53 protein-coding genes are annotated in these 57,671 nt (G+C 50.6%); 43 read left to right on the top strand and 10 right to left on the bottom strand.

Annotation, left to right across the window (positions count from 1 at the left end):
- Nucleotides 1-176 precede the first annotated feature (176 nt).
- From cydB to ALO_RS06890, 3 genes are all read right to left on the bottom strand, one after another.
- Nucleotides 177-1,421 carry a cytochrome d ubiquinol oxidase subunit II gene (cydB, locus tag ALO_RS06900; protein WP_004094161.1) on the bottom strand — a complete coding sequence of 415 codons (1,245 nt, stop codon included), beginning with the start codon at nucleotides 1,419-1,421 and terminating at the stop codon, nucleotides 177-179.
- 4 nt (nucleotides 1,422-1,425) lie between these two features.
- Entirely contained in the window at nucleotides 1,426-2,784 is a 1,359-nt protein-coding gene (locus ALO_RS06895) for a cytochrome ubiquinol oxidase subunit I (protein ID WP_040292930.1), read from the bottom strand.
- Nucleotides 2,785-3,129: 345 nt separating this feature from the next.
- Nucleotides 3,130-3,333, bottom strand: coding sequence for a hypothetical protein (locus ALO_RS06890; protein ID WP_139025338.1), 204 nt, complete (start codon nucleotides 3,331-3,333; stop codon nucleotides 3,130-3,132).
- Between the two features lie 277 nt (nucleotides 3,334-3,610).
- Between ALO_RS06890 and ALO_RS06885 the strand changes: the two genes are divergently transcribed.
- Complete coding sequence (locus tag ALO_RS06885) at nucleotides 3,611-4,255, top strand: 4Fe-4S binding protein (RefSeq protein WP_004094158.1); 645 nt, start codon at nucleotides 3,611-3,613, stop codon at nucleotides 4,253-4,255.
- On the opposite strand, the gene ALO_RS06880 is transcribed toward ALO_RS06885, so the two are convergent.
- On the bottom strand, nucleotides 4,252-5,388 hold the full coding sequence (locus tag ALO_RS06880; protein ID WP_004094157.1) for a metallophosphoesterase: 1,137 nt from the start codon (nucleotides 5,386-5,388) through the stop codon (nucleotides 4,252-4,254). The two genes, ALO_RS06885 and ALO_RS06880, sit on opposite strands and share 4 nt — an antisense overlap.
- A 314-nt stretch (nucleotides 5,389-5,702) precedes the next feature.
- On the opposite strand from ALO_RS06880, the gene speD reads away from it, so the two are divergent.
- Nucleotides 5,703-6,515 (top strand): adenosylmethionine decarboxylase, encoded by an 813-nt coding sequence (gene speD / locus ALO_RS06875; protein ID WP_004094156.1) that lies wholly within the window; start codon nucleotides 5,703-5,705, stop codon nucleotides 6,513-6,515.
- A gap of 68 nt (nucleotides 6,516-6,583) precedes the next feature.
- Here the strand turns inward: speD and lplT are convergent, their stop codons facing one another.
- The gene (gene lplT / locus ALO_RS06870; RefSeq protein WP_004094155.1) at nucleotides 6,584-7,774 is read right to left on the bottom strand and encodes a lysophospholipid transporter LplT; all 1,191 of its coding nucleotides are present in this window, start codon (nucleotides 7,772-7,774) and stop codon (nucleotides 6,584-6,586) included.
- Between the two features lie 200 nt (nucleotides 7,775-7,974).
- On the opposite strand from lplT, the gene ALO_RS06865 reads away from it, so the two are divergent.
- The 23 genes from ALO_RS06865 to pstB all read left to right on the top strand — a co-directional run bounded on the left by ALO_RS06865 (nucleotide 7,975) and on the right by pstB (nucleotide 31,724).
- Nucleotides 7,975-8,586: a peptidylprolyl isomerase gene (locus ALO_RS06865; RefSeq protein ID WP_004094154.1), complete on the top strand. Its 612-nt coding sequence runs from the start codon at nucleotides 7,975-7,977 to the stop codon at nucleotides 8,584-8,586.
- Nucleotides 8,587-8,614: 28 nt separating this feature from the next.
- Nucleotides 8,615-9,028, top strand: coding sequence for a hypothetical protein (locus ALO_RS06860; RefSeq protein ID WP_004094153.1), 414 nt, complete (start codon nucleotides 8,615-8,617; stop codon nucleotides 9,026-9,028).
- A 146-nt stretch (nucleotides 9,029-9,174) separates the two neighbouring features.
- A complete protein-coding gene (locus ALO_RS06855) occupies nucleotides 9,175-10,227 on the top strand; it encodes a SpoIID/LytB domain-containing protein (protein WP_004094152.1) in 1,053 nt (350 codons plus the stop codon).
- Nucleotides 10,228-10,472: 245 nt separating this feature from the next.
- Nucleotides 10,473-10,898, top strand: coding sequence for a YwiB family protein (locus tag ALO_RS06850; RefSeq protein ID WP_004094151.1), 426 nt, complete (start codon nucleotides 10,473-10,475; stop codon nucleotides 10,896-10,898).
- A gap of 64 nt (nucleotides 10,899-10,962) precedes the next feature.
- Nucleotides 10,963-12,630 carry an arginine--tRNA ligase gene (gene argS / locus ALO_RS06845; RefSeq protein WP_004094150.1) on the top strand — a complete coding sequence of 556 codons (1,668 nt, stop codon included), beginning with the start codon at nucleotides 10,963-10,965 and terminating at the stop codon, nucleotides 12,628-12,630.
- A gap of 28 nt (nucleotides 12,631-12,658) precedes the next feature.
- Nucleotides 12,659-13,036 carry a DNA-directed RNA polymerase subunit delta gene (rpoE, locus tag ALO_RS06840; protein WP_004094149.1) on the top strand — a complete coding sequence of 126 codons (378 nt, stop codon included), beginning with the start codon at nucleotides 12,659-12,661 and terminating at the stop codon, nucleotides 13,034-13,036.
- Between the two features lie 57 nt (nucleotides 13,037-13,093).
- Nucleotides 13,094-14,701 carry a CTP synthase gene (locus ALO_RS06835; RefSeq protein ID WP_004094147.1) on the top strand — a complete coding sequence of 536 codons (1,608 nt, stop codon included), beginning with the start codon at nucleotides 13,094-13,096 and terminating at the stop codon, nucleotides 14,699-14,701.
- A 467-nt stretch (nucleotides 14,702-15,168) separates the two neighbouring features.
- On the top strand, nucleotides 15,169-16,101 hold the full coding sequence (gene sppA, locus ALO_RS06830) for a signal peptide peptidase SppA (protein WP_004094144.1): 933 nt from the start codon (nucleotides 15,169-15,171) through the stop codon (nucleotides 16,099-16,101).
- Between the two features lies 1 nt (nucleotide 16,102).
- Nucleotides 16,103-16,720, top strand: coding sequence for a Yip1 family protein (locus tag ALO_RS06825; protein WP_004094142.1), 618 nt, complete (start codon nucleotides 16,103-16,105; stop codon nucleotides 16,718-16,720).
- Between the two features lie 213 nt (nucleotides 16,721-16,933).
- Complete coding sequence (locus tag ALO_RS06820; RefSeq protein ID WP_004094140.1) at nucleotides 16,934-17,335, top strand: response regulator; 402 nt, start codon at nucleotides 16,934-16,936, stop codon at nucleotides 17,333-17,335.
- A gap of 209 nt (nucleotides 17,336-17,544) precedes the next feature.
- A complete protein-coding gene (locus ALO_RS06815) occupies nucleotides 17,545-18,171 on the top strand; it encodes a hypothetical protein (RefSeq protein ID WP_004094137.1) in 627 nt (208 codons plus the stop codon).
- Nucleotides 18,172-18,206: 35 nt separating this feature from the next.
- Nucleotides 18,207-18,851 (top strand): fructose-6-phosphate aldolase, encoded by a 645-nt coding sequence (gene fsa, locus ALO_RS06810; protein ID WP_004094135.1) that lies wholly within the window; start codon nucleotides 18,207-18,209, stop codon nucleotides 18,849-18,851.
- A gap of 141 nt (nucleotides 18,852-18,992) precedes the next feature.
- Nucleotides 18,993-19,973, top strand: a complete 981-nt coding sequence (gene glpX, locus ALO_RS06805) for a class II fructose-bisphosphatase (RefSeq protein ID WP_004094132.1) — start codon at nucleotides 18,993-18,995, stop codon at nucleotides 19,971-19,973.
- 405 nt (nucleotides 19,974-20,378) lie between these two features.
- Complete coding sequence (locus ALO_RS06800) at nucleotides 20,379-21,281, top strand: peptidoglycan DD-metalloendopeptidase family protein (RefSeq protein WP_139025337.1); 903 nt, start codon at nucleotides 20,379-20,381, stop codon at nucleotides 21,279-21,281.
- A gap of 264 nt (nucleotides 21,282-21,545) precedes the next feature.
- Nucleotides 21,546-21,932, top strand: coding sequence for a hypothetical protein (locus ALO_RS06795; RefSeq protein ID WP_004094126.1), 387 nt, complete (start codon nucleotides 21,546-21,548; stop codon nucleotides 21,930-21,932).
- A 32-nt stretch (nucleotides 21,933-21,964) separates the two neighbouring features.
- Complete coding sequence (locus ALO_RS06790) at nucleotides 21,965-22,198, top strand: anti-sigma-F factor Fin (RefSeq protein ID WP_004094123.1); 234 nt, start codon at nucleotides 21,965-21,967, stop codon at nucleotides 22,196-22,198.
- A 238-nt stretch (nucleotides 22,199-22,436) separates the two neighbouring features.
- The gene (gene mfd, locus ALO_RS06785) at nucleotides 22,437-25,742 is read left to right on the top strand and encodes a transcription-repair coupling factor (protein WP_040292927.1); all 3,306 of its coding nucleotides are present in this window, start codon (nucleotides 22,437-22,439) and stop codon (nucleotides 25,740-25,742) included.
- Nucleotides 25,743-25,820: 78 nt separating this feature from the next.
- A complete protein-coding gene (spoVT, locus tag ALO_RS06780; RefSeq protein ID WP_004094120.1) occupies nucleotides 25,821-26,393 on the top strand; it encodes a stage V sporulation protein T in 573 nt (190 codons plus the stop codon).
- A gap of 174 nt (nucleotides 26,394-26,567) precedes the next feature.
- Nucleotides 26,568-28,169 carry a putative polysaccharide biosynthesis protein gene (locus ALO_RS06775; protein WP_004094118.1) on the top strand — a complete coding sequence of 534 codons (1,602 nt, stop codon included), beginning with the start codon at nucleotides 26,568-26,570 and terminating at the stop codon, nucleotides 28,167-28,169.
- Entirely contained in the window at nucleotides 28,166-29,629 is a 1,464-nt protein-coding gene (gene yabN, locus ALO_RS06770) for a bifunctional methyltransferase/pyrophosphohydrolase YabN (protein WP_004094116.1), read from the top strand. Before ALO_RS06775 ends, yabN begins: the two co-directional genes overlap by 4 nt.
- 95 nt (nucleotides 29,630-29,724) lie before the next feature.
- Nucleotides 29,725-30,000 (top strand): HU family DNA-binding protein, encoded by a 276-nt coding sequence (locus ALO_RS06765; RefSeq protein WP_004094114.1) that lies wholly within the window; start codon nucleotides 29,725-29,727, stop codon nucleotides 29,998-30,000.
- A 197-nt stretch (nucleotides 30,001-30,197) separates the two neighbouring features.
- Nucleotides 30,198-30,890: a response regulator gene (locus ALO_RS06760; RefSeq protein WP_083821046.1), complete on the top strand. Its 693-nt coding sequence runs from the start codon at nucleotides 30,198-30,200 to the stop codon at nucleotides 30,888-30,890.
- 72 nt (nucleotides 30,891-30,962) lie between these two features.
- The gene (gene pstB, locus ALO_RS06755; protein WP_004094111.1) at nucleotides 30,963-31,724 is read left to right on the top strand and encodes a phosphate ABC transporter ATP-binding protein PstB; all 762 of its coding nucleotides are present in this window, start codon (nucleotides 30,963-30,965) and stop codon (nucleotides 31,722-31,724) included.
- Between the two features lie 130 nt (nucleotides 31,725-31,854).
- On the opposite strand, the gene ALO_RS06750 is transcribed toward pstB, so the two are convergent.
- Nucleotides 31,855-33,648 (bottom strand): ATP-binding protein, encoded by a 1,794-nt coding sequence (locus ALO_RS06750; RefSeq protein ID WP_004094109.1) that lies wholly within the window; start codon nucleotides 33,646-33,648, stop codon nucleotides 31,855-31,857.
- Between the two features lie 224 nt (nucleotides 33,649-33,872).
- Here ALO_RS06750 and ALO_RS06745 point away from each other — a divergent pair, with 224 nt between their 5' ends.
- The 8 genes from ALO_RS06745 (at nucleotide 33,873) to ALO_RS06710 (ending at nucleotide 43,005) form a co-directional block, all read left to right on the top strand.
- Nucleotides 33,873-34,610, top strand: a complete 738-nt coding sequence (locus ALO_RS06745; protein ID WP_004094108.1) for a zinc dependent phospholipase C family protein — start codon at nucleotides 33,873-33,875, stop codon at nucleotides 34,608-34,610.
- A 149-nt stretch (nucleotides 34,611-34,759) separates the two neighbouring features.
- A complete protein-coding gene (locus ALO_RS06740; RefSeq protein WP_072031815.1) occupies nucleotides 34,760-35,656 on the top strand; it encodes a phosphate ABC transporter substrate-binding protein in 897 nt (298 codons plus the stop codon).
- A gap of 272 nt (nucleotides 35,657-35,928) precedes the next feature.
- The gene (pstC, locus tag ALO_RS06735) at nucleotides 35,929-36,789 is read left to right on the top strand and encodes a phosphate ABC transporter permease subunit PstC (protein ID WP_040292924.1); all 861 of its coding nucleotides are present in this window, start codon (nucleotides 35,929-35,931) and stop codon (nucleotides 36,787-36,789) included.
- Entirely contained in the window at nucleotides 36,789-37,646 is an 858-nt protein-coding gene (pstA, locus tag ALO_RS06730; protein ID WP_004094105.1) for a phosphate ABC transporter permease PstA, read from the top strand. Before pstC ends, pstA begins: the two co-directional genes overlap by 1 nt.
- Nucleotides 37,647-37,808: 162 nt before the next feature.
- Entirely contained in the window at nucleotides 37,809-39,563 is a 1,755-nt protein-coding gene (locus tag ALO_RS06725; protein WP_004094104.1) for a methyl-accepting chemotaxis protein, read from the top strand.
- A gap of 92 nt (nucleotides 39,564-39,655) precedes the next feature.
- Nucleotides 39,656-41,461, top strand: a complete 1,806-nt coding sequence (locus tag ALO_RS06720; RefSeq protein WP_004094103.1) for a GGDEF domain-containing protein — start codon at nucleotides 39,656-39,658, stop codon at nucleotides 41,459-41,461.
- 162 nt (nucleotides 41,462-41,623) lie between these two features.
- Nucleotides 41,624-42,619, top strand: a complete 996-nt coding sequence (locus tag ALO_RS06715; RefSeq protein ID WP_004094102.1) for a SpoIID/LytB domain-containing protein — start codon at nucleotides 41,624-41,626, stop codon at nucleotides 42,617-42,619.
- A gap of 110 nt (nucleotides 42,620-42,729) precedes the next feature.
- A complete protein-coding gene (locus ALO_RS06710; protein ID WP_004094100.1) occupies nucleotides 42,730-43,005 on the top strand; it encodes a hypothetical protein in 276 nt (91 codons plus the stop codon).
- A gap of 2 nt (nucleotides 43,006-43,007) precedes the next feature.
- Here ALO_RS06710 and ALO_RS06705 read toward each other — a convergent pair whose 3' ends face one another.
- The 3 genes from ALO_RS06705 to ALO_RS06695 are packed head-to-tail and all read right to left on the bottom strand — an operon-like array spanning nucleotide 43,008 to nucleotide 47,014.
- Complete coding sequence (locus ALO_RS06705) at nucleotides 43,008-44,267, bottom strand: Ger(x)C family spore germination protein (RefSeq protein ID WP_004094098.1); 1,260 nt, start codon at nucleotides 44,265-44,267, stop codon at nucleotides 43,008-43,010.
- A complete protein-coding gene (locus tag ALO_RS06700) occupies nucleotides 44,242-45,372 on the bottom strand; it encodes a GerAB/ArcD/ProY family transporter (RefSeq protein ID WP_004094097.1) in 1,131 nt (376 codons plus the stop codon). Before ALO_RS06700 ends, ALO_RS06705 begins: the two co-directional genes overlap by 26 nt.
- Complete coding sequence (locus ALO_RS06695) at nucleotides 45,365-47,014, bottom strand: spore germination protein (RefSeq protein WP_004094095.1); 1,650 nt, start codon at nucleotides 47,012-47,014, stop codon at nucleotides 45,365-45,367. The genes ALO_RS06700 and ALO_RS06695 overlap by 8 nt, the downstream gene beginning before the upstream one ends.
- 128 nt (nucleotides 47,015-47,142) lie before the next feature.
- Between ALO_RS06695 and yabP the strand changes: the two genes are divergently transcribed.
- The 5 genes from yabP to spoIIE all read left to right on the top strand — a co-directional run bounded on the left by yabP (nucleotide 47,143) and on the right by spoIIE (nucleotide 51,494).
- The gene (gene yabP / locus ALO_RS06690; RefSeq protein ID WP_004094093.1) at nucleotides 47,143-47,430 is read left to right on the top strand and encodes a sporulation protein YabP; all 288 of its coding nucleotides are present in this window, start codon (nucleotides 47,143-47,145) and stop codon (nucleotides 47,428-47,430) included.
- Complete coding sequence (yabQ, locus tag ALO_RS06685; protein WP_004094091.1) at nucleotides 47,431-47,886, top strand: spore cortex biosynthesis protein YabQ; 456 nt, start codon at nucleotides 47,431-47,433, stop codon at nucleotides 47,884-47,886.
- Nucleotides 47,887-48,001: 115 nt separating this feature from the next.
- Nucleotides 48,002-48,280, top strand: a complete 279-nt coding sequence (locus ALO_RS06680) for an FtsB family cell division protein (RefSeq protein ID WP_004094089.1) — start codon at nucleotides 48,002-48,004, stop codon at nucleotides 48,278-48,280.
- A 113-nt stretch (nucleotides 48,281-48,393) separates the two neighbouring features.
- Nucleotides 48,394-48,795, top strand: a complete 402-nt coding sequence (locus ALO_RS06675) for a S1 RNA-binding domain-containing protein (protein ID WP_004094086.1) — start codon at nucleotides 48,394-48,396, stop codon at nucleotides 48,793-48,795.
- A 257-nt stretch (nucleotides 48,796-49,052) separates the two neighbouring features.
- Nucleotides 49,053-51,494 carry a stage II sporulation protein E gene (gene spoIIE / locus ALO_RS06670; RefSeq protein WP_004094085.1) on the top strand — a complete coding sequence of 814 codons (2,442 nt, stop codon included), beginning with the start codon at nucleotides 49,053-49,055 and terminating at the stop codon, nucleotides 51,492-51,494.
- Nucleotides 51,495-51,550: 56 nt separating this feature from the next.
- Here spoIIE and ALO_RS06665 read toward each other — a convergent pair whose 3' ends face one another.
- Nucleotides 51,551-52,042: a GNAT family N-acetyltransferase gene (locus ALO_RS06665; protein ID WP_004094078.1), complete on the bottom strand. Its 492-nt coding sequence runs from the start codon at nucleotides 52,040-52,042 to the stop codon at nucleotides 51,551-51,553.
- Between the two features lie 163 nt (nucleotides 52,043-52,205).
- On the opposite strand from ALO_RS06665, the gene tilS reads away from it, so the two are divergent.
- From tilS to ALO_RS06640, 5 genes are all read left to right on the top strand, one after another.
- The gene (tilS, locus tag ALO_RS06660; protein WP_169313132.1) at nucleotides 52,206-53,681 is read left to right on the top strand and encodes a tRNA lysidine(34) synthetase TilS; all 1,476 of its coding nucleotides are present in this window, start codon (nucleotides 52,206-52,208) and stop codon (nucleotides 53,679-53,681) included.
- 2 nt (nucleotides 53,682-53,683) lie between these two features.
- On the top strand, nucleotides 53,684-54,223 hold the full coding sequence (hpt, locus tag ALO_RS06655) for a hypoxanthine phosphoribosyltransferase (protein WP_040292916.1): 540 nt from the start codon (nucleotides 53,684-53,686) through the stop codon (nucleotides 54,221-54,223).
- A gap of 254 nt (nucleotides 54,224-54,477) precedes the next feature.
- On the top strand, nucleotides 54,478-56,451 hold the full coding sequence (gene ftsH, locus ALO_RS06650) for an ATP-dependent zinc metalloprotease FtsH (protein ID WP_004094073.1): 1,974 nt from the start codon (nucleotides 54,478-54,480) through the stop codon (nucleotides 56,449-56,451).
- Complete coding sequence (locus ALO_RS06645; RefSeq protein WP_004094071.1) at nucleotides 56,430-56,843, top strand: thioesterase family protein; 414 nt, start codon at nucleotides 56,430-56,432, stop codon at nucleotides 56,841-56,843. Before ftsH ends, ALO_RS06645 begins: the two co-directional genes overlap by 22 nt.
- A 69-nt stretch (nucleotides 56,844-56,912) precedes the next feature.
- Entirely contained in the window at nucleotides 56,913-57,581 is a 669-nt protein-coding gene (locus tag ALO_RS06640) for an apurinic/apyrimidinic endonuclease family protein (protein ID WP_004094068.1), read from the top strand.
- The last annotated feature ends 90 nt before the right edge of the window (nucleotides 57,582-57,671 follow it).

Below are 57,671 nucleotides of genomic sequence, written 5' to 3'. Positions count from 1 at the left end.
TGCTAAACTGCTGAAATAAAGGCTGTTACAAAACTCGGTTATGACGCAAATTTAGCGATGATTCCGAAGAAAGCAAACCTTCACAGACGACAAAGACAAAAGCAAAGATAAGGACCAAAACAAAGACATCAACAACTAAAATGAAGTGATGCGCTGAGTGCGTGACCGGAATTATCTTATTTTTTTAGCAGTCTTATCAGCTTGGCAAAGGCGCTTGCCAAACGTCGGCCACGCCGCAGTAACTCCCTGGATTCCTGCAGTTGATGGATCATTCTTGCCTTTAATGCTTCATTTGATTTTATTACGTTGCTTTCCATGATTGTTCCCCCTTTTTTCATAATGACGGCGAGATCAGCTGCATGGGCAATGAATTGCATTAATTGTCCATGCAGCTGCGCCCACAGTAGCCGCTGCGATTCACCATCGGGGTTAATGATATTTATCCGGTCCCTGAATATATGATATTTCCAAACCTCAAATGCGAGCACAAGCGGCAGCACGATTGACATGGTGATAGTCATGATTTTCAAAGTTAAGATGTTAGAAGCCGAGTTGTAAACGGTAAGGCTCCAGTCCGGGCTCAGGCTGGACACGATAACCCTGGGAAACAGGCTGACGAAGATAGCCAAAACAGCAGAAACAATAGCAGCGGTACTGCACAGAAAACTTAATGCATATTGCTTTTTCTGCAAACAACGGCAGCAGTAAATCAATGATAATAACAATGCGGCCACAGCCATAACGGGAACAAGCTTTGCTGCCAAATCCGTGTACAGGAAGGACAGGATGATAAATCCCGCGGATACAAGTACCGCGTACTTGCCGGTAATCAGGCCGATTTTTCTGACCTGCGGCACCAAATAATGATCCACCCGCAAGGTAAGGTAAATCGATCCGTGCAGCAGGAACAAGAGCAGGAAGACCAGGCCGCCTGTCAAGGAATATAAATTTAGCAAATCGCCGAAAGAACCTGCATATTGCATTTCATGATCAATTGGCAGACCGGCAAGAAGGTTAGTAATGGCGATTCCCCAAAAAAAAGCGGGCACCATACTGCCAAAAAATATCGCCCAATCCCAAAATGTCCGCCATTGCCGGTTGTTGTCCTTATCACGAAATTCAAAGGCTATGCCACGCAAAATCAAGGTCACGAGGATGAGCAGCAGGGCAAAATATAAACCGGAAAATAAAGTGGCATAGACGTGCGGAAAGCCGGCGAACAGTACTGCACCGGCGGCGATGAGCCATACTTCGTTTCCTTCCCATACCGGGGCCAGAGTCCGGAGTATGGCTTGTTTCTCGCTGTCTGAATTTCCGATGAAAGGAAGAAGCATGCCGGCGCCATAATCAAAGCCTTCCAATAGCAAATATCCCAGGAATAAAAAACCGAACATGCCAAAACATACTGTGTTTAAATCCATGGCTTCACCTGTCCTGTTTCTGTAGGTTGCCAGGGCCTTCAAGAATTATTTTGCGAATAATATAAAGTGCTGCCAGGCTAATGCCAGTATATACCACCACGTACGTAATAAAAGATATCCATACACTCGCCGCCGGCACAACTTTCGAAACGCCTTTCTCGGTCAGCAGCAGCCCGTAAACAATCCAGGGCTGTCGGCCCATTTCGGTCATCATCCAGCCCATGGTGACGGCCAGATAGGGTAACGGCAGGCTCCACATCGTGACTTTTAACAGGGCCGGGCTGGAATCAAGCTGTTGTTTCCGCCAATACCAGCAATTGAGAGCGGCAAGGAAAACCAGCCAGAAGCCGATGCCGACCATGCCGCGGAAGCTCCAAAATAAAATCGTCACTGCCGGTATATAATACCCCGGACCGTGCCGCTCTGCCAACTCGGCTTGTAAGGCATTCATTCCTTTCACCGGGGCGTGCGGAGTGTTGTAAGCCAGGACTGAAAGCCCCGCCGGCAGCGCTAACTCATAAGTGTTCCTGCCGCTGTTCTGGTCGATAATGGCGAAAACAAGGAAGGGAGCCGGCTCGGTAGTTTGCCACAGCGCCTCTGAAGCCGCCAGCTTCATGGGCTGGGTATAGGCCAGATACTGGTTGTAAAAATGTCCGGTAACAATGACTAAAACAGTCGCAATCATGGCACACACCAGACCCGACTTGAAGGACTGCAGGAACAAGCCTGTATGTTCCCTGCGGCGCAAATAGTAAGCGCTGATCGACATAACAAAATATCCAGACAGGACCAACCCGGATAGAACGGTATGGGAATACTGGTAGAAGAGATACGGATTGGTGATCATCGCCGTCAGATCGTTAAGCTCCAGGCGCCCGTTATTAACTGCGTATCCTACCGGATGCTGCATAAAGGAATTGGCCGACAAAATCCAGAACGCCGAATAATTGCTGGCCAACGCCACAAGCCAGATAAGGGCAAGATGAGCTTGCCGGGAGACCTTATCCCAGCCGTAAACCCATATCCCAATGGCCACCGATTCCACGAAAAATGCGGTTAAAGCCTCAAACGCCAAGGGCGGCCCAAAGACGCTTCCCGTAAACCGGGAGTATTCTGACCAGTTCATCCCGAACTGGAATTCGTTCACGAGGCCGGTGACAATGCCCATGGCATAATTGACCAAAAACAACCGGCCCCAAAACTTTGCCATGGTTTTGTAACTGGGGTCATGGGTCCTTATATACTGAGTTTCCATAATTGCTACTAATACTGAAAGCCCGAGGGTAAGACCCACAAACCAAAAATGATAGGTTAGTGTAAATCCAAATTGTAGTCTTGCCAAAATCAAAGCTGTATTATCCATCGTTCCTCTCATTGCCAGACTTGTTTCTTTCAAGTATTTACCTTTTTGATATTTTTTATCAAGCGCCGCCGCTATGCCCAAGTTATAAAACTCTTCTGGACAAAGAAGAAAAGCTGCACATAAGATCCATAGCCTCTTTGGCTTCCTGTGCCGGGGATATTAACCCTAAAAAAATAATTAAAGTTTCGCCACTCATTTGCAGCGAAACCTGATGAAGATATGTATTGCATTTAAGAAAGGACCTAAGTGCCTACTGCATCACTCTGCAGTAGGCACTTAGGCTTTCAAGATATTAAACAAAGGAGACTGAGGATTGTGACAGCCTCTTAATGTTAGTCGGGATATCTATGATTTGAAGCGCTTCTCAGCCATTTCCAGATGAGCACTAAACGCCGTATGGCCCGACATTTCTGTTTTAGCGGAGTCTGAGATATCCATAGTTGACCGTTTGTCTCTTTTATGTTTTGACTGATTTCTTGTTGCATTTTTATTGGGTAGAATGCGAGAATATCTGATCAAAGTTCTGGGAGTATTCTTCACAATCATCACAAAATTACCTCCTTGATACAAGGATAAAAGAATTTTGTGACAAACTTGTGATAAGCCAAGGCTTCGGCCAAAAAAATTTGCTTGACAGATGGCAGGATAATAAAGTATCTGCCCTATAGCACATAGAGACTCTGGCAAAAAGAAAAACCTTAGCAGGAGGAGTTCCCTTCTAGTGGAATAGAGAATATAAGAACTATAAATACAAGGGTTGCCGCCATGTCAGGGACGGGCCAACCGGCTCAGCCCCCTGGCATCTAAGAAAGGGGAAAGATCTGGCATGACTAGGTCAGTGTCGCGGGAAACTCTACGGTTAGCGGTTCAGTCTCTATTCCTGGCTTTTTTCTTATGGTTATTCAGCAGCTTATCCTACCCTCTCGGGCCGGAGGGGCCGATTTATCAATGGTTTTCCCGCCTGGACCCTTGGTCTTTGTTTAACTGGCTGCGCTGGCACTGGAGCGTTCCGTTCTGGGCCTGGGTGCCTCTGGGCGCGTTGCTGGTAGCGCTGCTGAAGGGAAAGCGGTTTTGTTCCTGGCTTTGTCCCATGGGTGCCATACTGGCTTTGACCGATCGTTTGGGAAGGGTCATGGGGGCAAGCCGTTTGTTACGGATAAAAATTGAAGTTTGGAATATCCTGGAACCCTTGCGGTATTATTGGCTGCTGTTGCTGGTAGCTCTATTTCTGCTGGGATCAAACGCACTTTTATTACTTACGCCCTTTGCTCTGCTGAGTCATGAGAGCATGAGGGCAGTGCAAGGGTTTATGCCCTGGATCTTAATCGGAATTATGGCCGTCACGCTGATCTTCTCCCGCATCTGGTGCGGCGTCATCTGCCCTACCGGATTACTGCTGTCATTAGTATCTCAGCTGCGGTTTATCTCTTTTCCCATTGGTAAGAAGAAGATTGACCAACGAAAATACTAAGGCTGCTCAAAATGGATCGTTAAATCCAGTATTTCCGGCTGGTTGCCGATGCGGATAGGCGGCCCCCATGTGCCTACGCCACAGGAGACGATCACCTGGAGGGTTTCTTTTTTCAGGTATCCCCAGTCAATTTCAAACACCCGCTGGGTAATCAAATTGTTCGGGAAGAACTGACCCCGATGCGTATGGCCGGAAAGCTGGAGATCGGCTTTATTGGCCAGTGCCTCAGCCAGATTGTAGGGTTGATGATCCAAGAGAATTACCGGCGCGGCAGGATCGATTCCCGCCATGACCCGGCTTAGGGGCTGCCGTGGCGAGCCATCATATCTGCTGCGGGAATAATCGTCCCGGCCGACAATATAGAGACCGGCTGTCTGTACATACCGGTCCACCAGCACGGTGATGCCGGCCTTCTCTAATTCCCTGACAGCGGTCGACGGAGTTCCGCCGATATATTCATGGTTGCCGATCACGCCGTAAATGCCGTATTTGGGCTGGAGCCGCCGGAAGGCTTCCCCCATTCGTTCCTCAATAAACGGTTCCACATTGGCATCCAGAATATCGCCGGTCAGCAGCACCAGGTCGGGCTTCAGGGCAGCTGCCGTATCGATCCAGCCCTCCAGCCTCTGCCGCCCGATCAGTTCACCCAGATGGAGGTCGGACATCACTGCCACTCGGAGAGTGGGAGCGGAAGGCAAAGTCTTTTGAATTGTGATTGTGTAGGGGCGCACCACAGGCTGCCGGGCGTTGTAGACACCGTAGATTATAAGGGTGGCCAGGACAGCCGCCAGGAAGAATCCGGCAATGGCCGGATCTTTTTTTAGGCTGGCGGGAATAAAAGAAAAAAACCGGTCCAGTAATCGGATGATATCGACAATTATCACAAAAAAGAATGCATAATATAATATGGCGAACCAATAAGCGCCGGCTGTGTGCAGGGGGTCGGTCAAAGTGCGGGGCAAATGGTGGTAGCCGGCATGAGCGATAAAATAACTGACCGCCAGCAGTCCGTAGAGAAAAAAGAAAAATTTTACAGGCCCTGCCGGCAGCAAGTAGCCAAAAGCCTGCCAGGCCCGCATGCCTACATAGAGATTTGCTCCGCCGTAAACTGCGAAAAAGACCAAGAAAAACAAGCTATTTTCACTCCTTCTGTTGGTGTAGCGAATGTAATATGATATTGTATAGTGCCGTTATACTTACTATTCGTCACTTTTTTTGCATAATCCCTCTTTGATCGGGAGAAGTTTTCTTTAACAGGAATAGAATAGAAACCGTCAGCGGCATTTGATGCAAGGATATGTATAGTTTCCAAATTTCCAAGATGTAGTGTTGAAAAATCAGCGAATTTTTGATATGGTATAATCGGTTTTTATTTCTGTGCGTTATTCGCGCTTGGCTGTCGCCTGACGCCATGACTGAGTTGAGAGGTAAGGAGAGGCAGAGCGGAATGGAGATTAAATCGATTAAAAAGCTGAAGCTGTACGGGTTTAACAACCTGACCAAGACCCTGAGCTTTAATATGTATGATATTTGCTACGGGAAAAGTCCGCAGCACAGTCAGGAGTATATCGCCTACATTGACGAGGAATATAATGCCCAGCGTCTGACTAATATTCTCACGGAAGTGGCAAATATTATCGGAGCCAAAATTCTTAACATTGCCCAACAGGACTATGAGCCCCAGGGGGCCAGTGTGACCATGCTGATTTCTGAGGGACATGAGGAACCTGTTTTGGGGCCGGACGGCGCCCCTCTGCCGGAAACGGTTGTGGCTCATCTGGATAAGAGTCATATCACGGTCCATACCTACCCGGAAACTCATCCGGATAAGGGGATTAGTACCTTCCGGGCCGATATCGACGTATCCACCTGCGGACATATTTCACCGTTAAAGGCGCTGAATTTTTTGATCAACAGCTTCAGTTCCGATATCGTGATCATTGACTATCGGGTCAGAGGCTTTACCCGGGATGTGGATGGCAAAAAGTTCTTTATTGACCATAAGATTAACTCCATTCAGAACTATATTGCCAAAGAAATCCGCGATCTTTACAATATGATTGATGTGAACGTCTATCAGGAGAACATCTTTCATACAAAAATGCTGCTCAAGGAATTCGATTTGGACAACTACCTGTTCGGCATTGCCAAAAAGGAACTGCTGCCCGGTGAAAAGAAAAGAGTAAAACAACGGTTGAAAAAAGAAATGCTAGAAATCTTTTCTGGCAAAAATATTCCGAAAGTAGACTTTAAATTATAGAAAATATAGCATTCATAGCGTAAGCATAAAAATCCCGGCATGTTTTAATGGCCGGGATTTTTATGCTGCTATTCCTGTGGCTCTTTGGCGGCCTGGGGACGGCTGAGGTACATTAGATGCAGCATCAACAGCAGAAAGACAGCTCCGGTGGCCAGGATATTCGTTTCGACGCTGACGCCGGATCTCGTAGAGAAGGTGTAGAGGCTGGTGCCTGCCAGCATCAGGCTGTTTTCAGCAAAGTTCTGGACCGCAATGCCCCGGCCGGCGCCGATAGTAGCATCGCCGATGCTTTCATTGAGAGAGTTGACCGGTACGATATACATGCCGCCCAAAATGCCACACAGGAACAAAATGATCAAAGTGACTGCCAAATTTTGCAGCAAAGGCAGGATTAAAGAAGCGACGGCCATGACCAGGCCAAAATAAACGGCCCGCCGGTAAGTCTTGATGCTGATTACATAAGGAGCGGCAAAAGCGCCGATACCCATTCCTATGCCGATCAGACCGATCAGCAGGCTGACCGGAGTATTGCCGGTCAGCCCAAGGGCCAAGGGTGCCCAGATAAAGATGGCCAGCCGCAGAATGGAAATAGCCACCCAGAAATAGGCTGAACCCAGGACAGAAAACCGTCCGGTAGGATGCCGCAGGAAAAAGCGTACATCACCGATGAAATTTTGAACGGCTTTCTTCATAGGGACTTGCTGAACTGACGCATTAGACGGTACCAGCAGACTGATCAGGACAGCGAGGCCATACAGAGCCGATGCCAACCCAACCGATAGCAGGATGGAATGGTCAGACAGCCAACCGCCCAGGAGAGAGCCCAGCAGGATGGCAATCATCGTCGTGCCTTCCAGCCAGGAGTTGGCCCGGACTAACTCCTGGTCATCGGTTGTGAGAAAGGGGAGGATGCCGTATTTGCCGGGGCTGAATATCACCGAACCCAGGCCGAAAAAGAGATAGCTGGCAGCTGGGTTGATTTTCAGCAGTAAAAAGAGCAGTGTAACCGTTTTAATACAGTTGCCCAGCAGCAGGACCCGCTTTTTGGGAATGCTGTCGGCCAGCAGGCCTACCCAGGGAGAAGCGACGATATAGGATAAGAGATACATGCTTTGCACCAGGGACAGGTAGTAGGCAGGGTATTGATCCCGCACCAAAACAGCCTGTACGATAAACAGTAGCATATTGTCGGCCAGGGCCGAGAGAAACTGCAGCACCAAGACGGCCCGGAGCGGAGGCAGTATACCGGTCAGTGACAAAAGAACAGACCACCCTTCGCAAAAATAATCGGCGTCAGTCAGGCAGACAGGAGGATAAACCTTTGTGGTATAATGAATAAATATAATAGGTATTTAGAGATATTCGCAACCCAACGATGCAGTTCCTGCCATAAAAGCCGGCCAGACCACTGCACTATGGCGATTGGGGTCGAATATCCTACAGAAAGGCAGGTTTTATGATGTACTTTGTTAAAAAACGCTTTAGGCTTATGGCGCTATTTTTGCTGCTTACCCTCTTAGTATTTACCATTGCTTGCGCCGGCAATCAGGCAGCGCCGCAACCCGAGAACAAACCCGCTCCGTCGGCGGCCGTCCCGGCTGCGGCGGAAAACCCAACAGCCGTATTCACAACCTCTATGGGGACTTTTATAGTTGAGCTGTTTGTGGACAAGGTTCCCGCTACAGCCAATAATTTTATCGCGCTGGCGGAAAAAAAATTCTATGACGGCCAAATTTTTCACCGGGTGATTGACAGTTTTATGATTCAGGGCGGGGACCCCAAAGGCAACGGCACGGGTGGACCGGGCTACAGCATCCTGGACGAGTTCCACCCCCAGCTTCGCCATGATGGGCCGGGAGTGCTGTCCATGGCCAATGCCGGACCCAATACCGGTGGTTCACAGTTCTTTATCACCCTGGTTCCTACTTCCTGGCTGGATGGCAAACATGCCGTATTCGGACGGGTGGTTTCCGGTATGGAGGTAGTTCAGGCCATCGGCAAGACACCTACCGGCCCCATGGACAAACCGAAGCAGGATGTGGTCATCCAGTCCGTGGTCATCCAGAAATGACGCAAAATCCGCATTGCCGGAAGGTATCATGAACAAAGGTCATGTATGGTTTATTGTCGCCGGCGTGTTTTTTTTGATACTGATGGCCGGCTGCGGATCGGCCCCTGCTGAATTGGTTTCCGCTGAGTCTGGAAGCGAACTGGATCTGGCTGCCGGCGTCATACGCGCCACCGGACTGGGAAAACCGCCGGTTGAGGCCGCCAGCGAGGCGCAAGCCAATGTGCTGGCCCGCCGGGCAGCCATCGTGGATGCCAATCGCAATCTGGCGCAAAAGCTGGCAAAACTGGATAAAAGGGTTTGGGTCTCTGATAGACAGACAATCCTGGTAAAAAATCAACGAATCCTCAAAGAACAACGGCTTCCCGACGGCACGTATACCATCCTGATGGAGATGCCCCTGGATAAGGATTTGTTGCATCGCTTGCGGCAGGCAGCCAAATAAGCTGTCTGAGGCTCCTTTGTCTCTGACCCTGGCGAAACAGCCAGCTGTGTTTGCAGCACCGCTGGCTGTTTTTATTAACGCGCTGGCCCAATGTTGCAGTGTATAAACCCGTCTCTTTCGTCAGATACTAAGCCGGGGGTGGGATTGTGCTGGATAAACAACAGTCAAGATACGTAATTTATCTGATCATCGCTGTACTCATCATCGCGGGAGTCTATGCGGTCTTAAGGCCTCCTGCCCCAAAACCGCTGCCTGAACAGCCAGAATCGGCCCAGGAGAAAGAAATGCCTATGCCGGCGGTCCCCAAGCCGCCTGTCAAGCAGGAGCAGCCTCAGCCGATTCCAGGCGTGCCAAAGTTCAATGCCGCTAAGTATGCAAGAGAACCGGTCGTCAAGGTAGCCTATGTCCAAAAAAGCCGCATTGAAAGCATGCCCCTGGAAAAATATCTTGAAGGGGTTATCGCCCAGGAAATGGAGCCTCACTGGCCTCTGGAGGCTCTTAAGGCCCAGGCCGTGGTGGCTCGCACTCTTAGCTTATCGGCTATGGAAGCCGGCACTATCCGGCGCTTGCGCAATGCCGATGTATCCACCAGCAAAGACGAACTGCAGGCCTATGCGCCGGAAAAGGTCAACGCCGCCGTGCGTCAGGCTGTAAGGGAAACCCGGGGCCAAGTGCTTTTATACGCTGGCAGTTTGGTGAACGCCATCTATAGTTCCTGCAACGGCCAGATCGGCGCAACCAGGGAGGAAAGTTTTCCTAGGGAGATTGAACATCCAACGCCCTATTTTCAGCCGGTAAAGGACAACTGTTTTGAATATGCACCGGAGAACATCCGGTCCTGGACAGTCAAGGTTCCCGGCCGGGAAGTGGCTGCCGCCGTAGGTTACAGCGGTGACCCGGCCAATATAAAGATTCTGGAAAAAGGTCCCTCCGGCCGGATTCTTTATATCGGTGCCGGCAATCAAAAAGTCTATGGCGCGGAATTTCGCAAGAGTATAGGCTATGAACGGCTGAAATCCACCTTAATCACCGACATGAGCTATGCGGGCGGCATGTTCACTTTTAAAGGACTTGGCTGGGGCAACGGCGTAGGCTTATGCCAATGGGGAGCCTATACTGATGCCAAACAGGGGAAAAAGGCCGCCGAAATTCTTAAACATTATTATCAGGGTGTAGAAATAAAAAAACTCTGGCAGTGATTTTGGGGGCATGAAACACGACTGGGATTGAGACAGACATGAAAAATAGGAGTGGCGCAAAATGTTGTAAAGGCATTTTGCGCCGTTTTTTATCAAGATTAAAAAAAGTTCTGCAAAGGAAATTATTTTCTTGTCAACCCAATCAACGAACTTTTCTAAACTTGCGAAAATCTGTTTGGCAATATTGGCAACCTAACATGATTAGGCTATAATAGATTCATGCTGACAGGGTATAGGAGATTGGAATGAATACGGTTACGATCCGGGTGAAGGGGACCCAGCGGGACGGAACAGGTGAAGAAAACGCCATCGAATTGGTTACCGTCGGGCATAGCCAGGTTAAAAACGGTGTTTACTATATTACATATCAGGAGCATGTTTCCGGTATGGAAGGGTCTACTACATTGCTTAAGATTTATTCGGAGCCGGCATCCTTGTGCCTGGTCCGAATGGGCGCATTTGAGCAAAAACAGGAATTCATTCCCGGCGAAAAGACCTATTGCACCTATGTCACACCTTATGGCAGCATGAAAATGGCTGTGGCCACTCGCCTGTTGCGTATATCCCGCGAGTCAACACAGACCACCGAAGTTGAAGTGCAGTATGATCTGGAGATTAACGGGCACTGGCAAAGTGCCAACAGCCTATTAATCAGCGTGGGGGACTGTTGAAAAAGGGATGAGACGATGAGGGTTGCAATAGTTTTATATGCGAAGGCATTAAAGGAGCAGAGCAATGGATATCAAGGAACGTTTACAACAGAGCATTGAGAACGCCGCGCGGCAGGCGGTTCAGGACGGGGCGGTTGCTTTAAGCGAAATACCGCCGGTGATCCTGGAAGTCCCGCCTCAGAAGGATTTCGGCGATTTTGCCACCAATTTCGCCATGCAGGCGGCCCGTCCGGCCCGGACCAACCCTCGGGCAGTGGCCCAGGCAATCGTCGACAGGTTAAATGAGCCATGGCTTGATAAGGCGGTTATAGCCGGACCGGGGTTTATTAACTTTTATCTGAAATCCGACTGGCTGTATAACATGCTGGCCGGCATTCTGGCTGAGGGAGAACAGTACGGGCAAGTGGTTTTGGCTGACAAAGCCTCCCGGATTCAGGTGGAATTTGTCAGCGCCAATCCGACTGGCCCGTTGCATGTGGGTCACGGGCGGGGGGCGGCGGTGGGCAGCGCTCTGGCTAATTTGCTGCGGGCTGCCGGTTATGACGTTGCTACTGAGTTCTATATTAACGACGCCGGCAATCAAATTGACAATCTGGCGGCCTCAGTCAATGCCCGTTATCTGGAACTCTTAGGTCAGTCAGTAGACTTTCCGGAGGATGGCTATCACGGACGGGATATCATCGACACCGCCCAGCGGATTATCGACCGGGAAGGGTCACGGTACCTGCTGATCCCGGTGGCTGAACGGCTGGCCGTATTCAAGGAATTGGCCCTGAACGAGAAGTTAGCAGGCTTGCAGGAGGATCTGGAGGCCTTCGGCGTTAGTTTCGATGTCTGGTTTTCCGAGCGGACCCTGCATAAGGGAGCGATTCAGGAGACCTGCCAGGTATTGCGGCAAAATGGCTATATGTATGAAACGGATGGCGCCCTGTGGCTAAAATCTTCCGCCTATGGAGACGATAAGGACAGAGTTGTCATCCGGGACAACGGCGTTCCCACCTATCTGGCCGCCGACATCGCCTATCACCGCAACAAACTGGAACGGGGCTTTGACACTATCATCAATATCTGGGGCGCTGACCACCATGGCTACATTGCCAGGGTAAAGGCCGCCATCGGTGCTTTAGGCTATAACCCGGAACAACTGGAAGTGCTGATCCTGCAGATGGTCAGCTTGTATCAAAATGGTGAATTGGTAAAAATGTCTAAACGAACCGGCCAGGGGGTTACTCTATCCGAATTGATTGAGGAAGTAGGCCGGGATGCGGCGCGATTCTTCTTCATTATGCGTTCCATTGACAGTCAGCTGGATTTTGACCTGGATTTGGCTAAATCCAGGTCAAATGAAAATCCGGTGTATTATATTCAGTATGCTCACGCCCGCATCGCCAGTATCTTCCGGCAGGCGGCGGAAGCCGGCCTGCCTGTGGATGACCGCTGCCCGACTGAGTATCTGAAAACTTTGATCAGTGAATTTGAGACCGACCTGATCAAAAAAATCGGGGAATATCCGGCCGAAATCACCGCTGCGGCCCGGGAGAGGGCTCCCCACCGCATAGCGCGGTATGCCCATGAACTGGCCGGTTTGTTTCACACTTTTTATAACCAGTGCCGCGTGATTGGGGTGGAGCCCGAATTGCAAACAGCTCGCCTGGCCTTGGTCAAAGCGGTCCAAAATACCCTGCGTCACGCCTTAAGGGTATTGGGCGTGGCAGCTCCGGACAAAATGTAATTTTAATAATATATGGCGGAGGTATCATATGGAAAAAAACAAAAAAAACATTTCGGATGCGGACTTGGCGTATGCTGTTTTGCGGCAGGCCGGTAGCGCTATGTACTTTCGCGATTTAATCGGTAAAGTTTTGGAACAAAAAGGGACTACAGCCGTTTCCCGTTCCTATGCCATGGCCGAAGTGCACACTCAGATTAATCTGGACAGCCGGTTTGTACACATGGGCAAAGGCACCTGGGGCTTAACCGATTGGGTGCCTCAGCGGGGAACCTCCCGCATTAGCGACGAAGGAACCGGCGGCGGCAGCGACAGCAACCTGCGCCGGGAAAAACTGCTGGCCGAGATTCAGCAGGATTATACCGAACCAGCCATTCACGAGCGTGACGACAGCGACGACAATTCTTGACAGGGCTAAGGTAAGTAGGTACAATAAGTGAATGAAATTGGGGTGGGAGGAGCACAAATGGCTAAATACATCTTTGTTACCGGGGGGGTTGTATCGTCCTTAGGCAAGGGCATCACCGCGGCATCATTGGGACGGCTTTTGAAAAGCCGGGGCCTGAAGGTTACGATTCAGAAATTTGACCCTTATATTAATATCGACCCAGGGACCATGAGTCCTTATCAGCACGGTGAAGTGTTTGTCACTGAGGATGGCGCTGAAACCGACCTGGACTTAGGGCATTACGAGCGGTTTATTGATATCAATCTGAGCAAAAGTTCCAACGTAACGGCCGGCAAGGTGTATTTATCGGTCATCAACAAGGAGCGTAAAGGAGACTATTTAGGCAGTACAGTACAGGTCATTCCTCATATCACCAATGAGATTAAAGAGCGGATTTACCGGGTGGCCAAAGAGGATAACGCCGATGTGGTCATTACCGAAATCGGCGGTACAGTGGGCGATATTGAAAGCCTGCCGTTTCTGGAGGCCATCCGCCAGGTTAAAAAGGAAGTTGGACGCAACGATGTCCTGTATCTGCATGTGACACTGGTCCCCTATATATCGGCTGCCGGCGAGCTGAAAACCAAACCGACTCAGCACAGTGTCAAAGAACTGCGCAGTATCGGCATTCATCCGGATATCATTGTCTGCCGCACCGAACATGAAATTTCCCCGGAAATGAGAGATAAGCTGGCGTTGTTTTGCGATATCGACGCCGACGCTGTGATCCAGAACAAGAATGCTTCCAGTATTTATCAGGTTCCGTTGATGCTGGCGGATGAAGGTCTGGACACGATTGTCATGGAAAAATTGCAACTTCAGGCCGGTCAGGTTGACATGGACGAATGGGGAAAGATGGTTAATCGAATTCTTAATCCTTCCCAATCCGTGGTGATTGCCATTGTCGGGAAGTATGTGGCCCTCCATGACGCCTATCTGAGTGTCTCGGAATCTCTCCGCCACGCCGGCATTGCCAATGACGCAGCCATTGACATCAAATGGATTAACGCCGAAGAAATTGAAGATCCGGCTGTAGATATGGATGCAGTATTTCGCGGCGTCCACGGCGTCTTGGTTCCCGGAGGCTTCGGTGACCGGGGCATTGAAGGCAAGATTAAAGCCATTCAGTATGCCCGGGAAAATGAAGTTCCCTTTTTTGGCCTGTGTCTGGGCATGCAGTGCGCGGTTATCGAATTTGCCCGGCACTGTTGTGGCATGGAAGGAGCTCATTCCAGCGAATTTAACTCGGATACCCCTTACCCGGTTATTGATCTGATGCCGGACCAAATGGCTGTGGTGGACAAGGGCGGCACCATGCGCCTGGGAGTGTACCCCTGCAAAGTCATGGAGAATACCCTGACCTTTGCTGCTTATCAGGACGAAATTATTTATGAACGCCACCGGCATCGTTTTGAATTTAATAATGCCTTTCGGCAGCAGCTTACCGATGCCGGCCTGGTGATCGGCGGCACGCTCCCTAACGGGCGGCTGGTTGAAATCATCGAGATTCCGGATCATCCCTGGTTTGTCGGCACCCAATTCCATCCGGAATTCAAATCCCGGCCCACCCATTCGCATCCGTTATTCCGGGATTTCATCAAAGCGGCACTGAAGAAAAAAGGCTGAAAACTAGAAACTGTTGGAGGGTAGATCCAACAGTTTCTTTTTTCCAGGGAACCGTTCAAAATGGTCCATCTGCGTTGTTGCTCGTGCGGGCGGTCTCATTCAGAAAACATCCCTTGCGGATTCGTATGCAGCAGTCTGTTTTGCTGTGACTCCATCGAAAGTGATTTGTTTTCTTCTGATCTCACGATGCTCCGCATCGTTCTAGTATCGACATACCCTCCAAACGTACAGTCTCACGCCCGTCCTTGCCGCGCTGCATCAGAATTTGTGACTTTTCGGGAGATAGGCGGTAGCGAATGATTTTCATAGGCCGAAAAGTCACCTAAATTCCTTCAGTACGGCAACGCAGGCGTTGCTCTTGCCTAGCATCTGGACTTTTTTGAACGGTTCCTGATTCGAGGATTCAACAGATTTTTAAGACTGGGGTAAACTAATTGAAATGAGATAGCCAAGAGGAGGTTTTGGGCATGCACAAAAAAGCAGTCATGGTGATTATCCTGATTGTAGTTGTTCTGTCGCTTATTACGTTGGCTTTTATGTCCCCCCGGCAGAGCAGAAGTGGCGCGGCGAAGATTGCCGTGATTTATGTAGACGGGATAATGATAGGGGGACGGGGCGAGGCGGGACTTCTGGGCGCCAGTGGCGGGACCGACGCTATTATTCGCCAGCTTCACGCAGCTAAGGAAGATGCCACGGTCAAAGCCATTTTGCTCAGGATTAACAGCCCCGGCGGCAGCGCTCCGGCTTCCCAGGAAGTGGGGGAGGAAATTAAAAAAGTCCGACAGTCGGGTAAAATTATTGTGACCTCCATGGCTGACATGGCCGCTTCAGGCGGTTATTGGCTGGCAGCCACCACTGATAAGATTTATGCCAACCCGGCTACCCTCACGGGCAGTATCGGCGTCTATATCCCTTACGCCAACTGGCAGGAGTTGTATCAAAAAATTGGTATTTACCAGGAAAAAATCAAGAGCGGGCCCCACAAAGACATGCTTGCGCCGGAACGATCCCTTACTCCGGCGGAGAGAGCAATTGTCCAGTCCATGGTGGATGATCTGTATGAGCAGTTTGTCCAGGTGGTGGCTCAGGGCCGGAATCTGGACCCGGAGAAAGTCCGGCAGTTGGCCGACGGCCGTATCTACACCGGTAATCAGGCCAAAGCCCTGGGATTGGTTGATGAACTGGGAAATATGTATGATGCCCTGGAGGGAGCAAAACAATTGGCCGGTTTAAGCGGCAAAGTAGAAATCAAGGAATATGGCGAATTCAATCCCTGGTCCCTCCTGTTCGGAAGCGTCAAAAGTCAAATCAGCCTGGAAAACATGTTATACCGGCAGCTGCGACCCGATACTCTTCTGACAGCTCCGCTGGCCATGCCGCAGGAATGGCAGGTGCAGTGACATGGGAGAAGAATGGGTGGAGGAAGAATTAGATGTAAAGCAGTCCATTTGGGAAATCTGGTATGATGTGCTATTCCGGCCGGTTGACGCCATCCGCTATATTACCCGGCGCAAGCCTGTCGCCGGGACGTTCGTTACCTTTTTGGCCGGAACCATGCTGCCGCTTTTGGCCATGGAGATCTACGGACAGGAATTCTTAGGCACTGGCCTGACCGGGGTTTTGATGGCCCTTCAGATTTTCGGCGGAGCCCTTACCTGGTTTCTGGGTACAGCGGTGTTTCACCTGATCGCGGAATTCACCGGCGGCACAGGCAGTGCCTTGGGACTTTTCAGTGCGACCGGCTTTACTTATCTGCCACGTCTGTTTATAGTGCCTCTGTTAATGGTCCTGGCTCTTTTACCGGAGACGGTGCGGCCGGTTTGTCTGGGCAGCGGTACCTTTTTGATATGGGCCTGGACTTTGTATCTGGATATGAAATCGATACAGGAAAATTATTGTCTGTCGGCCCGAAAGGCTGTTTTGATTCTGTTGCTGCCCTTGCTGCTGGCGGTGCTGACAGCTATTTTTGCGGTCATCATCGCGGCGGTTGCTCTGGCATTATATATAGGGAATCAGTGATTAATAGAATTTAACACAAAAATAAAAATTTTTAAAATATCCATTAATTTCCTGTTATATGGCAGGAAATTTTTTTTCTAGTGCGAATATCTTATTCAGCACAATAAACCATAAGAGCCCGTTGTAAACTCGTTTTGATCTCACATCCGGGCTGTTTAAACTGGTTTATATCTCAACGGTCTCCTAGTGCGAATTTGAGCGGGGGTGACTCTTATGCCCAATACGCAACCAACGATTTTGGTCATTGATGATCAGCCGGGAATCAGACGACTATTGACGGAAGTATTGGCGGAAAACGGGTACACCGTGGCTAATGCATCGAATGGTTATGAAGGTTTGCAAAAAGCGCGGGAACTAAAACCGGCCCTTATTCTCATGGACATGAAAATGCCTGGGATGGATGGAATTGAGACATTGCGGGAACTAAAGCGTTTGGGTCAGGGTGGAAAGGTAATCATGATGACTGCTTACGGTGAATTGGATCTGGTCAATGAAGCAAAGGAAATCGGAGCTGCTGCCTATATAACCAAACCTTTTGATATTATTGAGTTGTGTCAGTTGATACAAACCAGTCTCAACGAACCGTCAGATACCTTAAAACTGCAGATTGTATAACGGTATCTTGGGTATTCCCGGTATATCCATGATTCATATCAGACAACCAGTTTCCTGCATGAAACTACTTGAAGTCAAAAGCCCTTTATGCTGGTTTGGTTCGGGTAATCCGGCCATGGCGGTAAAGGGCTTTTACCCGTTCTAGCCAATTTTGCCAGGCAGGATTTTTTTGCCGCATGGCGAAATCAATAGACGAAAGGAGGGCAGGTATGATTATTAGAACCGTTTCTACACTGGCTTTATATTGCTCACACTGCGGCCGGATCAGTATGTACGACGTTTCGCCATTTACCAGCAAAGATACCGCGCGTCAGGCATTGTCCTGCAGTTGCGGCCAGCGTCACGGTTATCTGATGAGTACCCGCCACGGTCAGTTTATCCTTGACCTGTACTGTGTTTTATGCGAAAAACACCATAAAATTTGCATAACGAAAAAGTATACTGCTTCGCAGCCTCGCAAAGTATATTGTGAGGAGAAAAATCTAGAATTAGGCATCATCGGCGACCGGGCGCAGATCGAGACAGTGATTGAAGCGCACGCCCGTGAGGTGAATACCGCTACCGACGACTTGATGGAAGATCCGCAAGTCATGATTGATATGCTGAATAAGGTTCATGATATTGCTGAAAAGGGCGGTGTCATCTGCCGCTGCGGCAGCAGTCAGATTGAAGCGGATGTCATTTCCAATCATATCGTGCTCCATTGTCAGAAATGCGGTTCCAGCTTGCTTTTACAGGCCAAAAGCGACCGGGACGTTTTGCAGCTAGAATCCCTGAACCGTATTGAGCTGATTCCGGCGCCAAGGAATCGGCGAAGGAAGACGCAACCCAAATAGTAACCAGGAAAGCATCTCTTGAGGAGGGGAAACAAATGAAATTTTTTCTCGACAGCGCTAACATTGCTGAGGTAAGAGAAGCGCACGCCTTGGGGGTTATTGCCGGGGTGACAACCAACCCTTCCCTGATCGCCAGGGAAAAGCAGGATATCAAAGGGGTTATCCGGGAAATTGCTTCGATTGTTAAGGGACCGGTCAGCGCTGAAGTCATCAGCGCCAGGTATGAGGAAATGGTGCCTGAGGCGCGGCAATTGGCCCAAATTGCCGATAATGTGGTAATTAAGGTCCCTATTACGCTTGACGGATTGAAAACGGTCAGTGCACTGGCTGCCGAGGGAATAAAAACCAATGTCACCTTGATTTTTTCCGCCAATCAGGCGCTGCTGGCTGCCAGAGCCGGCGCCAGTTTTGTCAGTCCTTTTGTCGGCCGGCTGGACGATATCAGTGAAGACGGCATTAAGCTGATCAAAGATGTGACTGATATTTTCGCCATTCATGACATTAATACCGAGGTTATTGCCGCCAGCGTCCGGCATCCCCTGCATGTGACTCAGGCGGCGCTGGCCGGTTCTCATATCGCCACTGTGCCCTATAAAGTATTAGTCTCCTTGTTGAACCATCCCCTCACCGACGCCGGTATCGCCCGATTCTTAGAGGACTGGAAGAAAGCGAATATGTAATAGCAAATATCAAATATATAGTGACAAATATGCAGCAATATATTAAGATAATAGTGTAGCACATATGAAGTTCGTCGGTCATATTGTACAGCATAAATCATAAATGCAGTAAATGATGGAGAGGGTATGAAAATGGTTTGTATGGATCGAGAATTAGCGCTGGAATTTGCTCGGGTAACCGAGATGGCAGCCATTGCCTGTGGCCGCTGGATGGGAAAGGGAGACAAGATTGCGGCGGATCAGGCGGCGGTTGACGCCATGCGGACTATGTTCGACACCGTCAGCATCAGTGGTACTGTAGTCATCGGCGAAGGAGAGATGGATGAGGCGCCGATGTTGTATATCGGGGAAAAAGTAGGAGCAGGCGGACCGGAAGTGGATATTGCCGTAGACCCGTTGGAAGGCACCAATCTGGTAGCCAAAGGCCTGCCCGGTGCTATCGCCGTTTTGGCCATTGCCCCCAAAGGCGGGCTGCTGCATGCGCCGGATATGTATATGGACAAAATTGCCGTAGGTCCTAAGGCGGCGGGCAAGATCCATATTGACGCTCCGGTGAAGGAGAATCTGAAAGCGGTTGCCTCGGCGCTGGAGCGCTCGGTGGAAGATCTGACCGTGGTCATTCTGGATCGGCCGCGTCATGAAGGCATCATTAAACAAGTCCGGGATGCCGGCGCCAGAATCAAACTGATTTCTGATGGCGATGTGTCGCCGGCGGTTAATGCCGCCATTGAGGGTACCGGTGTCCATATGATGCTGGGCATCGGCGGCGCCCCGGAAGGAGTTTTGGCCGCCGCTGCGGTGAAATGTCTGGGCGGTGACATGCAGGGCCGGCTCTGGCCTGATGGTTCGGACGCGGAAAAAGCCACCCAGATCCAACGGGCCAAAAGCATGGGACTCGCCGATATTAATAAAGTTCTGACAATCAATGATCTGGTCAGCAGCGATGATGTAATTTTTGCGTCCACCGCCATCACCCAGGGGGACCTGCTGAACGGAGTCCGCTATTTTGGCGGCGGGGTCCGGACCCATTCGCTGGTCATGCGCAAAGCATCCGGCACTGTCCGATTTATTGACGCCATTCATAAGTATGATCAGAAGCCGCTTCTGATTAAACGGTCCTAATCATTCATAAATTTTACAGCCTGAACAGCCTGCCACTTGCCAGGCTGTTTTTTTACGCCTTCGTATTGGCTTCTCGACTATTGTAAAAATCATCTGCAGCCTCGAATCTGGGACCGTTCAAAAAGGTCCAGATGCTAGGAAGGTCGAGGACGCGCGTGAGACTGTACGTTCGGAAGGGTACGTCGATACTAGAAAGATGCGGAGCATCGTGAGATCAGAAAGAAAGCAGGTCGCTTTTCGACGTAGTCACAGCAAAAATATCTATTGACTAAAATTCGAAAAGAGACGCTTTCTGACTGAGCGCGCCCGCAGACCTGACAACGCAGACGGGCCTTTTTCAACGGTCTCCTGAAAGATGTATAAATTGGGTGTCACTGGTACATGCTATGCCTGAGGTGATTTTGTTTGCCATCACAAGCAAGGACCAAATGGTTTTACGTTCCGTTGGCCGCTGTCCTTGTGCCGCTTATCTTTTGGCTTCTGCCGTCTCGTCATCCCTTTAGCGAACCGATTCCCCTTTCGCCTGCGGCTTCTTATGAAGCAGGCCAGGGCGACAGTCTCAGAGACTTGAATGTAGAGCAACCCCTTACTGCTACCGCCAAACCCCGGCGTGCCATCGTCTCTCATGTGGTGCAGGCAGGCGAAACGCTCAGTGAAATCGCCGAGCGTTATGATATTGACGTGGATACCATTCTGGGCGCCAACCCCGAGACCAATGAGTTGATTCATCCGGGGGACAGCCTGATCATCATGCCGCAAAAAGGCGTAATGCATACCGTTAACCAGGGAGAAACCCTGTGGGATATTGCCCATGGTTATGGTGTAGACCTTTCCGCTATTACGGCGGCAAACCATAAACAGGACAGCCTGCTCCGCACCGGGGAAAGATTATGGATTCCCGGCGGCAAACCAAGACGAAGCCTCGCCGCCCGCAGCCGGTACGGACGATTTATCTGGCCGACTTACGGGGAGATGACCTCCTTGTTTGGCTGGCGCTGGGGACGGCTTCACTCCGGCATTGATATCGCCAACCATATCGGCACCATCGTTATGGCTGCGCAAAGCGGCAGAGTATCTTTTGCAGGGTGGCTGGGCGGCTACGGCAGAACGATTATTATCGAACACGGCCAAGGATTCAGTACAGTTTATGGCCACCTGTCAGATTATGAAATCAATAAGGGCGATTATGTTGCAGCCGGGCAGCCGATTGCCTACATGGGCAATTCCGGCCTTTCCACCGGTCCCCATCTTCATTTTGAGATCAGACGGAATGAAGAGGCCTTGGACCCTCTAAGTTTATTACCTTAGGGGACCGTTGAAAAATGCCCATCCGCGTCACTATCGACGTACCCTCCACAAACATACAGCCTCACGCCCGTCCTCGTCGCGCTGCGTCAGAATTTGTGGCTTTTCGGGAGATAGGCAGTAGCAAATGATTTCTCATAAGCCGTCACCTGAATTCCTTCAGTACGGCAATGCAGGCGTTGCTCTTACCTAGCATCTGAACCTTTTTGAACGATTCCGGATTCGAGGCTGCAGATGAGTTCTTGCGCAGAGTCTTAGGAGGATAGAATGGCGTACTTGTTGGCCCTGCTAATGGCGGCTGCCAGTTTTCTTTTGAATCGGGAACTGCTCAGGCGGTTCGGGTCTCATGTGGTAATCAGTCTGAGCCCGGTACTGGAGGAAAGCGTTAAAACACTGTCGGCTTACTATTTTCAGGCCGATCTGATTATGGTTCATATCGGGTTCGGAGTGATTGAGGCGGCCTATGACTGGTACAGCAGCCAGGAAACAGCCTGGAAGGCGGCGATCCTCAGCATCGTCGGGCACACCTTTTTCGGTGCCGTTACCGCTTTCTGCTGGCGGCTTGCCGGTATTATCTGGCTGGGATTGGCAGCCGGCTGCATTGTTCATTTACTGTGGAATGTGATTATACTTCGATGGTTTGCCACTCGATAAAATAGATTAGTGCTATATGGAGATGAATGTGAGTGAAAGTCCACTATACCTGTTCTCATTGCGGAGAAGATATTGACACATTAGATATGGAGATTTTGGATGAAACCCTGCTGGGTCTGGATTGTTTGACCCAGGAAGAACGCCAGGCGATGGTCTGGTATGATGCGGCCAGTAATATGTGGTATATTCAGGCTATGTGCGACGCCTGCGCCGACAGTCTGCTTCCCCGGCCCATCCCTGCCGGTCCGACGGCTGGTTTCCATTGAGAAGACCGCGTCAACGGCTGTTTTTCTACGCAGGCGCTTCTTTTTTTTAGAAGCGCCTGCGTAATTTTATAATGAAACCATTGTCACCCGGGAAAAATAATGGTATTGTACTAGTAGACTAGGAAATATATCGTCTTTGAGCAAAAAGACAGATTCAGAGCAGACAGACCGCCTTACGACAAGCTGTAGTAAGGCAGGCTTGTTTATGCTCTATTTTGGCGTTATTGATGAGGTGCTTATGAACAGCCTATTTTACATGTTACAGAAAGACCGGTCATTTCAGCAGGGGGTCCGGGCTTTCCGGCGGCCAAGTAGCCAAAGCCTGGTGTATGGTCTGAGCGGCGCGCCTAAAAGCGTGCTGATTGCCGCTGCCTATCAAAGTTCCCCCCGATCAATCGTGATCATTACCGGCAGTTATGATGCCCAGGAACAATACCGTACAGACCTGCAGGCACTGCTGCCGGATGTCCCGGTCATGGATCTGCCGGCTGCCGATATGGTGACCTTTACGGTGGATGCCAAAAGCGTGGAATCAGCGTCTCGGCGGCTGAACCTGCTGAGCCGCCTGGTGAACGGCGAGCATCTGATTGTTCTGGCCCCGGCGGAAGCCGGTATGCAAAAGGTATTAGCGAAAAATGAATTCCTGAACAACCGGCTGGTGCTCTCACATAGCATTAGGCTGGAGCGTGAAGAATTGATCGGCTCCCTGGTTCGCTTCGGCTATGAGCGGGTGGATGAAGTCAATGCCATGGGGCAGTTCAGCGCTCGCGGCGGCATAATTGATATCTTTCCCATCAACCGGGATCTCCCGGTGAGACTGGAGTTATTTGGCGATGAGGTAGACTCCATTCGGGATTTCGACGCTGCCAGTCAGCGCTCCCTGCAGCCGGTGGACCGGGCGGAGGTTTTGCCGGTGATTGAACCGGAACACGGTGCGGCCATGGCCGATTTTCTTACCTATTTAACTGATGAATCTGTTGTAGTGTTTGATGAACCTACCCGGGTCCGGGAACAAATGGCTAAGACAGTGAAGGAAAACCCGGAAATCAAAAAACAGGTGGTAACCTGGCAGACACTGGCCGAGTCAGCGCAAAAATACACAGTACTGTATCTGACTCTGATGGCTCAAAAGATTCCCCATGCCGAACCCGAGGTGATGATCAGCATCACCGCCAAAAGTATTGCTCCTTTTCACCGGCAGATTGATTATCTGATCGAGGAAATAAAAGGCTGGCAGAGCAGGCATTTTGCCATTTTGCTTTTGCTGTCCACCTGGGAAAAGGCCAAGGCAGTAGGGAAATCCCTGGCAGAGGAAGGCGTGGCAACAGTGATTGCCGAGGCCCCCTCTGAATTGGTGCGAGGTACGGTGCATATTGCCGTGGGGAGTTTGAGCGGCGGGTTTGAGCTGCCCCATGCCCAGACCGTTGTGATTACCGAACAGGATATTTTCGGCCGGCAAAGGAAGAAGCGCCGGCTGCGAGTGGCCAAAGACCAGCAGATCAATTATTTCCGCGACATCCGGACCGGCGACTATGTGGTCCATGTGAACCATGGCATCGGCAAGTACGTCGGAGTGGAGACCCTGGAAGTGGCAGGGATCCATAAGGACTATCTGTTGATTCGCTATGCCGGTGAAGATAAACTTTATTTGCCCACCGACCAGGTCCATCTGCTGCAAAAGTATATCGGCAATGAGGGCGAAACGCCTCGGCTTAACCGCATGGGCGGATCGGACTGGATCAAGGCCAAAGCCAAGGCAAAAGCTGCCGCTACCGATATTGCCAAGGAACTGATTAGCTTATATGCAGCCCGCCAGGTCACTCCGGGCTACGCTTTTGCGCCGGATATGCCCTGGCAGAAGGAGTTTGAGGAGGCCTTTGTCTTTGAAGAAACGCCGGATCAACTGGCAGCCATTGCCGAAGTCAAGGCTGATATGGAAGCCCCCCGGCCAATGGATCGTCTGCTCTGCGGCGATGTGGGCTTCGGCAAGACCGAAGTCGCCATCCGGGCAGCCTTTAAGGCAGTTATGAGCGGCAGGCAGGTGGCCGTGCTGGTGCCTACCACCGTATTGGCCCAGCAGCACTTCCAGACCTTTAGTGCCCGGTTTGCCGGCTTTGGGCCGACAGTAGGCGTAATCAGCCGTTTCCGCAGCGCCAAAGAGCAGAAAGCCACGATCAACCGCCTGACTGCCGGCCAGATTGACATTCTGATCGGGACCCATCGGATCCTGCAGTCTGATGTGATATTCAAGGATATCGGCTTGTTGATTGTGGACGAAGAACAGCGGTTTGGAGTTACACAAAAGGAGCAGCTGAAAAAATGGCAGGCCAATATTGATGTGCTGACCCTGACCGCCACACCGATCCCTCGGACCCTGCATATGTCCCTGGCCGGGGTGCGGGATATGAGCATCATTGAAACGCCGCCTGAGGACCGGTTCCCGGTGCAAACCTATGTCTCGGAATATGACGCGACTGTTATCCGGGATGCTATCCGGCGGGAAATCAAGCGGGGCGGACAGGTCTACTTCGTCTACAACCGGGTTCAGACCATTGATCAGCTGCATCGCCAATTGAGCGAAATGCTGCCTGACGCCCGGATTAAGGTAGCTCACGGGCAATTGCCGGAGGAACTCTTAGAGCAGGTGATGCTGGATTTCTATGAAGGGCATTTTGATATTTTAATCTGCACCAGCATCATTGAAAACGGCCTGGATGTTCCTAATGCCAATACAATGATCGTCTATGACGCCGATTATTTCGGATTGTCGCAGTTATACCAGATGCGGGGCCGGGTAGGCCGGTCCCACCGGATGGCCTATGCCTACTTTACCTACCGCCGGGATAAGATCCTGACCGAAGTTGCTGAGAAACGGCTTCAGGCCATCAAAGAATTCGCCGAGTTGGGCGCCGGGTTTAAAATCGCCATGCGGGACCTGGAGATCCGGGGGGCCGGCAACCTGCTGGGCTCTCAGCAGCATGGGCATATTACCAGCGTGGGCTTTGAGATGTATTGCCGCCTGTTGGATGAGGCCGTCCAGGAACTAAGAAGCGACGCACCGGTGGAGATACCGCCTGAACCTGTGCTGGAACTGAAGACCGAGGCATATTTAAGCGGAGATTACATCCAGGACGCTATGCACAAGATCGAGATTTATCAACGGATCGCCGCGGTGCGCAGTGAAGAGCACATCAAGGATCTGCTGGATGAACTGATCGACCGTTTTGGCGACCCTCCGGCAACTGTCTTAAATCTGATCACAGTAGCCAGAGTTAAAAACTGGGCCCGCCAGCTGGGCATCCGTTCGCTGGTCGAACGGGCTGACAGCCTGGAAATTACCTTCGGCGACAAGCCCAAAGTAGACGTAACCGCTGTCATGGCGCTGCGCACCCGCTATCCCGGGCGGGTCCTTATCATACCCGGTCCGCCGGAAATCATCCGCCTGAAGACTGTGCGCCTGGGAATAACAGCATTGGAATGGCTGGAAAAAAATCTGGTTTTGCTGGAAGAAAAAAACGATAAATCTTTTTCCGGACATGGCTAAAATGAATAAAAATTACAGTCCAGATATATACTATCACTGACATCAATTGTAAATTAATGCTGAAAAGGGGGGATGCTGGTGAAAGCGACTGGAATCGTAAGAAGAATTGATGATCTAGGCAGAGTCGTAATACCCAAGGAAATCAGACGTACGCTTCGAATCCGTGAAGGAGATCCATTAGAAATATATGTTGACCGCGAAGGGGAAGTGATCCTGAAGAAATACTCACCGGTCGGTGAGTTAGGTGATTTTGCGAAAGAATATGCTGACTCTCTGCACGAAGCTATCGGCCACATTATCTTAATCGCTGATCGGGACAACATAGTCGCTGTTGCTGGTGCGCCAAAGAAGGAATTCTTGAATAAAGCAATTGGTCAGGCGGTGGAGAAGGTCATGGAAGACCGTAAAACCGTTTTGAGCAATAGCCCGGCTGAGCGCCGGGGCGCTGCTAAGGGCGGCTGCATTATTGATGCTGATGATGATGAGCCGTGCAAATTTACCGCCGAAGTTCTTTCGCCGATCATTGTAGAAGGAGACGCCATCGGTGCAGTAATCATCTGCTCACGGGAGGCGAATGTCCAGATGGGCGAAATGGAAGTCAAACTGGCGGAGACCGCCGCAGGATTCCTGGCGAAACAAATGATGCAGTAGTACGACCCATCTTGTATGACGAAGTAGCGGACTGGTGTTCGCTACTTTTCTGTGTTAGGCATAAGATATCATGAAATAAGAAAATGAGAATTCACGTAAAGAGTTTTATCACCGGAAATATTTTGATATAATAAAATGAGTCTGCACTGATGTTATATGGAGAGGATGACTCTTTTGAGCAAGGATACATTTATCAAAGGTGCGATGATTCTGACCGTTGCCGGATTTGTGGTCAAGATCATCGGGTCGGTGAACCGGATTCTGCTGTCCCGGCTGTTGGGCGGAGAAGGTACCGGCCTATACCAGATGGCTTATCCGATTTATCTGCTGGCCTTAAGCATCTCTTCCGCCGGCATTCCGGTGGCAATTTCCATTATTGTGGCGGAGAAATTGGCCCGACGGGATTATCGGGGTGCCAGGCATGTTTTTCATATTTCTCTGTCCATGCTGGCGGCGACCGGCGCCTTGTTCACCTTCCTCTTATATATTGGCGCCGGTTGGCTGGTAGAGCATCAGTTCATACGGGATCCCCGGGCTTACTATGCCATTGCCGCTCTGGCCCCGGCGATCTTTTTCGTTACGATTCTGTCTAGTTATCGCGGCTATTTCCAGGGCATGCAGATGATGACTCCTACGGCAGTCTCCCAGATTGTGGAGCAACTAATCCGGGTGGTTACCATGATTACCCTGGCATATCTGTTGATTCCCAGGGGATTGGAATACGCGGCGGCCGGGGCCAGTTTCGGCGCCGGTCCTGGTGCCGCAGCCGGCTTATTGGTTCTTATTTACTATTATTGGCGGCAGCGGCCGACCTTTGCTTTACAAATGGCTAATCAGCCCCCTGTCCGGCAGGAGTCCAGCTGGAGCATCATCAGCCGCATTGTCAAACTGGCCTTGCCTGTGTCTCTGGCCAATATCATGCTGCCGGTGGTTGCCAATATTGATCTGTTAATCGTGCCGGCTCGCCTGGAAGCAGCCGGCTATACGGTAGAGCAGGCTACGGAATTATTCGGCTATCTGACCGGCATGGCTGTGCCTCTTATTAACCTGGCTACCATCCTGACAGCCTCTCTAGCCGCCAGCCTGGTGCCAGCTGTATCCGAAGCCTTTACTTTGGGCAATCGGCAGCAAATTTATCAGCGTGTGGCCACGGCCATGCGGATTGCCAATCTGATCACCATTCCCAGTTTTGTCGGCATGTGGCTCTTAGCCACGCCTATTTCCCAGATGCTGTACGGCACTGCTAATGCCGGCCCTTCCATTGCCATTATGTCTTTGGGCATTTTTGTCTTGGGGCTCCACCAGGTGACCACAGGGGTCTTGCAGGGACTGGGACATACGGCGATTCCCGTCATGAATATGATCCTTTCCGCCGGGGTAAAGGTGATCATGAGTTGGGTGCTGACCGCCATGCCGGCCCTGGGCATCGCCGGCGCAGCCTGGGCCACCAATGCCGACTTCGCGGTGGCGGCTTTGTTAAACATGTATTTTGTCCGTCGGTATGTGGGCTTTGTCCTGGATTGGAAAGCTACGCTTAAAGCATTGCTGGCGGCCGGTTTAATGGGCGGAGCGGTGTTGCTTTCCTATCATTCGGTCATGTCTCAAACCCTGCATAACAGTTTAGCCACTCTGGCTGCCATCCTGGTGGGCGGCGTGGTTTACGGCGTGGTCTTGCTGTTGACCGGCGGCGTGACCGAGCGGGATTTGTCCGGTGTGCCCCGGATCGGTTCAAAGTTGATTAAAATCTTGCGCCTGATTGGATTGATGAAACGATGAGCAGCATTCATATTGTGGGCCTGGGACCCGGTCCCTTTCATTTGATTACCTTGGCTACTCTGACAGTATTGGAATCCGGAGCGGCAGTCCTTCTGCGTACAGCGCGCCACCCGGCGGTTACAGGCCTGGCGGCCAGACATATTTCCTATACGAGTTATGATGAGTATTACGAGCACTATCCGGACTTTGACGCAGTGTATCAGGCGATTGTCCAGGATGTGATCAGCCGGGCTCAGGCCGGGCAGAATGTAGTCTATGCCGTACCGGGCAGTCCCCTGGTGGCGGAAAAAACTGTGGATCTGATCCGCCGTCAGGCCCGGGAGCAAGGCATCAGCCTAACCGTGCATCCGGGCATGAGCTTTTTGGAATTGGCCTATACCAAACTGGACCTGGACCCCAATAACGGTCTGATGATCTGTGATGCCGCCAACATAGCCGGGCTTTCGCCAGTCTGGGACGGTGGCATTCTGATCGCTCAGGTCTATAGTCGTCAGGTGGCTTCAGACCTGAAGCTGTCCCTGATGGAATCTTATCCTGATGATTTTGAGCTGGTGTTATTGGTTAATCTGGGCCTGGATTCGGAAGTGGTGCGCCGGGTGCCCCTTTATGAGCTGGACCGGCAGCCGGAACTGCATCATCTGACCAGTGTCTATGTGCCGCCCTATGCCTGGCGCAGTCAATCGTTTCAGCTTGCTCCCTTGGTGGATACCATGGCCCGGCTGCGTTCCCCCGGCGGTTGCGTCTGGGATATCGAGCAGACCCATGAGAGCCTGCGTCGCTATATGGTGGAAGAAGTCTACGAAGTCCTGGAGGCCATTGAACTGGCTGATAAGAAAACACTATGTGAAGAACTGGGCGATCTCTTGCTGCAGGTGGTGTTCCATGCCCGGATAGCCGAAGAAAGCGGCGAATTCACCATGCAGGACGTGATCGACGGCATTGTGACCAAGCTGGTGCGCAGGCATCCTCATGTATTCGGCGATATTTCGGTAAAAACCGCCGCTGAGGTTGTCGTGAACTGGGACAAGATCAAACAGCAGGAAAAAGGCGCGGAACGAAAATATGTCCTGGACGGCGTTCCCGTTGGTCTGCCGGCCCTGATGCGAGCGTTTAAGCTCCAGTCTAAAGCGGCCAAAGTAGGGTTTGACTGGGATTCCACCGGGCCGGTCTGGGACAAGCTGGCCGAGGAAAGCGACGAACTCAAGGCAGCTATTACCGGCGGCAATCGTCAGGATATGGAATCCGAGGCCGGTGATCTGTTATTCGCCGTGGTTAATCTGGCCCGGCATATCGGCGTAGAGCCGGAAGTGGCTCTTACAGCTGCCAATAATAAATTCTTGCGGCGGTTTCGCTATATCGAACAACAGTTGCAAAAAGAGGGCGTAGACTGGAAAGATTCGACATTGGAGAAGCTCGATCAGCTCTGGAACGACGCAAAGTTGAAAGAAACGAGAAAATAACTACATTCTTGGCAATTTTTTTTAAAACCAGAAGGAATAAAAAGACAAGTAGCGAATAAAGCTAAACGTAACAACTAAACAAGGAGGAAATCACGGTGAATAAAACGGAATTGGTGGCAAGTGTTGCCGAGAGAGCAGGCATAACCAAGAAAGATGCTGAAAAGGCAATTAATGCAGTATTTGACAGTGTCGAAAGCGCTCTGGCTAAAAATGACAAAGTACAACTCATTGGTTTCGGTACCTTCGAAGTAAGAGAGCGTGCTGAAAGAAAAGGTCGCAACCCGCAAACCGGCAAGGAGATTACCATTGCCGCCTCAAAGACTCCAGTGTTTAAAGCTGGTAAAGGACTAAAAGACGCTATCAACAAATAGGGATCGGAATTTTTGTACATAAAAAGACCAGGCGTTGCATTGCCTGGTCTTTTATTTTAAAACCTGTTTGATTTAAGAGAATATTCCGCCAGTACACAGCTGTATTGTGAATGATTCGGCTTGTGGCTTATAATAAAAGAGGGTCCGTACAGAGGCGCGCATTTTTTGGAAAAGCATGAGATAAGGCGGTGTTGATGTTGACAGCCAAGATACTCGTGGTGGATGATGAGGCGGCGATTCGTGAACTGGTTAAGTTCAACCTGCAGAAGGCAGGATATGAGATTACGGAAAGCATGGACGGACTGGAGGCTTTGCAGCAGGCCAAGGCGGACAAGCCTGACCTGGTGGTGTTGGATTTAATGCTGCCGGGACTGGATGGCATCGAAGTCTGCCGCCAGTTAAAAAGTCAGAAGGATACCTCTGGCATTCCCATTATTATGCTGACAGCCAAAAATGAGGAAATCGATAAAATCATCGGCCTTGAGATGGGAGCCGATGATTACTTGACTAAACCTTTCAGTCCCCGGGAATTGGTAGCCCGGGTAAAAGCTGTCCTGCGCCGGAGTCACAAACCCTCTACCCAGGAAGGTGAACTCACCCTGGGAAAACTGCGGATGAATTTCAGCCGGTATGAAGCCTTTTTGGGAGCGGATAAGCTGGAGCTCACCCCGAAAGAATATGAATTGTTAAAGCTGTTTGTTACCAATCTGGGCAAAGCCTATACCCGGGAGCAACTGCTGGAGAAGGTATGGGGCTATGAGTATTTCGGCGACACCCGGACAGTGGATGTGCATGTGCGCCATATCCGGGCAAAACTGGAATCTGAGCCGGAAATCGCCGATGCTATAGAGACGGTTCGGGGTGTTGGCTACCGCTTCCGTGAAATTTAACGCAAAATTAACAATCCAGATGCGAAATTTGTGTTATATTCTCTGAAGAGACATCCCTAGGAGGAGCCTGCAATGGAAACGGAAATGAAAATTCAGGTAAATAAGCTGAAACTTTACTATGGAGAGACTCTGGCCCTAAAGAAGATCTCTATTGATATCCCCAAAAACAATGTTTTAGCCTTGATTGGCCCTTCCGGCTGCGGCAAATCTACTTTTCTCAGGACCCTGAACCGTATGAATGACCTGATCGAAGGAGTAAAGATCGAAGGTGAAATCATTCTGGACGGGGAGAACATTTATCATCCCAATACGGATGTAGTCATGCTGCGCAAGCGGGTTGGCATGGTGTTTCAACGTCCCAATCCCTTCCCTATGTCCATCTACGATAATGTGGCCTATGGGCCTCGCATCCATGGATTAAAGTCTAAGGCCCGGCTGGATGAGATCGTGGAAAAAAGCCTGAAAGCAGCCGCCCTCTGGGATGAGGTGAAAGATCGGCTGAAAGCTTCCGCCACTGGCATTTCCGGCGGGCAGCAACAGCGCCTGTGCATTGCCCGGCTGTTGGCGGTAGAGCCGGAAGTGCTTTTAATGGATGAACCCTGTTCGGCTTTGGACCCGATTTCCACCATGAAGATCGAGGAATTGGTGACTGAACTAAAAGAAAGATATACGATCGTCATGGTAACCCATAACATGCAGCAGGCTGCCAGGGCATCTGACTATACGGCGTTTTTCCTGAACGGGGATCTGGTGGAGCGGGACCAGACCGACGCGATATTTACCAGACCTCATGATAAACGAACCGAGGACTATATCACGGGAAGATTCGGGTAGGAGGCCGTTGAAAAAGGCCCCTGTTTCGAGGCCGTAGATGATTCGTGCAGGGTTTTTAAGAAGAATTTAACGGCAATAAAAAAAGCGGAGTTAAGTTGGCAGTGCCAATTTTAACTCCGCTTTTATTTTTTTACGCAAGGGGCAAAGTAAAGATAAAGATTGTTCCGTTTTTAGCGCTGCTTTGGACTTCGATTTTGCCGCCCAGGGTTTCCACGATGAATTTCACGATGGCCAGGCCTAAGCCGGTGCCGCCGGCTGCCCGGGATCTGGCCCGGTCTACCCGGTAAAACCGGTCGAAGATTAAGGGCAGATCTTTGGCCGGGATGCCGTTGCCGGAATCCCTGACAGCAATGACAGCCTGATTCCCGTCAGAGCGATATCGGATCCATACCGAACCGTCTATCGGAGTATACTTGATAGCATTATCCAGGAGATTAATCGCCACCTGCTTTACCCAATCCGGGTTGGCCAGGGCGAAAACATCCTCCGGACTTGGGTCCAGGGTAACGGTCAAATTTTTCCCCTGCCAGCGGGACGACAACTCCTGGATTACGTTTTCAAACATAGGCCGCAGATTGACCGGTTCCAGGTGAAGCTGCTGCCGGTATTCGCGGGAATCCAGCTTGGCCAGTTGCAGCAAGTCCTGGACCAGGCGGTGCATCCGTTCGGCTTCGTCATGAATGATGCTGACGAATTTCCGGGTCAGTACTTTGTCTTCCAATGCGCCGTCCAGCAGGGTTTCGGCGAAGCCTTTGATGGCTGTAAGGGGCGTGGCCAGTTCATGGGAAGCGTTAGCTACAAATTCCGCCTGACGTTCGTGGATTTCCTGCAGGGTGGTGATATCATGAAATACGGCCAGTGTGCCGGAAATATCGCTTTTATTCTCATTGGCAGGAATCGAGGCGATGGGGACAATCGAAACCTGAAACACCCGTTTTTGCCCTTCTACATCGGTTTTTAAATCCATTGAGCGGCTGACGCCGGCTGCTACGGTTTCCTGAATGGCCCGGTCCAGGAGGCTGATGCCGATTACCTGGATATTGTGCTTGCCCAGCATGGTTTCCTCGATATGAAAGCTGGCCATGGCCATGTGGTTGGCCATGGTGATCCGGCCATATTTGTCAAAGACGAGAACAGCATTGTCCATGTGTTCCAGAATCAGTTCCAGTTTGCGTTTTTCCTCGATGATTTCATTGACTTTATCATCCAGATTGGAAGCCAGTGTATTGAGGGCATGGGCTAATAACTCCACCTCGTCGCCGGTGCGGATATGAACCCTCTGATCCAGCCGGCCTTCGCCGATTTTTTGCGCTACTCGTGTGATTTGTTCCAGTGGTTCGGTATATTTGCCGGACAGACGAACGCTGATCAATATGGCCAAGAAGCAAATGACGAGAGAGACAACCAGTAATACCGAACGAACCTTGGCCAAATCGTTCTCTAACGGCGCCAGAGTGGTGGAGACGCGGATGACAGCGGCAACGCGACTGTCTCGCACCAGCGGGACGGTCACATACAGCATATTTTCTCTCAGGGTGGTGCTGTAGCGGATGACGCTGCCGGAACTTCCGGCCAAAGCAGCGGCAATTTCCGGACGGTGCAGATGATTTTCCATGCGGGACCAATCTGCCTGAGAGTCGGCCAACACTGCGCCATCTGCGGCGATGACTGTGATTCTCAGGTCGGTCTTTTCGCCGACTTTTTTGATCCTGGCATTAGCAGCGGTCTGCCATTCCTGGCCGTGGACAGAAGGGCGCAGGATATATTCAATGATCCGGGCCTGAGCCTCCAGATGCCGGGTCAGGTGGTCCACGCTGGACTGATGGGTGTACCAGAGCAGATAGGTGCCTAACACGGTTAACGGCAGGATAATCAATAATACAAACGAGAGGATTAAACGGGAACGAAGCCCCCACATGCGCATAATAGATATAGCCTCCGAATGCGTATTTATTTATGTTCAACAATAAGGGATTTTAGATGGAAAAACAAGCTATTCCCGAAATATAACGAGTTTTTAACACGGGTTTAACATGATTTAATCCAGGCATAACAAGTGATATTATCTGACATGATACGATAATAGTGGAAATAGCGCAAGGGCAGAAAATAGGCATAGACAGTTGCCAGGAAAGCGAGGAGATTCACATGAACTTGCAAACCTTAACCACCATTTCGGCAGTAGGCGGTGTCAGACTTTTGCTGACCACCGCTAGTCCGTTGCAAGGAATCATCGACCGTCCAAGCATTACTCATGAATTTTGCAACCGTCAGGCGGTTAAAATCCTGCGGCAGGATGGTCTGGAACATTACGCCGATTTGATGAGCCAATACATGAATGAGCTGAATGCCGGCGTTCTATGGGCGGATGAAGGCTGGAGAAATATTTCCCACTATTTTCATCCTACCACCCGCAAAGGGCTGTGGCAGTTTCCCACTGCCTGGGAAGAATTCGGCCAATATATGGCGCGGGCCGGTAAACTCATGCGCCGGCGGAGCGTCCGGGAGGCCATGTTTTTCCTGGGGGCTGCTGCCCATCTGGTGCAGGATATGTGTGTACCCCATCATACTCAGTTGAAAATGCTGACCGGGCATAAACAATATGAAACCTGGGCTAAGGAACATCACGCCGACTATGGGGTGAATACCCATGGTATTTACCGGGAGGGAAAATCGGTCCGGTCCATGATACTTCATAATGCGCTTATTAGCGCCGATCTGTTGCAGTGGGTCCAATCGGGAGTCAATGAGGCATCATATCATAAAGCGACTGCCATTCTTCTGCCGTTGGCCCAGCGAACTACTGCCGGTTTGTTCCTGCAGTTCTGCAGCAGCATGGGTCATAACCTGCGTTCCGGCTCTCTTGAGACATTTACCGTAGCTTAACCGGCCGACAGGCCGGGTAGTGTCACGCAGTCTGGCGTTCATTCATAAAAGAGAAATTTTGATCATAATTAACAGGAAATTAACATTGTGATAACAATAGCCTGTTCGTTATGGTTTAATATAGAGTATAGAAAAGCTATTTTACTAAAATGAAAAAAAATACTGGAAGAAAGTACAGGAGGGGAATTCACTTGTTCAATTTCAAGAGAATAGCAGCTTTGGTAGCCATGGTTGCCGTTTCCGCCAGTTTGCTGGCCGGTTGTGGCGGGGCTAAGAATGAGGGTCAAAACTCAGGAGAAATCAAGGGTACTGTAACAGCTTCCGGCTCTACCGCATTATTGCCTTTATTAAAAGCAGCTCAGGAAGAGTTCCAAAAAGCCAATGCCAATGTAACTGTTAATATCGCCGGCGGCGGTTCCTTCACCGGGCAGAACCAGGTAGCCTCAGGCGCTGTGAATATCGGCAACTCCGACGTAGCCCTGGATGCACAATTGAAGGATAAAGGCCTGGTAGAACATAAATTGGTAGTTATCCCCTTTGTGTTTATTACTCACCCGGACGTATCCGTCAATTCTCTTACCACTGAACAGGCTGCAAGCATTTTAAGCGGCAAAATCACGAACTGGAAAGAAGTCGGCGGGCAGGATCAAAAAATCACGATTATGAGCCGTTCTAAGTCTTCCGGTTCCCGCGCCACTATTGCGGAAGTGGTATTGAAAAACGCTGCGTTTACCGACAATGTTGTCATTCAGGACTCCAACGGCGCCCTGCGGACGGCAGTGGCCAGCACTCCCGGCGCGATCGGCTATGTGGATGCCGCCTATGTAGACAAAACCGTAAAAGAATTGACCTATAACGGCGTGAAATATTCTGTAGACAATGTAGTCAGCGGCAAATACGGCATCTACACTTATGGCCGCATGTTTACCAAAGGCGCCCCGACCGGTGCAGTAAAAGCCTTCATTGATTATGCTACCAGCAAAGACTTCCAGGAAAAATACGCCGAAAAGAATGGCTTTGTTCCCAGCACCAAGATGCCCAAGTAAATTCCGTTATCCGTAACATAAAAGGACAGGCCGTGTATGTATGGCCTGTCCTTTTAATATGCCGGCAGGCCGCCATATTGTATGTTGCTTTTTCGTTAATATTTTAACAAAAAATTAACATTGGATTAACAATATTGGTTTCATCTTATACTATAATAGAATTCGGCATTCAAAACATGCGGGATGTGATTGATTTGTTCGTACTCACCCAAGACAAGCCGGAGCCCGGATCCGACAACCCCAAACACCGGGGACCCGGCGCCGATCATCAGATGCGTCTGATTTATGACCGCTATATCCGGTATCTATTCATTGGCAGCGCCTTTTTGATGGCTATTATTATTTTATCCATTATCATTTTTATCGGGCAGCAGGGCTTGCAAACATTCCGGGCAGTGAGTCCGGCGGAGTTTTTTCTTGCAGCCAAATGGGACCCGATGGAAGGCCGCTATGGAGCTTTGAGCTTTATTCTTGGTTCAGTGTGTACGACAGTCATGGCTGTTGCCTTGGGCGCACCTTTGGGACTGGCAGGGGCCATCTTCCTGGCGAAAATATCCCCTTCCTGGCTAAGGGCCCTGATGCGGCCGGCTACGGATTTATATGTGGCAATACCTTCAGTTGTTTATGGCTATATTGGCTTAACGGCGATTGTACCTTTTATCCGGGAACAGTTTCCGGTCCCTTCCGGCTTTGGTTTGCTGGCAGCCTCCTCTATTTTAGCAATTATGATTTTGCCTACGGTTATTAATATTTCAGAAGACGCCCTGCGGGCTGTGCCCGCTTCTTTGGAAGAAGCCTCTCTGGCGTTGGGCGCCACCCGCTGGCAGACTATTTGGCGAGTGTTGCTGCCAACAGCTCTGCCTGGCATTATGACCTCGATTATCCTGGCTATGGCCCGAGCTATCGGGGAAACCATGGCAGTGCAAATGGTCATCGGCAACACTCCGCTTTTGCCCCTTTCACTGTTTACTCCTACCGCCACCCTGACCAGTGAAATTGTGGTGGAGATGGGCAATACTCCCTTTGGTTCGGTCTGGGGGGATGCGCTGTTTTTGATGGCTTTGGTGTTATTGGTGATTTCTCTCCTGATGATCGTCGGCATCCGCCGCATTGCCAAGAGGAGGTATGCGTAGTGTCGCCTAAGATAACGGATAAACTGGTTACAGTCCTCCTGTGGCTGTCAGCGTTTTTAATTATCGGCATTCTTCTGTCTTTTTTGGTATACCTCTTGTACAAAGGCTTGCCGGTATTGACCTGGGATTTTATCACCGGACGCCCTAGCGACATTGAAGCCGGAGGAGGAGTAGGGCCCCAGCTTTTCAACACTTTTTATATTCTGGTTCTCTCCTTTGGGGTGGCATTTCCGGTGGCAGTAGGCGCAGGGATCTATCTGTCGGAGTACGCCGGCAACAGCCGGCTGACCGATATTGTCCGCCTCAGCACTGAAAGCCTGGCTACTGTGCCATCCATCGTTTTGGCTTTATTTGGCATGATCGTTTTTATCAATATTTTAGGTTTTGGCATCAGTATTATTGCCGGGGCGATGACACTCACCCTGTTAAATCTGCCTTTGCTGGTCAGGGTCACGGAAGAGTCCCTCCGGGCAGTGCCCCAGGCATACCGTGAGGCCAGCCTGGCCCTTGGCGCCACCAAATGGCAGACGATCTGGCGGGTTGTTTTACCCAATGCCCTCCCGGGGATTATTACCGGCATTACGCTGACAGCAGGCCGGGCCGTAGGCGAAACCGCGATCTTGATTTTCACCGCCGGCACTACGGTATCCCGGCATCTGCCGGATTTCGACCTGTTTGCTTCCGGCGAAACCCTGGCGGTGCATATGTGGTATGTCATGGCAATTGGCCTGGTGCCGGACCGTATGGAGATTGCCAACGGCATCGGCGCGCTGCTGATCATCGTGGTGCTGATGTTCAATCTTTTGTTTACCGTGCCGGGCGAAATGTTGCGCCGAAAATTGACCGGTTCAAGATAGCGAGACGTTACGGATAAGTCTGATGCGTAGGTCAGGCTTATTTTTTGTCCCCCAATATTAAGGTTGTATTAATTTAAGTTTAAAAATTGGTAAATTGTATTTAAAATGACAAAATTTGTTGATACACTTTATGCAGTACTATGATGATTCTGGAGGAACGATATGCATCGATTTATGCAGTTTTCCGCAAAGATCCAAAGTCGGTTGAAACAAGAACATATTGCTGCTGCTTTTGCATCAATTACGGCTCGTGTCGCGTTATTTATTATCATCACCTGCAGCGTCCCGCTTTTGCTGGTAGGATGGTACTTCACCGACCAGATGATCCATAGCCTGACTCAGGCTGCAATCCAAAGAAATAATCAGGTAGCGGACCGAATTGCCAGTGATATTGACACATTCATATTAGCCCAAAAGAATTCTGTAGTGCTTACCAGCGGGAAAGAAGAAATGCGGACCACGCAGCCGGTTGTTCCGGGTAGTCTGCATACCATGATCGAGCATGTATTATCGCAAAACCCGGGCTATGCGGTGACGGTGATGGATAAGAACCGGGTGCCGCTTTATCACCAGATGGATACGACGGCTGTGGAAGCGCGGCGAACCTTGGATGATTCATATTTTCGCGTGGCTTCCGAACAGGAAAGCGGCTTTACCGAAGGGATATACCGGGGGCAGGAATATCTGGTATCTTTCCGGCCGATTGCAAACACAGACTGGCTGGTGCTATCCTGCTATCCCAAGGAAGTAGCTCTGCAATCGGCCAGGGAAATGGTTCGGCACAGCATTTATGTCACTTTGTTGATCGTTGCGGTATTTGTGGTGCTGGGACTCGTCGCGGCCAGAAAGGCCCTTTCTCCGCTGAAGCAGCTGGCTGCAGGCGCCGAGTATGTTGCGGAAGGCCATCTTTCCTATCGTCTTGCCACTGACCACAAAGACGAGTTTGGCACAGTGGCCAAAGCTTTTAACCATATGGCTGACCGGTTGGGAGGCATTGTCGGTTCCGTACAGGAATCCTCACGGTTGGTCAAGAATGCCGCCGACCAGGTAGCCGCATCCTCCGGCGAACTGAAGGTGGGAAGCGGCCAGGTGGTTTTGGCCCTGGAAGGTGTTACCCGGCAAATTGAACAGCAGACCCGGGAAACACAGACTACGGAACATCTGTTGGAAGAAATGGTCAGGATCAGTACTGCCATGTCAGACAGTATTAAACAAGTAGCCGCTGCTACGGATGAAAGCGTGACAGTAGCCACTCAGGGGCAAACGGTTATTGATCAAGCCATGGGGCAAATGCGGACGCTGCAGCAGTTAGTGGCGAAAACCGAGTCCATGATGACCGTCCTGGATCAAAGCGCCCATGCTATCGGACAAATCAGCCTGACGATTTCCCAATTCTCCCATCAGACCAACCTTTTGGCATTGAATGCCGCTATTGAGGCCGCCCGAGCCGGAAATGCCGGGCGGGGATTTGCTGTGGTGGCTGAGGAAGTTCGAAAATTGGCCAACGAGTCTTCCGGGGCGGTCACTCAAATCAGTGAGATTGTAAATAAAATACAAAGTGAAACGAAAGAAGCATTAACCTCCATGCGGCAAAGCTGCGAGTACGCGGGACAGGGCGTGGCAGCAGCCGCTGATTCCGGCCAGGCGTTTAGCCGCATTGCCGCTACGGTCAGCCATGTGCAGCAGGAAGCCGGCCGGATAAAAATCCAGACGGAAAAACAGGTCGAACTCTGCCACACAGCCATGCAGGCCATGATGTCCAGTAATCAACTGGCGATGCAAACCTCGGCCCATGGGCAGGAAATTACGTCTATTTCACAGGAACAGGCGCAAATTGCCATAGAGATGAATCATTCCATCGAGAAACTAAGGGAGCTCTCCAGCCGCCTTGACAGCCTGGTGACTCAGTTCAAATAAAACTCGTCTGTGGCTCCGAATCTGGAGCTTTTTTCAACAATCCCCGCCTTCAAAATGAGATTGAATTGATTGTGATACAGGAGGCTCCGCATATGTTGGAATGGATGACGCTGACCGATGATAACCCGGATGGAGTCCCGCGATATTCTGATTCATTATGTGTGGAACTGCAGAACATACTGCGGCAAAAGGCAATTCAAACCGTATTTCAGCCGATTGTGTCGCTTTCAGATGGATCAATCCTGGGGTATGAAGCGTTGAGCCGCGGCCCTGCGGGATCGCGGCTGGAATGGCCGAACAAGTTGTTTGCCGCGGCAAAGCACTACAATCTGCTGTGGGATTTGGAATTTCTATGCCGCTCTCGTGCTTTGGAAAAGGCCCGGGAAATGATTCCGCAGAAAATGCTGTTTTTGAACGTGGATCCAAAAGTGATCCATGATATCCGCTTTAAAAAAGGCCTGACCAAGGAGATTCTGGAGCGCTGCCAGGTTGATGCCGTCAATATCATCTTTGAAATTACCGAAAAAACCGCCATTGAAGATTATAAAAGCTTTAAAAAGACCCTTGATCATTACACCAGCCAGGGATATAAGATCGCGCTGGATGATACCGGGTCCGGTTATTCCGGTTTGACACTGCTGGCGGAAACTCATCCTCACTATGTTAAGATTGATATGGAACTAGTGCGCAATATCGATAAAGACCCTTTAAAGCAGGCTCTTATGAAAGCCTTCTACGACTTTTCGCTGGCTACAAACATGAAAATCATTGCCGAGGGCATCGAGACTATTGGCGAACTGAATGCCTTGATTGATATCGGCATTCATTATGGGCAAGGGTACTTTCTGCAGAGACCGATGCCGGATTTCCTGGAGATTTCAACTCAGTTGCGCCACGCGATTAACGAGAGAAACCAGCGTAAAGGCCGGAATCTTTTTTACACCCTCCTTACCCTGCCGATTGGAGAAATAGCGTGTCAGGACAGGAGCTTTTCGCCCGGCACCGATGGGCATCAGATTATTGATCATTTTAACGCCAATCCTACAATTCAGGGAATCCCGATTGTGGGTGGCGGTCAACCGGTGGGCGTACTGATGAAATATAAATTTTTGGCCCATCTGGCTACCCAGTACGGAGTGGCTGTGTACATGAAACGTCCGGTAGAATTGCTCATGGACAAAAATCCCCTGGTATTCGATTATTATACGCCTCTTGACCAGGTAGCGAAATTCGCTTTGGCCCGTACGGAAGAAAGCATGTATGACTGTATCATTATTACCCGTGATGGCGAGTATTTCGGCATTACGACTGTTAAGTCGCTGCTGGAGAAGATCTCACAGCTGGAATTAACCCGGGCAAAACATTCCAATCCCCTGACCGGATTGCCGGGAAATATGCTGGTGGAAGAAGAGCTGAAAAAAGTGGTGGCCGATACCGGGGATTATGCCGTACTTTATTTTGATTTGGATAACTTTAAATCGTATAATGATGTATACGGCTTTGAAAACGGCGATCAGGTCATTCAGATGACGGCTCAGATCATTCAGAAGCAACTGCAGTGCCAAGAATTTTCCGACGTCTTCCTGGGGCATATCGGCGGTGATGATTTCGTTGCCATTCTTCGTTCTAACCAAGTAGAAGCGGTTTGTGAAAGAATTATTCAGACGTTTGACGCTCAGGTGCCCGGTTTCTACAATGAAGAAGACCGCCGCCGCGGATACATCCGCGCAAAAAACCGCCGTGGACAGGAGGAAGAGTTCCCCTTTGTCTCCATATCTATCGGCGTGGTGACCAACCGGGAAACCCAATACCAGGATTACCTGCAATTAGGCGAGGCTGCCGCCACAATCAAACAAAAATGTAAATTAACCTGGACAAGCTGCTATCATATTGCCTGAAATATTGGCCCAGGTGCGCTCAGAAGACAACAACCATTCTGAATTCTTAGGTTGTTGTCTTTTTTTATGCTTTCCATACATAAAAATAGCCGGAGTTCAAAAGATACTACTGAGAGGTTTTGTGACATCAGACTGATAAAATGCTGAAAGGCGGTAGAAAACATGAAGACAGCAAAGATTCTCAGGTATCTCTGGTTTGCGATATTTGCCCTGTTAATCGTCAGCGGCGGCTGCAACTGGTTTGGTGGCAAGAGTCCACAGCAAAAACCGACGCCGGGACAGACTCCCAAGCCTGGGTCCCAGCAGCAACAGTCTGCGGCCACCCAGTCCGAGCCGGAAATTACGGTCTATATGCATGAGACCGGCGAAAAGAGAAAAATGAAGCTGGAAGAATACCTGACCGGGGTGGTGGCCGGGGAAATGAAACCGGAATGGCCGGTAAACGCCCTGGCAGCCCAAGCGATTATTGCCCGTTCTTTTACCTTGCATGAGATTGAAACCAAAGGCGGCGTTCCGGAACGGGGTACGCAAGCCTCTACTGATATCAAGGAATTTCAGGCTTACAGCGCTCAAGCTATAAACGACAATATCAAAAAAGCGGTGGAAATGACCCGGGGCATGATTCTGACCTATCAGGGCAAACCGATTAACGCCTGGTTTCATGCCAGCGCCGGCGGTATTACTGCCACCGCCAAAGAGGGCCTGAACTATCAGGAGGCCGAACCTCCCTATATCCGTTCGGTACAGTCGCCGGATGATCTGGCTCCGGCGGATGTGAAACATTGGACCGCAGTTTTCACTAAACAGGAAGTTCTGGCGGCTCTCGCAAAAATCGGAAAATCAGTCAACCGCCTGGATAGCCTGGCCATTGGCGAAAAAGGACCATCCGGCCGGGTGACGACATTGAAGGTTAACGGGCAGGAAACCGTATCCGGTCCTAATCTGAGAGTAGCCTTGGACAGCATGAAGCTAAAGTCTATGCTGTTGGATAAAGTGGAGGTTTCCGGAAATAAGGTCTTTTTTAGCGGAAAAGGCTATGGTCACGGTGTGGGCATGTCCCAATGGGGCGCCAACAAGATGGCCGTTGATGGCAAAAAGCCGGAAGAAATCGCTCAATATTACTTTAAAGATGTAAAGATCGAAAAACGCTGGAAATAAGACCTTTAAAAAAATCATCTCCCCCCCAAAAAGCAGCCGGAATGATACCCGGCTGCTTTTCATAAGTTGCCTGTCCTGAGCGGCAGGCGGTTAAAAAGTCGGAGGTTTGTATGAGTTTCGATTCTATTCTCCATTTCATTTCCAATCTGATTCAGAAATTCCATCTCAGCCGTATCCCCGCTAAATTGATCTATTTACTGGTGAACTATATTGATCTGTGGCTGATGCTGGTCTTCTTTACCGTGGCCCTAGCATCCTGGCGCACGGCCGTCATCTACCGGAAAATCCCCCTGACCCAACGCGACGCTGCCTTTGCCGCCAAAACCGCCATGGGTTACGTGGTGTCAGCGCTGGTCTTATGGGTGGCATCCTTTATTTTGTCTTAATTCTATTCGTGCTCACCTATGCCTCGTATAATCACCTCCGCCGAGACATAGATAGGGATGGTCGGGAACACCTCGTCCCAGCGGTCTTTGACCGCGGCCCAGGCTTTGGGGTTATGAGCTTTCAGCTTGGTTTTCAAGTTGAAAGCGTCGGCGTTCATATCCTGTAGAAGTTTTTGGCTATCCTGAATATTTTTTACGATCTGCTTGGCCACGGTTTGCTCGACTTTCGGCAACTGCATCTGATTGCCCGATTTTTTGTCTTGGTCATCCAGACGCAGGGATTCGGCCAAGGTTCCCCGCATGGTGATGTTAAGGGTAAAGTAAATCTGACCGTTTACCATATGGGGTTCCAATTTAGTCCGGTGGTCGGACATCTCGAATGACCAGACATTGCCCGGGTGTTCCGGGCAATCAATGGTAATAGGTCCGGATTTGCTGGTGCCCCGTACATATTTAACGCCCCGGGTCATATATTCATCCAGGTAGCCGATGAACTTGCCGGCTTTTAAGAGGGCTAGCCCACCTACCTTTACCACTTTGCCGGCCAGATCGATGCGGGGGATGAGGGCCACGTTCCCGGCGTCCAGGGCCTGGCTGATATTGCCCAGGTCAGTGGCGGCGCCGGCGATATGAAAGGTTCGAGAGTGATTTTCCATGATATTGGCCAGAAAGATACCCCCTGCTTCGTCGGTAGGAGGAGTAAATTCCAGCAAAGAGCGGGCCTGGCCAGGAGTGATAAACACTTTGATCCGCCAGCGCATTTCCGGGTCCCGGAGCAGGAGATCAAACACAGGTCTGATTCCAGCCTGACGCACCACCGCCTCACTGAAGATTACTGTTTGCATATGTTCAAAGTAGATGGCTTTGCTGCTTTGCCCCAACATGTCGCGAATCATATCAAACATGGAAGCGCCGGTATCGGATATTATGAAAGTCTTGGACTCTTCCCCTCTCTGGGGGCCTCCAGAGGAAGAGGTGAATTTCAGGATCTGCAGGCTGAGACGATATTTTCTTTCGCCTGCTGTTTGGGTGTAGGTTTCCAGCGGGTTGATTCCCTTTTCATGGCCGCTCTGACCCGTTTCGTCCGCCAGATCGACGGCCATGGCCAGGACAAAGTGCCGGTCTTGAAGTTCCCGCAGGTCCCAGCAGCCGCCGCTAATCAGAGATAGCAATACAACCAGGGCGGCCAGGGCGGCCAGTGCTTTGGTCTGCCAGGGACAATTACGGGCCGGTCTTTTAGGTCCGGGTGCTGCTTTTTTCATCGGCTGACCACCTCCTTTGCAGTGATGCCAACAATAAGGTAAGGGGCACTATCAGGAAAGAATAAGCTTGGCCCAATCTGTTGGACATTGCATTGAAAGTCCGAAACACATCCGGGTCGTCCAAAAGAGTGGTTCCTACGAAGATGAGCGGTATCAGAAATAAGACAAAAGCCTGATGATTTTGATGGGACAAGGTCCTGCCGGCCAGTTTTCCGGCGCCGTATAAGACTAGAAGCACCGTGCCAAAAACCGTGGGAATCCAGAAAAATACCAGATAAGTTTCCAGGCGTTCCAGGAACAATCCGGGAAGCCGTACTGTCTTTACAGTAGTAATAGCGGGAAACTGCAGGTATTGGGTGGTTTCCGCCGCTAAAACGCCGATGGTCATCAGCATGGAAGCGACGTACACAGCGGTAAGAGCGGCAAAAGTCACTGCCAGAGCAGTTTCGGCTTTCACCTTGCCTTGCCTGACCATTGGCAGCAGGAGCGGAAGAAGTTCATAGCCAGAGTAGGCATCCAGGGACACCAGAGCACCACGGGCTACAGCCCCCCAACTCTCCGGCTGCAAAGGCAAAATGCGATCCAACTCAAAGTTAAGCATGCAGGAAAACCAGACTGTCAGCATAAAAGGGGTAATGCCAATCACTGTAATCTGAGTGATCCGCAGAATGACCCCCCAGGATTGAACAGCGCCATAGGTGCAGACAGCCAGCATGCTGGCTATGATGACTGGCTGGGGGGTCATATCAAACATGGTAAATGAAATGACATTGGCGAAAACACGCAGTATCAAGCTCAATTTTATAGCAAACATGCAGACCCAAAACCAGTTGAGAAGTCTGCCAACCGTTTTTCCCCAAATGCGCGGCATATATTCGTATAATTCTACGCCAGGAAACAGATTCCCCAACCGCAGCAACATATACGCTGCGGCGAAAGACAGGGCGCCGCCGGCCAGTGCGCTGAGCCAGGCCCATTGGCCGGCGGCCTGGGCCAGGTCCCTGGCCAGTGTGATGATGTTCACTCCCAGAATGATTTCGAAAATTACCAGGGCAAATTGATGCACTGACATAGAATCTTTTACCTGAAGATTGCTCTTATTCATCGCCCGGATCACCTGCCCTGACCGGATCCTGAGGACCGAATCGTCTGGCCCGGGAAGTCCGGAGCGGCGCCGGAGCGCGAATCAGCAAGTCTTTCCAGTCTGCCATGCTGGAAATATCGAATAATCCTCCCAGATAGGATTCGCCGAAGGGACGCATGGAGCACATAAAAACCAGGATAGTCAGAAAAGATATCATGACTCCGTATAATCCTAAGACAGCACCGGATATCAGGACCGGAACCCGCAAGAGGCGAATGGCTACGGAAAATTTATAGGAAGGCATAGCGAAAGAGGCAATGGCGGTAGTGGCAATGATCACTACCAGCAGAGGATTGACTAATCCGGCTTCCACCACAGTGGTACCGATGACCAGAGCCCCTACTACGCCTACCACGCCGGTTAATTTTTCCGGCAGACGGGTAATCGCTTCCTGGAGGATTTCCAGCAGGGCTTCCATGATGATGGCTTCGATAAACGAGGGGAATGGCGTGCGGACTCTGAGCTCGGCAATGGAGATGGCCAGGGAGGTAGGCAGCATGCCGGGATGATAGGAAACCAGAGAAATATAGATAGCCGGCAGATAGACCCCGATAAAGGCGGCGACATAGCGGGTAATACGAATGACACTGGCCCCCAGGGCGGGACCCGCATAGTCATCAGCGCTTTGCAGATGGCAGTGCAGTGTGGTGGGAATAATTAAGGCATTCGGGGTATTGTCGAGCAAAATCGCCAGCCTTCCTTCATAGATGGAGGCCACGACATTATCCGGCCGTTCAGTTGCCTGGGCCTCGGGGAAAGGGGACCAGGTCCGGGAGGATAAGTATTCTTCAAGGGTGTTGGAATACAGGATAAGGTCGATTTTAATGGCCTTCAGACGGCTTTCCACATCTTCCAGCAGGCCCGGTTTAATCAGATTGGCGCAATATACTAGGGCCAGGGAGGTATGACTGCGTTCTCCCAGATGGAGCAGCCGGACTTTTACATTGGTATCCCGGGTACGGCGGCGAATGAGGGCGATATTGTCCGTCAGGGTCTCATTAAAGGCATCGCTAGGTCCCAGGATTACACTTTCTATTTTCGAACTGTTAATGCCGCGTTTTGCATTTTTGGGAATATGGATGGCGATGGATTCGGCGTACCCATCCAGGAAAAGCAGCACGCTGCCGGACATCATCATTTGAATGGCGTCAGAGGCTTGTTCCGGCAGTGAGACCGCATTGGCCGATAAGACAGAGGAAACAGCCCTTTCCGGGGTGAGAGGGAGAGAGGCGTTATAGGTTATGAGCGGGAATATTACAGTTTCGTCCAATAATTCTGAATGGATCAATCCCATTAAATAGACCAGCAGCACATTATGGCCGCCGGACACAAAACGACGATAGCGAACGTCCATGCTGTCCCGCAGCAGAGTTTCCAGCAAATGCTGATTGGTGCTGAGATTTGTTGTGAAAGCGAAGGGCTGATCTTTGGCAGCGGTTAACCGGCGGAATTTGGCTGACAGTTGGGCCAGCTCTTCGCCGAGAAGGGCTGAACGGTGGGTGAGGCGGCGCAGGAGAGTCAGTTGTTCGCTCAGTCGGAAAAAAGAGTTCTGCCGGGATACAGCTGACAGCTTTTTCGGTTTTGGTCGCGACGGATTCTTCATGCCACGGATCCCTCCCTTCGTCTTTTATCCTGAATAGTATAACTGGATTTTTCCTTAAAAATTCCGGTTCTGAGCCTGCTTTCCTCTGCATATAGATAGTTGAAATAACTGTTACAGGGGGAAAAGACATGCCGGTAGGCGATAAAACTCCAACTCCGCAATGGCGGCATCAGATTGTGATGGTGGATCGGGAAGAGATGACCATTGACGGCGTTGTCAATTTGGGCAGCTTTGACGATCATGAGATTATCCTGGAAACCGAGCAGGGAGGCCTCTTAATCAGGGGTGAGTCCCTTAACATTAAACAACTCAATCTTGATAATGGCCATATCATCGTGGAAGGGTATGTGGTAAGCCTTTCCTATGAAGAGGAAGGCAAATCAAAAAAAGGATTGCTGGGCAGGTTGCTGAAGTAAATGAACGAGCAGCTGCATACCTTTATGGTGACTGTGGCCATCGGGGCAGGACTGGGAATCCTGTATGACTTTTACCGGGTGGGGAAAAGGGCGCACCGGCTGCGCAATCTACTAACCGCCGCCGGTGATTTGCTGTACTGGCTGGTTGCCACCGCAGCCGTCTTTTTTACCCTGCTGTATTGCAATTGGGGGGAATTGCGGCTTTATGTTTTTTTAGGCTTGGCAAGCGGCGCCTTCCTTTATTTTCGTTTTCTCAGTTTATATCTGGTAAGGGGTTTGATATTCATCGGAAGGATATGCCGGCGAATTCTTCAGTATGTGACCGCCATCATTTACTATTTTGCAATCAGGCCGGTATTTTGGATTTTCAATTTCGTTGGCTATCCTTTCCGGCTGGTGCATAGGGGCGCCAGGCGCTGGCGGCGTAGTCGGCGGCCACCTCCGTCTAAGTCATAATCTGTGAATCTTCATAAGTAAATTTATAACAAAGAGGAAATCTTTGTGAATCGGCGAATATATCTTTCATTGCAATAGTGCAGTAAGTTTGAGTAAGTTGGTGATAAAAGTGCAAATGCGTCGAAAATACAGAATTAATTGGTTCAATGCGATTTTAGTCGCCTTTGCCGCCTATTTTTCGTATTTGATTATCGGACAACAAGTCGAATTGTTTATTGCCAAGCGCTCGGCTGAAGTCGCCCAAGCGCAGTTCGAACAGGCCAGGCAGGTGAACCGGGCCCTGCAGGAAGAAAAAGCGAGGCTGTCCAATCTGCAGTATATTGAAAAGTTAGCCAGGGAAGACTTGGGGTTGGTAAAGCCGGGTGAAATCCCCTATATTCCGATGGAAAAATAACCGGTTAAAATTCGTGGAGTGGCCTTTTACGGTCGGCTCCTTGACACGTTTTTGCCCGCAAGAGTATAATATGAATGCACGAAGAAAAGTTTTAAGGAGGATTTTTGATTAGTATGTCCATTGAAATTGGCAGTGTTGTTGAGGGAGTTGTGACAGGTATCACCAACTTCGGCGCCTTTGTAGAACTGCCGGGAGGTAAGGTCGGTCTGGTCCATATTTCTGAGGTTGCTGACGTGTATGTCCGTGACGTCAAAGATTTTCTCAAAGAACAGGACAAAGTCAAAGTCAAGGTTTTATCCATTGACGATCGTGGCAAGATTGGATTATCCATTAAGCAGCTTCAGGCTCCAAGAACACCTGCCAATGAGCCAAGAAGACAGGGTCGCCCCAACACTGTATCCTTTGAAGACAAGTTAAATAAGTTTTTAAAGGACAGCGACGAACGATTGATGGATTTACGGCGTAATACCGAGTCCAAGCGCGGTGGTAGAGGTTCTGCCCGCAAGGCTGAGTGATTTAGCATTTATTTATAAGATATAGTGGTATTGGTTCGACAAAATCCTATACTGTATATTCGTTTTCGGCAATCATTGTTTGATAAGACCACAGTGGCTCTCGCGGCTTCTGTGGTTTTGTTTTGCTTTGACGAAAGACTGTAAAAAACTGTAGAAAACAAAAGAAAACAAAGCCTATCCCACTGCTCTAATTAGACAAATTTTAATATGGAATTTTGTGTAAAATTAAGATGCGATTAAATCTGGGAGTGGAGATAATGGCAATAGAAACTACGGTAAAAGGAACAGTTATCAGCTTGCCTCAGGCAGCAGAGGTGCCGGGCATAAATCATGTCTCTGTGTGGACAAGCCTGGCGGCGGGAATTCGCGGCTCTTTGGCGGCTTTATTTCATTGGGATTATGTATTGATGAATCTGCTGGGGTTTTTGTTGGGACGGGTTTTGATCATGAATGAGTTGGCGCCTTTTGGCCTGGCGTATTTTCTGGCTATGGCCAGGACGTACCGTCCTCACAGTCCGGCGATTGGCTTGTGGGTATTGGCAGGGGCTTTGACTGCCGGCTATTATATTGAGGCAACACTGTACTGCGCCTGTATGATCCTGTACTTTTTCCTGACCGATGCCTATAACCGGCTATATCCAAGGCTGAGAATCATGCCGCTGCTGCTCTTTTTTAGTTCTGTCGCCGGCGTTCTGATTGCGTTTTTTTGGTCAGAGCTTTTACCGCACCACCTGTTGCTGTTCTTATTTAACATCCTGGCCGGTTCGGTCCTGACCATGATCTTTATCTACACGGTTCCGGTGCTGTCGCCTCACTATCGGCGGCAGGTGACCCAGGAACAGCTGGTAGGTGCTATTATTTTGCTGTCAGCCGCTATTGCCGGTATCGGCAGTTTGGAAGTGTATCAGTACAGTATCCGCAATATCGCCGGCAGCTTCTTTATCATGGCCTTAGCCCTCCAGGGGGGAGTAGGAACCGGGACGGCCATCGGCGCGGCGGTGGGAATGGTGATCGGCTTAATGGATCAGACGGCGGCTATGGCTGTAGCTTTGTATTCTATAGCCGGACTGCTGGCCGGTACTTTTAATGTATTTGGCAAGATTGCCGTGGCTTTGGGTTATTTGGGCGGTTGTCTCATTGCGATTTCCGGTTTTTATCAGGGGGATCGTCTGTTAACCGGCATGGGCGAAGCTGCCGTTGCTTCCCTGTTTTTTCTCATCTTGCCGTCTTATTGGTGGACGGCCCTGCGCGGCAAGGCTGCCGCTGCCAATCCGGCGGTGCCTCAGCTGGTTTCCGGCCAGCTGTTACAGCAAAGCGGCGAAAAGTTGCGCAATATTGCCGGTATGTTTCAGGAATTGGCGGAATCCCTTGTTTCTGACCGCAAACAGGCGGCAACCAGGGTGCCGGAACAGGAATTGGGGCGGATTATTGCCTCTATCGGTGATCAGGTCTGTAAAGACTGTGTACAGCGGGATATTTGCTGGGAAGAAAATTTTTACCGGACTTATCAGGCGATACTGGACTTGGTAGCTGAGGCCCAGAGTGCCAAGATTGAGGAGCGCCGCCTGCCGAATTATTTACAGGAGGTCTGCCGGCAGAAGAATCAGATGCTGACAACAGCTCTAATGGTGACTGAACCTTACCGGATCAGCAGTGTGTGGCAGAAAAAGATGCTGGAAAACAAGCGAATCCTGGCGGAACAAATGAAAGCCACCAGCGATATTATTGGCCAACTGGCCTTTGCGATCCAGCGTACTCCTCAGTATGACCGGGCAGCGGCGGCGGTGATCGCCGAACAGGCAGCTATTCACGAATGCAATCTGGAAAATGTGCGAGTGAGCGGCCGCTATGGGTCCCTGCTGGTGGAAGGAACAAAGCAGCCTTGCAGCGGCAATCAGGAATGCCGCAATGTATTGCAGCCTCTGGTATCTCAGGTGATGGGAATGAATCTGGCAGTGGAAAGCGAATGCGGCAACAAAGGGTTGCAGCGAAAATGTAAACTGGTCATGCGGACGATATGCCGCTTTGCCGTGGAAGTGGGAATGAGTTCCGTGGCCAAAGGCCATGAGACAGAGTCCGGTGATACGTATAGTGTTACAGCCATCGGTCAGGAAAAAGTCGCTCTTATACTGAGCGATGGTATGGGGAGCGGCCAGAGGGCGGCAGGGGAAAGCCGCACTGCCGTTCAAATGGTGGAGCGCCTCTTAACCGCCGGTTTTGAGGTGGATACAGCCGTTAGGACAGTCAACTCTATGCTGCTGCTGCGACTTTCCGGGGAGTCTTACGCCACTATGGATATGGCGGTAGTGGATCTGTACTCCGGGGAAACCGAATTTTTAAAAGTAGGCTGTTCCGCCAGTTTCGTCAAGCGGGTGCGGGAAGTGTTTACCATCGAAGCGGCAGCTGTCCCCATGGGTATTCTGCAGCATACGGAAATTGAGCTGGTCAAATATATTCTGGCCCCGGGCGATATTATGGTGATGGTCAGCGACGGCGTGGCCGACGCAGCCAGGCGCAAGAACGACAAGAAAGACTGGGTGGCCCATTTCCTGCGCCTGACCGCCAGCGATAATCCCCAGGAAATCGCTGATCTTCTGCTGCGTCAGGCTCTGGAATACAACGGCAAATACGCGACCGATGACATGACGGTATTAGTGGCCAAGCTGGTGGAATGCGTTCCGGAAACAGACTCCCTTTGATGCAAAAATCCAACCTGCTTCATGTGCAAGCAGGTTGGATTTTTCATGAGTGGCTATCAGAGAATCAGAGTCATATCAAACCACTGAGCGCCGCCGTGGGTGGATTTCGAGATTCCGTTATTTACATAACCAAAGGATTCATAGTAATACACCAATCGGTCTTTGCAGGTTAGAATGACGCTTTGACGGCCTGTCTCCCTGGCTGCCTGGATAAAATGGCGCATCAACTGAGCTGCAATTCCCTGTTTGCGGTATTCCGGCATTACATTCAGGCCGAAAACGCTTAGGTTTCTAGCGTCCGGGACATGATGCTGGGTACTGTGAAACATTTCATCATAGATCACAGAATTATTGGTGGCGCAGCCGTTGATGAATCCAATCAGGGTTCCGTTTATTTCAGCTACCAGGAAAGATTCGGGAAAAGCGGCGATCCTTGCTATGAATGATTGCTTTGAGGCAGCCTCAGCCGGAGGAAAACAGGCTGCCTCGATTTCGGTCACCCGGTCCAAATCTTCGGGGCGAACGCTTCGGACGATTACTTCTGACATGATATTCTCTCTTTCATCATTATTTCAAAATATTGTAGTTCACATTAAATTTATTATATCATGGATCCCTGAAAATGGGGAATTCTACAGGGGAAAACAAGAGCAGGAAGGAAACGGATTCCTGTTAGGAGAAATATATTCCGGAAAAAAGGAGGCGCAGGCTGTGAAGCAACAAGACGGGAAACAAGGGGCAGGCATGCCGCGAAATAATCACCAGGCCGACGTTTTGCTTGGACAAGTCCGCCAGTATATTCAACAGCACAGCCTGCTGCAGCCGGGAGACCGGGTGATCGTCGGCTGCTCAGGCGGAGCGGATTCGCTGGCCCTCCTGGATATCTTGCACCGGCTGCGGGATGAATTGGCAATAGAGATGGCGGCAGCCCATGTTGATCACATGTTCCGCGGTGAGGAATCCGCGGCGGATGCCCGCTTTGTAGCCGATATCTGCCGCGAATACGGCCTGGTCTGCTATCAGACCGCGATTGATGTACCGGCATATATCAGGACAAGCGGCTTGTCGGCTGAGGATGCGGCCCGTCAACTGCGCTACCGCTATTTGCATCAGGTGGCTTCTCGGTGGGGCGGCGCCAAAATCGCCACCGGTCATCATGCCGATGACCAAGCCGAGACGGTACTGATGCATTTATTGCGGGGAGCCGGCAGCCAGGGGCTGAGCGGAATACGCCCTCTGGCGGCAGGAATTATCCGTCCGCTGCTGGCCGCCAACCGCTGCCGGATTGAAGAATACTGCCGAAGCCGTCAACTTTTCTGGCGTACCGACAGTTCCAATTTAAAGACTGATTACCGGCGCAACCGGATTCGGCTGAGTATTATGCCGCAACTGACGGATTTGATGCAGGCGGATGTAGCGCGGCAGATCTGCCGCAGCGCTGAGATTTTGGCCGGTGAATCGGATTTCATCCGCAAACAGGCCGAAGGCCTTTGGCCTCACCTGGTGCAGGAAGAGGACGATGTGCTGCTTTTGGACATCAACCGTTTTCATGACCTTCATCCGGCTTTAAAGCGACAGGTAATCAGGCTCATCCTGGAAAAAAAACGCGGTTTGACAGGAATCTCCTTCGATCATGTGGAAGTACTGATTCAGATGGTCGATTGCTGGCAGGTGGGGACGAACTATATCCTGCCAGGAGGTTTACGTGTCAAAAAGGATTACCGGCAGGTTGGCTTCGGCTATGTCGGGCAGGATTCAACAAAGCCGGGATTGACAATCGGTATTGCCATCAAGGTGCCGGGAATGACGTCAGTATCACAGTTGGGACTCACAGTTTGCAGCGAGCTTCACCGGGAAGAACCGGCAGTTCCGAAAACAGATCGAATGAACACGGCAGTATTTGATCTACAGGCGTTGACCTTACCGGTATATATCCGGACCCGCCTGCCGGGAGATCGTTTTACTCCTCTTGGAATGTCCGGCAGCAAAAAAGTAAAGGATTTTCTTATTGATGCCAAAATTCCAAGCAACAAGAGAGACCGGGCGCCGGTTTTTTATGATGCTACCGGCCGGATTTTTTGGCTGGGGGGGATGCGCACTTCAGAATACGGAAAAATTACAGCCGCAACCCGCGAGTTTTTGCATATTAGTTTACACGATGCACAGGAGGATGACGAAAGACAATGAATATGATCGATGATATTAAAGAAGTACTGATTGACGCCGGGCAATTGGCAGAGCGAGTGAAGGAACTGGGAGAGGAAATCACGATCGACTATGCCGGCAAAGAGATACTGATGGTTGGAGTGCTGCGGGGAGCTGTTATTTTTATGTCGGATTTGGCCAGGGCCGTTCAAGTGCCGGTGGCTATTGACTTTATGGCTGTTTCCAGCTATGGCGCCTCTACATCCTCCAGCGGGGTTGTCCGCATCTTAAAGGACCTGGATGAGGATCTGAACGGCAGGCATGTTTTAATTGTCGAAGATATTATTGACTCCGGGCTGACTCTGAATTATTTGGTAGACAACTTAAAAGCGCGCAATCCGGCCAGCCTGAAACTCTGCACTCTGCTGAATAAGCCCAGCCGCCGTAAGGCAACTGTTCATGTGGATTATAACGGCTTTACCATCCCGGATTATTTTGTTGTGGGCTATGGACTTGATTTTGACGAAAAATACCGTAATCTTCCCTATATCGGAATTTTAAAACCGGCAGCTTATCAAAAGTAATCGGCGCATATATTGTAGTATCGGTCAGATACTAGACTTACGCGATTCTTGTCATGACTGTCGTTTCTATGCTATAATGTTATCCTGTGGATATCATAGCCAGATGCTGGCCGACGCTTCATTACGGCGCGGCAGTTCCTAAAGCCGGAATTTGCTGCACAAGCAAGTGACCGCAGGAGCAGCAGCGCAGATGGACTTTTTGCAGCAATCTTACAGATGTCCCTGGTCGGTCCAGCGAGAGGAGGGCACCCTGATTGAATAAATTTTTTCGCAACGTGAGTTTCTATTTGTTAATTATCCTTATCGCCCTTTGGATAATTGAGTCTTATTCCTCACGTACTGCGCCAACGCAAGAACTTAGCTATACCCAGTTTCTGCAGCTGGTGGAAGATCAGAAAGTGGAGCGGGTTACCATCGAAGAGAATAAAATTGAGGGAAAACCCAAAGACGGACAGGCGTTTGAGCTAATCGTTCCCGATGACCCAACCCTGATTAGCACGCTGCGGGCGAAAAACGTTGAGATCAAGGCGAAACGGCCGCCTCAGCCACCTTGGTGGACGACCGCTCTCTCGTCGATTCTGCCGATTCTTCTCCTGATTGGTGTTTGGTTTTTTATTATGCAGCAAACCCAGGGGGGCGGCAACCGAGTGATGTCCTTCGGTAAATCCCGGGCCAAACTTCACGGCGAGGATAAAGTCAAAGTCACTTTTTCCGATGTGGCTGGTTGTGACGAGGCTAAAGAAGAACTGGTGGAAGTCGTCGAATTCTTAAAGCATCCCAAGAAGTTTAATGATCTTGGTGCCCGCATTCCCAAGGGCGTGCTGCTGTTTGGACCTCCGGGTACAGGCAAGACGCTGCTGGCGCGGGCAGTGGCCGGCGAAGCCGGCGTACCGTTTTTTAGCATCAGCGGCTCGGATTTTGTGGAAATGTTCGTCGGGGTCGGTGCTTCCAGAGTGCGGGACCTGTTCGAGCAGGCCAAGAAAAATGCTCCTTGCATTGTGTTTATTGATGAGATTGATGCAGTTGGCCGGCAGCGCGGTGCCGGTCTCGGCGGCGGCCATGACGAACGGGAGCAGACTCTGAATCAATTGTTAGTTGAAATGGACGGCTTTGGGGTCAATGAAGGGATTATCATCATTGCCGCCACCAACCGTCCGGATATTTTAGATCCGGCCTTGCTCCGGCCCGGTCGTTTTGACCGGCAGATTACCGTAGACCGGCCGGATGTGAAAGGTCGTCTGGAAATCCTGAAAGTTCATGCCAAAGGCAAGCCCTTGGCGAAAGAAGTCAATCTGGATGTGCTGGCTCGCCGGACTCCCGGTTTTACCGGCGCCGATCTGAGCAACCTGGTGAATGAGGCGGCGCTCTTAACGGCAAGGCGCAATAAGAAACGCATCGAGATGAGCGAGCTGGAAGAATCAGTGGAACGGGTTGTTGCCGGTCCGGAACGCAAAAGCAAGGTTATCAGCGACAAGGAAAAGAAACTCACTGCTTATCATGAGGCCGGCCACGCTCTGGTGGGCATGATGCTGACCCACACTGACCCAGTGCATAAAGTGTCTATCATTCCCCGGGGGCGCGCCGGCGGCTATACCTTGATGCTGCCGAAAGAAGACCGCTATTACGCTACTCGGTCCGAACTCCTGGATCAGTTGAAAACCCTGTTAGGCGGCCGGGTGGCCGAAGCCCTGATCCTCGGTGAAATCTCCACTGGCGCTCAAAATGACCTGGAACGGGCTACTGAACTGGTGCGCAAGATGATTACCGAGTACGGGATGAGTGATACCATCGGCCCTATTACCTTCGGCAAAAGGCAGGAACAGGTATTCCTGGGACGGGATATTTCCCGGGACCGGAACTACAGTGAAGAGGTGGCCTACTCCATCGATAAGGAAGTCCGCCGCTTCATCGAGGAAGCCTATAATCAAACCGAAGAAATGCTTAAAACCAATGTGGATAAACTGCATTTGATTGCTGAAGCGCTTTTAGTGCGGGAAACACTGGAAGCCGGACAGCTTGACCAACTTCTCAAAGAAGGTAAAATTACCGACAAACCTGTGCCGGAGAACGACTCTACAGCGAATGCCAACGAGGAGCCGAAAGTTGAAGACACGGCAGACGAACAGGTACCGCCTAACACCAATCCGGATCACAGCGGCTCTACGCCCAAGATCGTCTATGTCAGCCGACAGGAGGATGGTACATTATGGGGCAGGAACAAACGGTAAAACCACTAAGCGTGGGTTTACGCGGCGAAGCGGAAAGCAAAGTCACTTCCGAATTGACTGCTGAGCGATTTGGCAATGCCGGCGCCCCCGTATATGCCACTCCGATGCTGGCGGCTCTCATGGAACAGGCCGCCATCGCGGCGGTGAGCCAAGCATTGCAGCCCGGACAAGGCACTGTGGGGACCAGACTGGATATCAGCCATCTGGCTGCAACCCCGGTAGGCATGTCGGTTAGGGCTGTGGCCACTCTTACCGAAATTACCGGAAAAAAACTGGTGTTTGCGGTGGAGGCTTACGACGACCTGGAAAAAGTCGGCCAGGGACAGCATGAGCGGTATATCATCCAAACCGAACCGTTTTTCAATAAGATTGCGGCAAAAGGCAAAAAATAATGAAGATGATTCGGCAGGATACTTCCTGCCGAATTTTTATATGAAGCGATGGGAAAGGATATGATACGAATGAGTGTACAATTTACAATCGCTGCTAAGTGCTCACCGGAAGAAAAAATGCTGGCCATGGTGGAACGGGCCGGATTGAAAGGGGTCGAATTGTATACTGATGATGCGATCATCCGGCAAGCCGATTCTGCCGGCGCCCTTTGCGCCAAATTTCCTTTCCGCTATGCTGTGCATGCACCTACATCCGGCTATGCTCCGACAGCGCTGGCTGAGTTTGTACAGGCAGTGAAGCCTGAAACGGTGGTGTTTCATAATATCTATTGGGATGATGAATGGCCGGAACTGATTCAGGCATTTGATAAGCTGCCGGTAAAGCTCTGCCTGGAGAATATGTCTGACATTCACGAGGCCGAAAAGTATATCCGGCGGTTTGGCATATCTCGCTGCCTGGACTTTGAACACTACCAGATGCAGCATGGCGGGTTTCCTTCCGGCGGCGCTACGCCTCTGATGCGGCAGACGGCTCATGTGCATCTTACAGGCTACACTGCCGGCTCGGAGCGCTGGCATACCCCGATTCATCATGCGCCGGAGCAAAACGGAAGGATTCTCGATTTGCTGGTCAGAGCAGGCTATAGCGGTCTGGTGGTGTCGGAAGCCAATGTAAAGCATCAGACCCAGGAAGAATTTGATGCATTGGTAGAGTTCTGCCGTCCCTGGATGCGGTAGAGGCCGTTGAAAAGGGTTCATCTGCGTCACTTCAGCCCCCTGTGGGCGGGCTCATTCAGAAAACATTCCTTTTCTCACTAGTACGGCATC

The organism is Acetonema longum DSM 6540 (genome assembly GCF_000219125.1).
GTDB classification, from domain to species: Bacteria; Bacillota; Negativicutes; order Sporomusales; family Acetonemataceae; genus Acetonema; species Acetonema longum.
This window is presented reverse-complemented; position numbering and strand designations above follow the sequence as displayed.

Bases quoted from the DNA above. Each gene is read 5' to 3' on its own strand.
- ALO_RS06705 (WP_004094098.1), bottom strand. From the start codon at position 44,267: ATGAAAAAAGCAGCACCCGGACCTAAAAGACCGGCCCGTAATTGTCCC.
- yabQ (WP_004094091.1), top strand. From the start codon at position 47,431: ATGAACGAGCAGCTGCATACCTTTATGGTGACTGTGGCCATCGGGGCA.
- ALO_RS06675 (WP_004094086.1), top strand. From the start codon at position 48,394: ATGTCCATTGAAATTGGCAGTGTTGTTGAGGGAGTTGTGACAGGTATC.
- ALO_RS06645 (WP_004094071.1), top strand. From the start codon at position 56,430: ATGGGGCAGGAACAAACGGTAAAACCACTAAGCGTGGGTTTACGCGGC.
- ALO_RS06710 (WP_004094100.1), top strand. From the start codon at position 42,730: ATGAGTTTCGATTCTATTCTCCATTTCATTTCCAATCTGATTCAGAAA.
- ALO_RS06680 (WP_004094089.1), top strand. From the start codon at position 48,002: ATGCGTCGAAAATACAGAATTAATTGGTTCAATGCGATTTTAGTCGCC.
- spoIIE (WP_004094085.1), top strand. From the start codon at position 49,053: ATGGCAATAGAAACTACGGTAAAAGGAACAGTTATCAGCTTGCCTCAG.
- pstB (WP_004094111.1), top strand. From the start codon at position 30,963: ATGGAAACGGAAATGAAAATTCAGGTAAATAAGCTGAAACTTTACTAT.
- ALO_RS06795 (WP_004094126.1), top strand. From the start codon at position 21,546: ATGGCGTACTTGTTGGCCCTGCTAATGGCGGCTGCCAGTTTTCTTTTG.
- ALO_RS06740 (WP_072031815.1), top strand. From the start codon at position 34,760: ATGAAAAAAAATACTGGAAGAAAGTACAGGAGGGGAATTCACTTGTTC.
- ALO_RS06820 (WP_004094140.1), top strand. From the start codon at position 16,934: ATGCCCAATACGCAACCAACGATTTTGGTCATTGATGATCAGCCGGGA.
- ALO_RS06720 (WP_004094103.1), top strand. From the start codon at position 39,656: ATGTTGGAATGGATGACGCTGACCGATGATAACCCGGATGGAGTCCCG.
- hpt (WP_040292916.1), top strand. From the start codon at position 53,684: ATGATCGATGATATTAAAGAAGTACTGATTGACGCCGGGCAATTGGCA.
- ALO_RS06835 (WP_004094147.1), top strand. From the start codon at position 13,094: ATGGCTAAATACATCTTTGTTACCGGGGGGGTTGTATCGTCCTTAGGC.
- ALO_RS06700 (WP_004094097.1), bottom strand. From the start codon at position 45,372: ATGAATAAGAGCAATCTTCAGGTAAAAGATTCTATGTCAGTGCATCAA.
- pstC (WP_040292924.1), top strand. From the start codon at position 35,929: ATGCGTCTGATTTATGACCGCTATATCCGGTATCTATTCATTGGCAGC.
- glpX (WP_004094132.1), top strand. From the start codon at position 18,993: ATGGATCGAGAATTAGCGCTGGAATTTGCTCGGGTAACCGAGATGGCA.
- ALO_RS06725 (WP_004094104.1), top strand. From the start codon at position 37,809: ATGCATCGATTTATGCAGTTTTCCGCAAAGATCCAAAGTCGGTTGAAA.
- ALO_RS06715 (WP_004094102.1), top strand. From the start codon at position 41,624: ATGAAGACAGCAAAGATTCTCAGGTATCTCTGGTTTGCGATATTTGCC.
- ALO_RS06885 (WP_004094158.1), top strand. From the start codon at position 3,611: ATGACTAGGTCAGTGTCGCGGGAAACTCTACGGTTAGCGGTTCAGTCT.
- ALO_RS06825 (WP_004094142.1), top strand. From the start codon at position 16,103: ATGGGAGAAGAATGGGTGGAGGAAGAATTAGATGTAAAGCAGTCCATT.
- ALO_RS06860 (WP_004094153.1), top strand. From the start codon at position 8,615: ATGAACAAAGGTCATGTATGGTTTATTGTCGCCGGCGTGTTTTTTTTG.
- ALO_RS06695 (WP_004094095.1), bottom strand. From the start codon at position 47,014: ATGAAGAATCCGTCGCGACCAAAACCGAAAAAGCTGTCAGCTGTATCC.
- ALO_RS06815 (WP_004094137.1), top strand. From the start codon at position 17,545: ATGATTATTAGAACCGTTTCTACACTGGCTTTATATTGCTCACACTGC.
- ALO_RS06895 (WP_040292930.1), bottom strand. From the start codon at position 2,784: ATGGATAATACAGCTTTGATTTTGGCAAGACTACAATTTGGATTTACA.
- yabP (WP_004094093.1), top strand. From the start codon at position 47,143: ATGCCGGTAGGCGATAAAACTCCAACTCCGCAATGGCGGCATCAGATT.
- rpoE (WP_004094149.1), top strand. From the start codon at position 12,659: ATGGAAAAAAACAAAAAAAACATTTCGGATGCGGACTTGGCGTATGCT.
- ALO_RS06745 (WP_004094108.1), top strand. From the start codon at position 33,873: ATGAACTTGCAAACCTTAACCACCATTTCGGCAGTAGGCGGTGTCAGA.
- yabN (WP_004094116.1), top strand. From the start codon at position 28,166: ATGAGCAGCATTCATATTGTGGGCCTGGGACCCGGTCCCTTTCATTTG.
- argS (WP_004094150.1), top strand. From the start codon at position 10,963: ATGGATATCAAGGAACGTTTACAACAGAGCATTGAGAACGCCGCGCGG.
- cydB (WP_004094161.1), bottom strand. From the start codon at position 1,421: ATGGATTTAAACACAGTATGTTTTGGCATGTTCGGTTTTTTATTCCTG.
- ALO_RS06750 (WP_004094109.1), bottom strand. From the start codon at position 33,648: ATGCGCATGTGGGGGCTTCGTTCCCGTTTAATCCTCTCGTTTGTATTA.
- mfd (WP_040292927.1), top strand. From the start codon at position 22,437: ATGAACAGCCTATTTTACATGTTACAGAAAGACCGGTCATTTCAGCAG.
- ALO_RS06865 (WP_004094154.1), top strand. From the start codon at position 7,975: ATGTACTTTGTTAAAAAACGCTTTAGGCTTATGGCGCTATTTTTGCTG.
- fsa (WP_004094135.1), top strand. From the start codon at position 18,207: ATGAAATTTTTTCTCGACAGCGCTAACATTGCTGAGGTAAGAGAAGCG.
- ALO_RS06850 (WP_004094151.1), top strand. From the start codon at position 10,473: ATGAATACGGTTACGATCCGGGTGAAGGGGACCCAGCGGGACGGAACA.
- speD (WP_004094156.1), top strand. From the start codon at position 5,703: ATGGAGATTAAATCGATTAAAAAGCTGAAGCTGTACGGGTTTAACAAC.
- ALO_RS06640 (WP_004094068.1), top strand. From the start codon at position 56,913: ATGAGTGTACAATTTACAATCGCTGCTAAGTGCTCACCGGAAGAAAAA.
- ALO_RS06665 (WP_004094078.1), bottom strand. From the start codon at position 52,042: ATGTCAGAAGTAATCGTCCGAAGCGTTCGCCCCGAAGATTTGGACCGG.
- sppA (WP_004094144.1), top strand. From the start codon at position 15,169: ATGCACAAAAAAGCAGTCATGGTGATTATCCTGATTGTAGTTGTTCTG.